This window comes from Sporofaciens musculi, from assembly GCF_009830285.1.
Classification (GTDB): Bacteria; Bacillota; Clostridia; order Lachnospirales; family Lachnospiraceae; genus Sporofaciens; species Sporofaciens musculi.
The window spans coordinates 57672-115342 of record NZ_WUQX01000003.1 but is presented as its reverse complement, the minus strand read 5'-3'; the positions used below and the strand labels follow the sequence as shown (position 1 = coordinate 115342).

General features: G+C 41.9%; 53 protein-coding genes and 2 pseudogenes. 11 read left to right on the top strand and 44 right to left on the bottom strand.

What is annotated here, in order from left to right; translation table 11 throughout:
- Positions 1–13: 13 nt before the first annotated feature.
- The 5 genes from GN277_RS28370 (at position 14) to GN277_RS28350 (ending at position 3948) form a co-directional block, all read left to right on the top strand.
- Entirely contained in the window at positions 14–493 is a 480-nt protein-coding gene (locus tag GN277_RS28370) for a hypothetical protein (RefSeq protein WP_159757676.1), read from the top strand.
- A 54-nt stretch (positions 494–547) separates the two neighbouring features.
- Complete coding sequence (locus GN277_RS28365) at positions 548–1108, top strand: RNA polymerase sigma factor (protein ID WP_159757673.1); 561 nt, start codon at positions 548–550, stop codon at positions 1106–1108.
- A complete protein-coding gene (locus GN277_RS28360) occupies positions 1105–2091 on the top strand; it encodes a hypothetical protein (protein ID WP_159757670.1) in 987 nt (328 codons plus the stop codon). The genes GN277_RS28365 and GN277_RS28360 overlap by 4 nt, the downstream gene beginning before the upstream one ends.
- A 138-nt stretch (positions 2092–2229) precedes the next feature.
- Positions 2230–2817, top strand: a complete 588-nt coding sequence (locus GN277_RS28355) for a hypothetical protein (protein WP_159757667.1) — start codon at positions 2230–2232, stop codon at positions 2815–2817.
- 63 nt (positions 2818–2880) lie between these two features.
- Complete coding sequence (locus GN277_RS28350; protein WP_159757664.1) at positions 2881–3948, top strand: LPD16 domain-containing protein; 1068 nt, start codon at positions 2881–2883, stop codon at positions 3946–3948.
- Between the two features lie 299 nt (positions 3949–4247).
- Here GN277_RS28350 and GN277_RS28345 read toward each other — a convergent pair whose 3' ends face one another.
- Positions 4248–4496 (bottom strand): hypothetical protein, encoded by a 249-nt coding sequence (locus GN277_RS28345; RefSeq protein ID WP_204162871.1) that lies wholly within the window; start codon positions 4494–4496, stop codon positions 4248–4250.
- 305 nt (positions 4497–4801) lie between these two features.
- Between GN277_RS28345 and GN277_RS28340 the strand changes: the two genes are divergently transcribed.
- On the top strand, positions 4802–6013 hold the full coding sequence (locus GN277_RS28340) for an IS110 family RNA-guided transposase (RefSeq protein ID WP_204162872.1): 1212 nt from the start codon (positions 4802–4804) through the stop codon (positions 6011–6013).
- 212 nt (positions 6014–6225) lie between these two features.
- On the opposite strand, the gene GN277_RS28335 is transcribed toward GN277_RS28340, so the two are convergent.
- The 4 genes from GN277_RS28335 to GN277_RS28320 form a co-directional block, all read right to left on the bottom strand.
- The gene (locus GN277_RS28335) at positions 6226–7332 is read right to left on the bottom strand and encodes a tyrosine-type recombinase/integrase (RefSeq protein ID WP_159757655.1); all 1107 of its coding nucleotides are present in this window, start codon (positions 7330–7332) and stop codon (positions 6226–6228) included.
- 353 nt (positions 7333–7685) lie between these two features.
- Positions 7686–9179, bottom strand: a complete 1494-nt coding sequence (locus GN277_RS28330) for a hypothetical protein (RefSeq protein ID WP_244325050.1) — start codon at positions 9177–9179, stop codon at positions 7686–7688.
- Between the two features lie 31 nt (positions 9180–9210).
- Positions 9211–9978: a hypothetical protein gene (locus tag GN277_RS28325; protein WP_159757652.1), complete on the bottom strand. Its 768-nt coding sequence runs from the start codon at positions 9976–9978 to the stop codon at positions 9211–9213.
- Positions 9885–10538, bottom strand: a complete 654-nt coding sequence (locus GN277_RS28320; RefSeq protein ID WP_159757649.1) for an ATP-binding protein — start codon at positions 10536–10538, stop codon at positions 9885–9887. The genes GN277_RS28325 and GN277_RS28320 overlap by 94 nt, the downstream gene beginning before the upstream one ends.
- Before the next feature lie 828 nt (positions 10539–11366).
- On the opposite strand from GN277_RS28320, the gene GN277_RS28315 reads away from it, so the two are divergent.
- Positions 11367–16055 (top strand): NACHT domain-containing protein, encoded by a 4689-nt coding sequence (locus GN277_RS28315; RefSeq protein ID WP_159757646.1) that lies wholly within the window; start codon positions 11367–11369, stop codon positions 16053–16055.
- 62 nt (positions 16056–16117) lie between these two features.
- Here the strand turns inward: GN277_RS28315 and GN277_RS28310 are convergent, their stop codons facing one another.
- The 18 genes from GN277_RS28310 to GN277_RS28225 all read right to left on the bottom strand — a co-directional run bounded on the left by GN277_RS28310 (position 16118) and on the right by GN277_RS28225 (position 34476).
- Positions 16118–16387, bottom strand: a complete 270-nt coding sequence (locus GN277_RS28310; protein ID WP_159757643.1) for a hypothetical protein — start codon at positions 16385–16387, stop codon at positions 16118–16120.
- A 21-nt stretch (positions 16388–16408) separates the two neighbouring features.
- Positions 16409–16687, bottom strand: coding sequence for a hypothetical protein (locus GN277_RS28305; RefSeq protein WP_160282608.1), 279 nt, complete (start codon positions 16685–16687; stop codon positions 16409–16411).
- Positions 16688–16709: 22 nt separating this feature from the next.
- Entirely contained in the window at positions 16710–17402 is a 693-nt protein-coding gene (locus GN277_RS28300; protein WP_159757637.1) for a hypothetical protein, read from the bottom strand.
- Between the two features lie 65 nt (positions 17403–17467).
- Positions 17468–17686 carry a hypothetical protein gene (locus GN277_RS28295; protein WP_159757634.1) on the bottom strand — a complete coding sequence of 73 codons (219 nt, stop codon included), beginning with the start codon at positions 17684–17686 and terminating at the stop codon, positions 17468–17470.
- A gap of 96 nt (positions 17687–17782) precedes the next feature.
- Positions 17783–19141 (bottom strand): AAA family ATPase, encoded by a 1359-nt coding sequence (locus GN277_RS28290; protein WP_159757631.1) that lies wholly within the window; start codon positions 19139–19141, stop codon positions 17783–17785.
- A 627-nt stretch (positions 19142–19768) separates the two neighbouring features.
- Positions 19769–20224, bottom strand: coding sequence for an IS200/IS605 family transposase (gene tnpA, locus GN277_RS28285; protein WP_159751301.1), 456 nt, complete (start codon positions 20222–20224; stop codon positions 19769–19771).
- A gap of 278 nt (positions 20225–20502) precedes the next feature.
- Positions 20503–21237 carry a hypothetical protein gene (locus GN277_RS28280; protein WP_159757628.1) on the bottom strand — a complete coding sequence of 245 codons (735 nt, stop codon included), beginning with the start codon at positions 21235–21237 and terminating at the stop codon, positions 20503–20505.
- A gap of 55 nt (positions 21238–21292) precedes the next feature.
- Positions 21293–23878, bottom strand: a complete 2586-nt coding sequence (locus tag GN277_RS28275; protein ID WP_159757625.1) for an ABC transporter permease — start codon at positions 23876–23878, stop codon at positions 21293–21295.
- A gap of 15 nt (positions 23879–23893) precedes the next feature.
- Positions 23894–24559 carry an ABC transporter ATP-binding protein gene (locus tag GN277_RS28270; protein WP_159757622.1) on the bottom strand — a complete coding sequence of 222 codons (666 nt, stop codon included), beginning with the start codon at positions 24557–24559 and terminating at the stop codon, positions 23894–23896.
- Between the two features lie 169 nt (positions 24560–24728).
- Positions 24729–25769, bottom strand: a complete 1041-nt coding sequence (locus GN277_RS28265) for a sensor histidine kinase (protein ID WP_159757619.1) — start codon at positions 25767–25769, stop codon at positions 24729–24731.
- Entirely contained in the window at positions 25766–26449 is a 684-nt protein-coding gene (locus GN277_RS28260; RefSeq protein ID WP_159757616.1) for a response regulator transcription factor, read from the bottom strand. Before GN277_RS28260 ends, GN277_RS28265 begins: the two co-directional genes overlap by 4 nt.
- Positions 26450–26641: 192 nt before the next feature.
- Positions 26642–26848: a cold-shock protein gene (locus tag GN277_RS28255; RefSeq protein ID WP_159757613.1), complete on the bottom strand. Its 207-nt coding sequence runs from the start codon at positions 26846–26848 to the stop codon at positions 26642–26644.
- Positions 26849–26995: 147 nt separating this feature from the next.
- On the bottom strand, positions 26996–28162 hold the full coding sequence (locus GN277_RS28250; RefSeq protein ID WP_159757610.1) for a hypothetical protein: 1167 nt from the start codon (positions 28160–28162) through the stop codon (positions 26996–26998).
- Positions 28159–29583, bottom strand: coding sequence for an efflux RND transporter periplasmic adaptor subunit (locus GN277_RS28245; RefSeq protein WP_159757607.1), 1425 nt, complete (start codon positions 29581–29583; stop codon positions 28159–28161). Before GN277_RS28245 ends, GN277_RS28250 begins: the two co-directional genes overlap by 4 nt.
- A gap of 14 nt (positions 29584–29597) precedes the next feature.
- Positions 29598–30458 carry a carbohydrate ABC transporter permease gene (locus GN277_RS28240; RefSeq protein ID WP_159757604.1) on the bottom strand — a complete coding sequence of 287 codons (861 nt, stop codon included), beginning with the start codon at positions 30456–30458 and terminating at the stop codon, positions 29598–29600.
- Positions 30458–31315, bottom strand: a complete 858-nt coding sequence (locus GN277_RS28235) for a carbohydrate ABC transporter permease (RefSeq protein WP_322101307.1) — start codon at positions 31313–31315, stop codon at positions 30458–30460. The genes GN277_RS28240 and GN277_RS28235 overlap by 1 nt, the downstream gene beginning before the upstream one ends.
- A 20-nt stretch (positions 31316–31335) precedes the next feature.
- Positions 31336–33543 carry an ABC transporter substrate-binding protein gene (locus GN277_RS28230; RefSeq protein ID WP_159757601.1) on the bottom strand — a complete coding sequence of 736 codons (2208 nt, stop codon included), beginning with the start codon at positions 33541–33543 and terminating at the stop codon, positions 31336–31338.
- A 114-nt stretch (positions 33544–33657) separates the two neighbouring features.
- A complete protein-coding gene (locus tag GN277_RS28225; protein WP_159757598.1) occupies positions 33658–34476 on the bottom strand; it encodes a M15 family metallopeptidase in 819 nt (272 codons plus the stop codon).
- A gap of 172 nt (positions 34477–34648) precedes the next feature.
- On the opposite strand from GN277_RS28225, the gene GN277_RS28220 reads away from it, so the two are divergent.
- The 3 genes and pseudogenes from GN277_RS28220 (at position 34649) to GN277_RS28210 (ending at position 38043) form a co-directional block, all read left to right on the top strand.
- Positions 34649–35329, top strand: a complete 681-nt coding sequence (locus GN277_RS28220; protein WP_159757595.1) for a response regulator transcription factor — start codon at positions 34649–34651, stop codon at positions 35327–35329.
- Positions 35322–36605 (top strand): sensor histidine kinase, encoded by a 1284-nt coding sequence (locus GN277_RS28215; protein ID WP_159757592.1) that lies wholly within the window; start codon positions 35322–35324, stop codon positions 36603–36605. The genes GN277_RS28220 and GN277_RS28215 overlap by 8 nt, the downstream gene beginning before the upstream one ends.
- A 194-nt stretch (positions 36606–36799) precedes the next feature.
- Positions 36800–38043, top strand: a pseudogene (locus GN277_RS28210) (IS256 family transposase).
- Positions 38044–38427: 384 nt separating this feature from the next.
- Here GN277_RS28210 and GN277_RS28205 read toward each other — a convergent pair.
- The 19 genes and pseudogenes from GN277_RS28205 to GN277_RS28115 all read right to left on the bottom strand — a co-directional run bounded on the left by GN277_RS28205 (position 38428) and on the right by GN277_RS28115 (position 56149).
- Positions 38428–39641, bottom strand: a pseudogene (locus GN277_RS28205) (IS256 family transposase).
- Between the two features lie 156 nt (positions 39642–39797).
- Positions 39798–40139 carry a hypothetical protein gene (locus tag GN277_RS28200; protein WP_159757589.1) on the bottom strand — a complete coding sequence of 114 codons (342 nt, stop codon included), beginning with the start codon at positions 40137–40139 and terminating at the stop codon, positions 39798–39800.
- A 54-nt stretch (positions 40140–40193) separates the two neighbouring features.
- Positions 40194–40961, bottom strand: coding sequence for a hypothetical protein (locus GN277_RS28195; RefSeq protein WP_159757586.1), 768 nt, complete (start codon positions 40959–40961; stop codon positions 40194–40196).
- Positions 40962–41190: 229 nt separating this feature from the next.
- Entirely contained in the window at positions 41191–41646 is a 456-nt protein-coding gene (gene tnpA, locus GN277_RS28190; protein WP_159757583.1) for an IS200/IS605 family transposase, read from the bottom strand.
- 241 nt (positions 41647–41887) lie between these two features.
- Complete coding sequence (locus GN277_RS28185) at positions 41888–42748, bottom strand: hypothetical protein (protein WP_159757580.1); 861 nt, start codon at positions 42746–42748, stop codon at positions 41888–41890.
- A 121-nt stretch (positions 42749–42869) separates the two neighbouring features.
- Positions 42870–43808 (bottom strand): DNA polymerase III subunit delta, encoded by a 939-nt coding sequence (gene holA / locus GN277_RS28180; RefSeq protein WP_159757577.1) that lies wholly within the window; start codon positions 43806–43808, stop codon positions 42870–42872.
- On the bottom strand, positions 43801–46473 hold the full coding sequence (locus GN277_RS28175; protein WP_159757574.1) for an ATP-dependent helicase: 2673 nt from the start codon (positions 46471–46473) through the stop codon (positions 43801–43803). The genes holA and GN277_RS28175 overlap by 8 nt, the downstream gene beginning before the upstream one ends.
- Positions 46470–47300 (bottom strand): hypothetical protein, encoded by an 831-nt coding sequence (locus tag GN277_RS28170; protein ID WP_159757571.1) that lies wholly within the window; start codon positions 47298–47300, stop codon positions 46470–46472. The genes GN277_RS28175 and GN277_RS28170 overlap by 4 nt, the downstream gene beginning before the upstream one ends.
- A gap of 29 nt (positions 47301–47329) precedes the next feature.
- Positions 47330–48154, bottom strand: a complete 825-nt coding sequence (locus GN277_RS28165; RefSeq protein WP_159757569.1) for a hypothetical protein — start codon at positions 48152–48154, stop codon at positions 47330–47332.
- Positions 48151–48843, bottom strand: a complete 693-nt coding sequence (locus GN277_RS28160) for a ThiF family adenylyltransferase (protein ID WP_159757567.1) — start codon at positions 48841–48843, stop codon at positions 48151–48153. The genes GN277_RS28165 and GN277_RS28160 overlap by 4 nt, the downstream gene beginning before the upstream one ends.
- Positions 48840–50333, bottom strand: a complete 1494-nt coding sequence (locus GN277_RS28155; RefSeq protein ID WP_159757564.1) for a hypothetical protein — start codon at positions 50331–50333, stop codon at positions 48840–48842. Before GN277_RS28155 ends, GN277_RS28160 begins: the two co-directional genes overlap by 4 nt.
- On the bottom strand, positions 50320–51042 hold the full coding sequence (locus GN277_RS28150; RefSeq protein ID WP_159757561.1) for a hypothetical protein: 723 nt from the start codon (positions 51040–51042) through the stop codon (positions 50320–50322). Before GN277_RS28150 ends, GN277_RS28155 begins: the two co-directional genes overlap by 14 nt.
- 15 nt (positions 51043–51057) lie before the next feature.
- On the bottom strand, positions 51058–51315 hold the full coding sequence (locus tag GN277_RS28145; RefSeq protein WP_159757558.1) for a hypothetical protein: 258 nt from the start codon (positions 51313–51315) through the stop codon (positions 51058–51060).
- A gap of 11 nt (positions 51316–51326) precedes the next feature.
- Positions 51327–52280 carry a phosphoadenosine phosphosulfate reductase family protein gene (locus tag GN277_RS28140; RefSeq protein WP_159757555.1) on the bottom strand — a complete coding sequence of 318 codons (954 nt, stop codon included), beginning with the start codon at positions 52278–52280 and terminating at the stop codon, positions 51327–51329.
- Position 52281: 1 nt separating this feature from the next.
- Positions 52282–52914, bottom strand: coding sequence for a hypothetical protein (locus GN277_RS28135; RefSeq protein WP_159757552.1), 633 nt, complete (start codon positions 52912–52914; stop codon positions 52282–52284).
- Between the two features lie 241 nt (positions 52915–53155).
- Positions 53156–54055: a tyrosine-type recombinase/integrase gene (locus GN277_RS28130; protein ID WP_159757549.1), complete on the bottom strand. Its 900-nt coding sequence runs from the start codon at positions 54053–54055 to the stop codon at positions 53156–53158.
- A gap of 380 nt (positions 54056–54435) precedes the next feature.
- Positions 54436–55011, bottom strand: coding sequence for an HDIG domain-containing metalloprotein (locus GN277_RS28125; RefSeq protein WP_016220488.1), 576 nt, complete (start codon positions 55009–55011; stop codon positions 54436–54438).
- A gap of 122 nt (positions 55012–55133) precedes the next feature.
- Positions 55134–55460 carry a branched-chain amino acid transporter permease gene (locus GN277_RS28120; protein ID WP_159757547.1) on the bottom strand — a complete coding sequence of 109 codons (327 nt, stop codon included), beginning with the start codon at positions 55458–55460 and terminating at the stop codon, positions 55134–55136.
- Positions 55457–56149: an AzlC family ABC transporter permease gene (locus GN277_RS28115; RefSeq protein WP_159757544.1), complete on the bottom strand. Its 693-nt coding sequence runs from the start codon at positions 56147–56149 to the stop codon at positions 55457–55459. Before GN277_RS28115 ends, GN277_RS28120 begins: the two co-directional genes overlap by 4 nt.
- A gap of 147 nt (positions 56150–56296) precedes the next feature.
- Between GN277_RS28115 and GN277_RS28110 the strand changes: the two genes are divergently transcribed.
- Positions 56297–56848, top strand: coding sequence for a helix-turn-helix domain-containing protein (locus GN277_RS28110; RefSeq protein WP_159757541.1), 552 nt, complete (start codon positions 56297–56299; stop codon positions 56846–56848).
- A gap of 120 nt (positions 56849–56968) precedes the next feature.
- Here the strand turns inward: GN277_RS28110 and GN277_RS28105 are convergent, their stop codons facing one another.
- Complete coding sequence (locus tag GN277_RS28105) at positions 56969–57202, bottom strand: flagellar export protein FliJ (RefSeq protein ID WP_159757538.1); 234 nt, start codon at positions 57200–57202, stop codon at positions 56969–56971.
- 165 nt (positions 57203–57367) lie between these two features.
- Positions 57368–57559 (bottom strand): hypothetical protein, encoded by a 192-nt coding sequence (locus GN277_RS28100; protein WP_159757535.1) that lies wholly within the window; start codon positions 57557–57559, stop codon positions 57368–57370.
- Positions 57560–57671: the final 112 nt, after the last annotated feature.

Sequence of the window (57671 nt, the reverse complement as noted above, 5' to 3'; positions counted from 1 at the left end):
GATGTCGGAGAGAATGATAATTGTTAAAGATGTCTGTTCTTTTGCGGAACTGCGGTGTAGGGAAGATGTGAACTGTAATAAGAATATTAATATACGGTTCTGGTGGCTGCACAGCTTAGCAGACGGCAGATATGAAGGGTACGAAGAAGTTATATGCCTGCCACAGGAAGTCCTGTTTCAAGCCTTGCACAAAACAGGATATAAGAGGAAACTGCTTTCTATATCTCAGACCATTCCGGCTAAAATAGAATTTCGAAGCAGAAAAAATCTAAAAGATATTATATCTCGGCCTAGAATCCGGCATAAATTCACAAAATTTCTTGAACAAAAACTGAATTGGGAAAACTATGAACGGTTTGTTTTATATGATGATTTTCTGCCATATAGTTTTTTGTTTGACGGATATACACCCTATGGTCCGGGAGTCTCTGGCGGTATCATCCTTCATGGGCAGAGCAACCTGAATACAGCTTATTACGGCATACATACTTAAGGGAGAAAAATATTATGATGAACAATGACAACCCTTTTTTAAGGAGACATACTTATGGGAAAATCAAATAAATTAACCCCTGAGCAAAATCAATTTGCATGCCAGCATCTTTCTTTAGTAAAAGTCTTTTTGTTCAAAAATCATTTAGACCAGGAATTCTATGATGTCGTTATATTTGGATATCTGGATGCGGTCCGGGAGTATCTGGAGAACCCAGAATTAAGCAGATTTCGTTTTTCCTCTATTGCATGGAGAAAAATGAAATATTGTATGATAAAAGAATTTTTGTATCTGGAATGTCCTAAACGGAAGGCATCTATGGGAATTTATTGCGAAGAGTGCATATCATCAGATATGGACGGCCGGTTTACAGATGGAAATGGAATAGAACGTGCATCTGAGATCCTGGATGCAAAACAACAACTGCTCCAATTGCTTCCATATATTAAGCCGAAAGAAAAAGAAGTAATATATATGAAGGCAGAAGGGTATACTTACCGGGAAATTGCCGAGCATTGCAACATTACAATCCGCGGAGTCTCATCACGTCTGACGCGGATGAGAAAACGTCTCAAACGACTTGGATTGATGCAGGAAGGAGCTGAACAAAGATGAGCCATTTTTCAGTTGCGGTATTTAGCGATGGGAAAAAGACTGTGAAGGAATTACTGGCCCCATATCAGGAAAACAACATGGGAGACTGTCCAAAAAAATATCTTAAATTTGTAAGTGCTGTTGAAAAAGAGCATGAGAGATATGAAACGGGAAGTATGAATATAGTGTGCTTACAGGATGGAAAATACGTTTTTCCGTGGAATATAGTAGAGTTAAAAAGTATATTTTCCTATACGATATTTACTGATGGGGCGGATCATTCACACTTTTATAAGAATAGGAAGGAATATTTTTTTAATTATACATATGATCCCATATTAGGGCACGTCCAAATTGTGTTTGATATCGGTGAAAAGAACGCAGAATTACGGAGCGTTCCTTACAGAGAGATCTATCCTACGATACAGGATTATCTAGAGAATTATTTCGTGTCTCCGTGGGATATAGAAAAACAGGAATTTGGATTTTGGGAAAATCCGAATGCCAAATGGGATTGGTGGCAAATCGGCGGCAGATGGAACGGTCTCCTAAAAGCATCTGAGGGGATAAAGGGGGAGGATAGTCTTGTATATCCGACTCCTGATTTAGAGGGGAGATATGCACAGGCCAGAGTTAAAAATATTAATTTTGAGCCAGATTGTGAGATTTACAATAGAAGTCTCAGATGGTGGGAAGTGGTTATTGAAAATTCTCCGCTGAAGGATGGCGAAAATGCAGATGATTTTTTCAATACATTAAATGAAAAATTCTTATTAGGTACATACAAAAACAAAGAGACATATGCAAAAATACAATCCTCAGTCATTACAAATGCAGTAATCCTGCCAGAGGGAAAATGGTATCAGGCATATGATATAAAAGAGGCAGGCGCCGGATATGGCGCAGAAGAAAAAATCTTTGATTGGAATTTACATTTTAAAGAACGATTCATAGACAAAGCAGAGCCCGAATGGGTATTGACCATCGTAGACTGCCACATTTAAAAAAATCTATTATTGATACAGCGGGAGGCGAAAGCCTCCCAAAGTATTTGATTTAGTTACAACAATAAGGCTATGGCAGAAGGAACATCCATGATTTAAGCCATTACTGCCTAATCATTAAGAAAGGGATATTTTGTCATGATGCTAAAGGAATTTGAAACAAGAACAGGTTATTTTCCTGCCATGAAAGAATACGAAGCAATCGAGAAAGCTTATATAGAGTTTGGCGGTGATAAAGACACGTTTTGTAACGCATACAAAGAGAACGAGGACGGGATTGCTGAAAAAATTCAGTATGAAGTAAATATGCAATATATCCATACACAACAACTTATGGATTCTTATAAGGCTCAAATCATTGAATTGAAGAAAGCTTTAGAACGGGAAGAGGAGTGGAAACTATGCGAGAACCCCAACAATGTGCGTCAGAATGATTATGCGCGGCTGGCCGAAGGGGCCGAGACAGGTAATCACAGCTATTATATGACTGATACAGAGGCAATCGCAAGAATCTGTGACGTGTTTGACTTTGATCCAAGCAAAATCATCATAATTCATGAGGTTGATGAGCTGGAAGTAAATCGTCATAAATTCCTCCGTAAAACCGGACGGAAGATTGAGCGTCACCCTGTTTACTGTGCTCCAGATTACTATTATATCCGTTTCAATACTTCGTACTGGTATTACGAGGTATGGAACGGCCAACTCCGCCCATTTTACGACTGATAAGGCAGTGGTGTATGTAAATCGGATTCATAAATGAATAATGCAAAAGTGAGGAAATGAAAAATGACAAATGAACAAGAAAACCAGGATGTACAGGAACTGGCATTCCAATTAGCAGATCGTTATATTCGTATTCAGGAGACTGGTGAAGGCTATGACTATACCATTTACGATATGAATTATCGGGAATTAGATGGCGGCGTATATGATAACCCTGATATTACAATCACAGAGGTGCTCTATGAAATTGAGTTAGGTCTAAAGGAACCAATGCACCGGAGCGAACTGGAGGGAAATATACACTCATATGATAAACTGATACCGATTGATTTTGAAGAATTGACAGAAAAAGTAGAATATACTGAAATGCACTGGTTTGAGGATCGCGCAAAAAAAGCTGCGAACGAGCGTAGGATTATAGAAAAATTCAAGGCAAAAACAAGTGATATGTTCCACAAGATCAATGGACTGACACAGAAAGAAATAGAATTAAATGTTTATGCTTATCTGCAGTCCAAGATTGATGAATATCAGATATCTATAAATATAGTCGGGATTGCAATATATGGAAGCCGGTGCAGGGGATTGGAAAAGGAAGGTTCTGACCTTGATATTGTTGTGGAATATACAGGCTGCGAGACAGAAGATGATTTGTTCAATGTATTTAATGAAGACGGATTCATGCTTGGCGGTATCAAAGTAGATATCAATCCTATTACTGAAGGTAAAACCGGCACATTGGGTTCTTATCTTCAAAGAGCAGAATCGCTTTTGATGGAAAGACAGATCATCATTACGTATACAGTGGCAGAGTGCAGCGAATTCCATAGCTTAGGGAAATATTACGAAAATATACACAGTGTTGATAAAGCAATAGCTATTTTCAATAAAATACCGCCGGAACAGATGAATGGCATTCCAAGCATCGGTATCAATATACATAAGGATGGAACAGAGTCCTATGCGGATACATCAATGGATATATTGTATGGAGAAACAATAGACTTGGAGGTTCTGGAATACATGTCTGACATTACGGACAATCCAAAAGCAATAAGGGCTATAGAAAATCTGATTGCAAGACTACCATGTATGAAAGTAATTGGTTCTTTGGATAAGTGGAAGAGGTAGAAAAGTGAATTAGGGGCTGGCAACAGCCCCTTTTCAAAAACAATCAATTTAGCCTGACTCATATCCTCTGGATCGACCGTTTTAAAATAATCCATTAATTTTACCCATCAAGAAAAATTCATACTGATACTATGCAGGATTCATTATAGAATGGAGTCAATTCATCATGTGTAAGAAAAAACATATTTTCTGCTTTGGCTTGAGCTAGAAGTCCGATAATAATATTTCTCTTGCATTTTGGGATAATTTAGGACTATCTGTTATTGCCCAAATTAAAATATGTGTGTCTGCTAGATAATTCATTTTTTTATATCCTCAAATAAATCAGCAATTTCCTCGTCCCATTTATCAAAATCAGTTGGATCTTCAATAATTCCCTTTCCAACGCCGATTCTTTTTGATACATCTATCGCCTCTGTAGTAGATTTTAAATTATTTTTTCCTATAAAAAAAACAGGATTCATATTATTTATTACTTGCTCAATAAAAGCAGCACCTTCATCTGACATGTTAATAATGCGTGCGCATACCTGTTGCTGTACGGTCATTAAACCACATCCTTTCTACTACAATATATTTATGGTTAATCTCCCTTACAGCCAGTAAGGAATTACCCATCTTGTTGCTTAAGCTGTTAGAATGTAGAGAGCAATCGGTATAATCGGATCCTTTCTTGGACTTCGCGTCCGTAAAACAGTCTGATAACCAGCTCCTCATTCGCAGCATTCGTTTTATGCAGGTTGAACCACCCACAAAGGTGCGTCCGCGTCACACCACAGTAGATTGAATAGGCAATGAGTAAAACTGGTCCTTACCATTGCTTACAAAAGAAGGAGTGACATAACATATGAATATGAACGCTATCGGTATTGATGTTTCCAAACGTAAAAGCATGGTTGCCATCCTCCGCCCAGGCGGTGAAGTCGTGGCCAAACCTTTTGAAGTATCTCATTTATCCAAGGATCTCCGATCATTGATTCATCGGATCAGATCCCTTGATGGAGAATCACGTATCGTCATGGAGTGTACCGGACATTACTATGAGACCATTGCCCATGAGCTTGTCTCTGCCGGTCTGTTTGTTAGCGCTGTAAATCCACAGCTTATACGTCATTATCAGGACGAAGACAACTCCCTGCGGAAAGTAGAGTCCGACAAAGCAGATTCCCTTAAAATCGCACGCTATACACTTGACAGATGGTCAAAATTGAAACAATATGGTCTTATGGATGAATTACGCAATCAATTAAAGACCATGAACCGCCAGTTTGGCTTCTACATGAAGCACAAGACTGCCATGAAAAACAATCTGATCGGCCTTCTTGACCAAACTTATCCCGGTGTAAACACCTATTTTGACAGCCCCGCCCGCGAAGACGGAAGCCAGAAATGGGTTGACTTTGCGGACTGCTACTGGCATGCAGACTGTGTCCGTAAGATATCTGTGGACGCTTTTGTTGACCACTATCAGAAGTGGTGTCACCGCAAGAAGTACAACTTCAGCAAAACAAAAGCTGAAGAAATCTATGAAACAGCCAAGGAACCGGTTTCTGTACTTCCAAAAGATGTCTTTACCAAACGTATCATCAAACAGGCGGTTGAGCAGTTAAATACTGCATCCCGAACTGTTGAACAGCTCCGTTCCCTAATGAACGAAACCGCAGCCCAACTTCCAGAATACTCTGTCGTTATGGCGATGAAAGGCGTAGGCCCCTCCCTGGGTCCACAGCTAATAGCGGAAATCGGAGATGTGTCACGCTTTACCCATCGGAACGCTATTACCGCATTTGCCGGTGTTGACCCAGGTGTAAATGAATCCGGGGATTACTCTCAAAAAAGTATCCATGCATCAAAACATGGTTCTCCCGCGCTCCGTAAGACCCTATTTCAGGTCATGGACGTTCTAATTAAGACCAAGCCACAAGATGACCCCGTGTATTTGTTCATGGATAAGAAACGTGCGCAAGGCAAAGCTTACTATGTCTACATGACAGCCGGGGCAAATAAATTTCTCCGGATTTATTACGGAAGAGTCAAAGAATATTTGGCTTCCCTTCCACAATAGCAGAAATTACATAACTCTAGCAATTCACAAAACCAGCGTTCTACGGTGGTCTGGTTGTTGTACGCATTTTTCCTACATAAAATTTTTTCAAAAAATATTCAATTTTCTATTGACTTTTTATTTGCAGGCTGAATTATGATTTACATTTATAGTGTTAATACTTTATATTATATGTATCATAACATGGTAATCTTTAAAATTCCGCCCTCTTTTTATGTGCTTTTCTCATGTGTTTTTTTCAAAGGGACAATATTTGCCGCACGTTTCCGATTATCATTGGTCATTTCGGCATAATGCTTTTTGGTAGTATTTACATCTTTATGTCCAAGAACATCCGCTACCAGATAAATATCTCCAGTTTCTTTATATAAAGCTGTTCCATATGTACTCCGAAGCTTATGAGGGGTAATTTTCTTATTTGTATTTATCATTGTACAGTATTTTTTAACCATAGCCTCGATACTGCGGACCGCCATACGATTCCCTCTAAGCGAGAGAAATAATGCTTTCTCTTCATCATTGCCTTTCAATAGGGCATCCCTGGGGGATAGTTGTTTTATCTCTTCGTTCGTATTTTCTGGCTCTTCCTGAATACCCAAATAGTAGCAGAGGGCGTCCCGGACATCATCTCCAAAGTATATGTATGCTTCATTTCCGCCTTTCCGGATCACACGGAACGTCTGATTATTAAAATCTACATCTGTAACATCCAATCCGGCCAATTCTGATACTCGCATTCCGGTCCCCAAAAATGATGTTAAAATAGCACGGTCACGAGCCATGGTAAGATTATGAAACTTTTTCTGGCGGTCTGTCATATTAGTCGGGCTTTCGACTGCATCCATTAAATCAAATATCTGTTCCTGATCCAGTGTAATGATTACTTTATCATGAACTTTGGGCCGTTCAATGGCATTTAAGGGATTATTTGAAACAATCTGCCGTTTATTAAAGAAGCTGTACATATTACTAAGGGCAGACAGTTTCCGTGCTTTTGCAGATTCGCCATTTCTATATTCAGTTCCTTCAAATATATAGTAGTTAAGATGTTCCAGATATTCGTCGATATCCGCCGGCGTCATTTCCTCAAGGACTTTAAGGGGAATATCCTTAATTTCGGAATCCCTGTATATGGGATTTCTCATAACAACAAATTGTAAAAAGGTATAGATATCCCGGCAATACCCAGTCTGTGTCCTTGGAGATGTTGACGAAGCAATTCCCCTAAAATAATCCGTACAAAAAGGAGGCATTTGCTTCAGCAACGCCCTCAAAGCCAGTATATTCTGTGTTCGTACAGTATCCGTATATTCACTCATAAAATAATCCTCTATTCTCTTTCACCCAATTATTGCGTAAAATCTGCATTTCACGCAATAATATATGAATACTATCATACTATTTTCTGGTATAATTGTCAATGAGAATATTCTAATGCTTGAGAGCCACCAATACACGTTTATTTTAATCTTTCAGAACCACCACAATAGTTACCGGAAGATTCTTTTTGTTTTCATCCGCTCTCTCCACGCCTCACGGTTACTGATGTTGCACACATAGTTCTGCAGATCTTCGCGGAGCTTACGAATGTAGAGGCTAATGAAGAGCAGTTTTGCCATGGATAAGTTCCGCTCATGATAAAAGGCAGCTGTTTTTGATTATCGTCTTTTTTTTATTCCAATTCAATCTCTAATTTGTCTACTATCTTTTTCAAATAATCTTTTTCTTCTACGAAGTGAAAATTTTTTATTGCCTGTTGATCGTTCAAAATATTCAGCACACTGTTATACTCTGTTTTCAAACTACTTTTATTCAACATCACTTCTACAACCCTGTCAAATTTTCCCCTCTCATTCTTATATGTTGACAGAAATATCTCCAAATCCTGTATTGACATAATATAGCATTCCTTGTCGTTATCAAAAATCTTTGGTATTGATGACATTATCAACTGTGTATTATTTGAAAATTCATATAGAAGAAAGATTTTTATAACAGGCTTTGTTCCCTGATAGTCTTCTGCAGAATTTTTTAGTTGCTCGTAAGCTTCAACAATATTTCTGCGGTAAAAATCATCTATTTGATCAATATTAGGAGTCTGCTGCCTTCCGCCTATCCTCATCAAGCCTGATTTTAATTCAAACAAGAAAACTGCATTTTCAATTTCCAAATAATAATCTGCACTTTTCTTTTTCCCGGTTTCTATTTTATGCCAGGAATCATCAGGCATATACTCTATCATGAGTTCTTCAAAATAATCCTCAAACATCTCTCCAAAAGCGTTCATATAGACTTGTCCCATTTTATTATTCAAATAGTAATCTCTGATAAGCCAATATAATCCATCTGCAATGACCATCTGGAGTAAATACATACTGATCATAATATATTCTTTACTTTTCTGGGTACATACAAATGGCTTGCTATAAAATATTTGCTTTTCTAGTTTGCTATTTCTCACTTCTTCGTATGTTGTAGAATAGTATTCTATAACTCTTCGAAGATTTTCTTTCGTAAGAAAACTTCCTGTTTTTTTATAATATAAATCTTCTGGCGCAGACAATGGTTTAGCATCCTTTGAACAAAGCCACACAATAATCAACTCTATCGTCAGCAGTTCATCTACACTCATTCCAAATGTTTTCTGTACTATCTCATTGATATTTAATATCTTATCTCTGCTAATTTTAGAAGATCCAAGTAACATATGGTAATTCCGATTGAAGTTTTGTATAACCCATCCCAACGCTTCGTGTCGAAATTGTTCAGATGTTATACCCGTTAAATATTTAAATACATCAGCCAACTCAGCATATTTTAAATATTCACTTCCCGGTTTATCGTCTACATATCCCCGATATAAATTTACAATACGGCCAATTTCATCCTTTGTCACTACTCTCTTCCTGTAATCATTGGCATTGCATATAGAAGCATATACCATATCAGGAATTTCCCAAGCTGACAGCATTACTGGAACTGTTTGGGGAAGGAATCCATGTGACAGAATATTTAATGGAAATGTCTTTGTACAATGAAGCCCTTCCCCGCCATTGCCCTTTAGATGATTTCTATAAATTTCAATTGAAATTTCTGCAAACGTGTATATAAAATTTTCCGTAGAATATTCCTTTATGTATCCAATAAAATCCCTCACATTTTCCATCCTCCAGAATATTTGTCTCACAAGACAACCATTACAATTGATAATTATTATCTTCTATCGTGTATTTCCGCCATTCATCCAACCAGTCCACCAACATCTTTCCTGTTCTCAGAGCTTTCACGATCCCAGTCAAATCTTTATTATCCGGATGGGCAAAGCAAACCACCAAGTATGGTTTTCCTTTCAGTTCAGTTGCGATCTGCTCTGGTGCAGCAGGATCACCAAATGCTTTATAAATCCCAATCTCTGTAAATTCAAATCTTTTCAATGCCTCTCCAGATAATTTTCGTTTTCCTATTGCATAATGTGGAAATCCTTTTTGTTCTATATAATTTTCAAATTCATCACGTTCCTGTTCACTTTTATATACGGGTATGACGCGCCGAAACATCTCTTTTGCTTCTCCAGAATAATTTCTACATCGATGCTGAAAAACAAACTCGAACATAAGATAGCGAAAACTATCACTGATATAATATGGGTCTGTGACAAATTCTGGTGGCACAAGACTTGTCCGTCCCTCATCAACACATTCCAGTGGTGCCGAAAACAAAGGAACTTCCCTATAATATAAAATAACCTCTTCCCTGCTTGAATAATCGGTATGAAAACTCACATTGCAAAACGCAAATAAATAATAAGACAAAGAGCCTATTGCATCATCATTAATATCTTTAGAAAAATTATTCTCATCATCCGGCTTCCTTAAAAAGTAAATTGTAAAATCTGGATCTGGTTTATAAAAAAGAAAAACTGACTTATTCCAAACTTGTTCGTTTTTCCATCGACCAATTCCCAATTTTCTAAATCTGCCAGGTAGAATTTTGTCCGTTGAGAGGGATTGTATAAAAGCCCGAAACGCCGTTTCCACAGAATCTCAGTATCATATAAATCAGCGGTGGATGTTTTCGGTGTATTGGTATCCCCTTTTCTTGTATAGATAGCCCCCTTAAATATTGGAGGACCTTCTTTCGTATAATCTTCTAAAAGATAAAACGGAATGTTATTACTCTGCTTTATTATAATTATATCAAGCTCCTTATCATCTATCTGGATGGTTCTGACATATACTTCCGGAATATGACCGCCTGCCCATTTCGGTTTTTGGCGAAGTAAATCAATAACATTTTGCTGGTTCTTTCTATTATTCGCATCAACTCCCAAAATTTTAAATGTTTCATCTTCAATACCAATTATAATATAGCAGTCCCTATTCGCTGGACTGTTTGCCATACAGATAATATCATGGAGCAGATCCGTATTATTTAAATACCATTGCTGTTTGAAGTCCCAATATTCTCCTTCTGTACGACGTCCAATTAATTCTGCTACTTCCCTCTCAAACTCTATATTGTTCATTATAATTTCTGAAGTCCCTTTCTAATTTCGCATTACAAATCTGCCTGTTACAGGTAGCTGACCATTGAGGTATCCCGATAAACCTTCAACTTACGTATCGCATGCCTCCCACATTTTATTTTATTCTACCATGAAACACCTAAAAAGTCATTCTCCGTATTTTTAGTTTTATTATCATCGTAAGACTAAGCAGTGTACTTCCCTTTTCTTGTTACAGCATTCCCAGCTTCTTCAGCAACGCCACACAGTCCCTTGTTCCATGCCCATACAGATAGTCGGGCCCTCCGCTAAGGGAGTTGTCTTCACATAATCTGTGACGGCTTTCTTCACATCCTCTGGCATGTCTCTGCGCTTCTCCGAATTCCGCATATAGGACAATATATCATTTTATCTTAAGCAACACAAATCCCTTAAAGATTTATAAAAGACTGTAACCCTTAAGGAATGTATGTCACCGGATGCGTATAATGTAAACATGACAAATTGGTTGTTCGTCATGCTTACATTATAACTTGTATTTATTCATCCTTCTTATTTCTGTGATCAACATATGTAAGAATTAGAAAAATACATGAAATAATATCGACAACTTCTGAAATACCCATCTCCTTTACCTCCGTTTCTATTGATTATATATCTGGTAAGACACCGTCTATTCTGTTTTCCGGTTTCCACGATAAGATGTAAATATCTATGAAGCCACAAATAAATGTGCTAAAATAGTTTTATACAGATTACTATGTCTTCCTGATGTATTAATTAAATCATACTTGTTGATGGCCGTCAGTGGCATAAGGGAGGACATTTTGGTGGCGAAAGGAGAATCAAATGTTACTTGCTGACATCCTTCATTTACTTCTTGATGAAATTGATCATTTAAACTATACAAACCAGGAATTCTATGAACTTCTATTTCTTCGTACGGACACTCCTACGGAGCTTGATTTGGAAGATACGGTAAAAAAAATATTCAGTAATTCAAAAGGACGGCGTACATTGCCTGGTGAGGTTACAAAGAGATTTCGTTCTCGTAAAGGGTTTCTTGATTTTTGCGAATGGATAGAGACAAACTACATTAGTAAAATCAATTATAAAAACAAACACTTATATAATGAACTGTGTACACAGATTCAGAAATGTTCATATCTTCCAGAGACTTATAAAAAAGAATTGTTGAGTAGTTTTGATTCGAATAACCCTTCTCATATGGCAAGTTTGATTGCAAGTTGTATATTGTTGGGGAATTATAATACCCGTCAGACAAAACTTAAATCTCCATTCATAAAAGAGAATTATAAATTAAGTCTGCACTTTATGGGGATTAACGATTGCTGCTATATACAATCTTATCCTATGACAGATAGAATTTGGGATGCCTCTGTAAGAGCATTCCAGCTTTCCCATGAGGAGGGGAATCGATTTTATTCCTTAGATATCATTAAACGCCTTCTTCCTAAAGGATATATAACTGACAGTATATTAAATCTTCGTGGTGAGACTGCAGACGGAGTTATCTCTTCTATTATAGAATTATGTTCAAAAGATACTCTTGATATGGTAGTAATTGGAGAAGGCGGAATCGGCAAAACAACTTTCCTCCAACAGCTTTTGACTGAATGTTTTTTGGATACATCATCTGATAAAGAGAAATATCATCCGTACAGGCGGGGTATACAAATCCCCATTTTTATTGAATTGAACCGATGTCCCGTTACGATTGGTAACTGGTATGATCCTACTTATGGAAAGACAAATTTTATCACAAGGTACATAGCCCAAATGTTGGAGAATCACTCATCACTTGCCGCAGTCAAGTCTGAAAATCTTATATTAATAGAAAAAGAGTTTCAAAGGACACCTTCGAATGGAGTTCCAGAATATCTTCTATTGTTAGATGGATTTAATGAAGTTAGTACAGAGACTTCATCAAGGGGGAAGTCTGTTCGCTCCTACTTAAGCGATGAAATCTCTGTACTACATTCCTATCCCAATATACGCATGATTACAACCAGCAGAGAAACACAGTCTGCTGCCTTTATGCAGAAACTCCAGACAATAAGGCTGTTAGGATTGGAAGATTCTGATATCATAGAATATTTAAGAGAGTGCGGGATGCCTGATACATCCATAGGTATTACGATGGCAAATAAGCAATTGGTTACCTGTCTCCGTGTTCCTCTCTTTTTGTGTATGTTTGCATCCGAATATGGAGAAATGGAACTGTTGCCAGAAACATCCGGAGAAATCTTATACTGTTTTTTTCATAGAAAGTCTTCGTTTTATAATGCAAGACAGCGTTCAGACGATACCCGTACGAACCCTTTGACAGCGGCAGAAACGGCGGTTATCCTTGATTTTGTCCTTCCGTATATCGGATGGATTTTTGAGGACAAAGAGACTTTTTCTCTTTCTGCTTCAGAGCTTGAAAAATATATCCTTGATTCCTTCAGGGTGTTGGAGGGTCTGTTTTCAGATAGCAGCGCCATTCCTTTTGAAGATTTCCGTTCCGAAAAAGCTGTACTCAACGAAGCTGTGCAGTTGCTGTATTTGGAAGATGGTTCCCTTCGTATTACAGATATTATTGCCTGTATTCACAGTTATCTCGGAATCCTATATCATTATTCGGATACTTTTGCAGGTACAGGCGGGCAATCCCGCTATGCTTTTATACACCATCATTTTAGAGACTATTTCTCTGCTATTTTTGATATACAGCTGCTACGTATGTTTCCCTATATTACGCCGTCAGTGTTTTTGGGAAAAGACAGTATATTTCCGGCCGGCTCTTATGAATACTATCTGAATCAGAATTACTGGCAGAGCCATAAGGTCAGTTTTATCAGCCAGATTCTGATGGAACACCGTAATCAGCCCGTAATCAATGAAAACTCCCGGAACTGGACATTACCGGCGCCAGATTTTGCAGAACAGTGTATTCTGACAAAAGCATTAGATTTTTGCCGTGTATTGACCGCTGATCAGGAAGATATTCACTATCTGCTACAGAATATCCTTTCTGCTATTGTCTGTGGAAGAAAAGAGCTTTCTGGCATGAATCTTTCTTGTCTGGATTTTCGGCACTGTAATCTATTCAATATCCCTTGCAGCAAAAAAGGGGCAACAAAGAATCTGACAGCGAATTTCAATTGTTCTTCCCTCTATGCTGATTGCTTTGAGACAGCTGAACATCTGGATGATGTGATAGAATATGTTTATTATAAGAACAACTGTTATTCTCTGGATCAGGCCGGAACGATTAAGTGCTGGGATGTACGCTCTGGCAAACTGGAATATGCCCTTCATTCAGAGTCCCCAGAAGGGCTCCGTGATTTTTCTTCGCGGGGCTTTATGCAGATTTCCCATGATGGTCATTGGTTAGCGGTGAAAGTTCAGCCTGAAATTCCGACAGAAGAAGGCGCACATGCCGTATTGTTTGACCTGACCGACATAAAAGACAAGCCAATACTCCTGATTCCGCCGCAAAAAGGCCAGGTTCTTACCTCGCTTTCCTTTACTGAAGACATGCATCATCTTCTGCTCCTTATTGACCGCCATTACTTATGTTGTTTCCATATTCCGGACGGTTCCCTAAAATATGCAGAAATGATTGCTGATTTTATGAAGCATACGGATCTTTATACAAAGGATGCAGAATCTCCGGTATATGCTTTTACCAGTGAATATAATGAATTTGAACTTGGTGAGGATGCGTCTTACCTTTCTGATGAAAACGAAGGGGAAGATGATTGGTTTGATATGGATGATGAATGGGAAGAATCCGGAAGCAAACAGGAAATTCCTTGTATTTTATATAAATGGTATCCCACTTCAAAAAAGATGGAGGAACTTTACTCCTTTGTTTCTACTTCAGGGACGCTTCCTGCTGCCAGTTATTTTTATAGCACAAATTGTTTTCTGTTATACAATTATACAAATAAACGTTTGGAGAAATTTGACTGTGACTTTCTGCTGGCAGAACCGGTCTGGGAAAATATCACCTTGGGAAATGGGAGTCCGGTTTTTATTCTTCCTTCTGCAGACAGTCCGAATGAATGTTACCTCATGTATCCGGATATTTGCTATGAGATGGATCTTTCTTCCGAGCAGGGGGATGGTATTATCATGGCATATTCTGTGGGACCTATGAACAAACTCCTGACAGAATATGAATTAGAAATTGAAGACGGCCTGCGCATACAGACGACAACTGCCCCTTCTGGCAACCGCATTTTGGTAAGAAGCGACCGGACTGTATATGAGTGGAACACTGATACGGATTCCCTGACGCCACGGTATAATTCCGTGTATTATGGCTGTACGGGGCTTATTGCAGATCCTTCACATAACCGTAGTATATTGGTCCATCAGTATAATGGCGTTTCTATTTTTGAAAATTATGATAAGAAGCTGTCTGCAGCGTATTGTTTCCCTTATACGGACTATTATATAGAGGACTGTGCATATCATGAGGAGACGCAGCGCCTTGCTCTTCGCTTTTGCCGTCCGGGCCATGAATTTATAAAGGTGTTGGATCTGAGTGATAGTTCCAGTCATATTATTTTCTCTGCTATGAAAAATGATTTTACGGAGAGTATGAATTTCAGTCCCGATGGTTCTTGTCTTTTGATTTGTACGTTAGATTCCTGCATAGAATATGAATTCCAGACAAATCTCTCTTATATATTGGCAGAGCATCAAGCTGGATCCAATGAATCTTTTGTCGGTGCTGACTATATGGGGAATGAGATACAGATCGCAATCGCAGCCAGAAAATCTGGCTATGAAAAATCAGTACGTCCCCGCTGTGATTATTACAGACGTATCAGGAAAAAAGATTCCTGTTCGTATCAGCGAAAATGGGGATATTATATCCCGACATTGCCACCGGAATTGGCGGAAGCATTTGTACATCAAAATCATGATATGGGAGTTGGCGGAGGATATGGTGAAGACGGCATACAATCTTATTGGTTGACGCGAGGCTTTTTTATGACAGAAGATGTTACTATTGACCGATTTTTGACAGTGGAATGCTTCGAATATAAAAAAGAAATACGAAAGAAAATACCTGCAAAGAAGCTTGGCCTTTTCCAGTTCCTTTATGTCAGGCATGATTTTTCGATTGATAACCCACAACGGGTTGGCGGAACCAATTACTGCTATAGTTATCTCAGCGATGATTTCTCACAAGCAGTATGTATCCGTGACTATGAAGAATTATATCTTTGGGAGGATATGAAAAACGAATCAGAACATCCGCTTTTCTTTGATTATAAAGGTGAGGCGGATGAATATACTCATGCATACTGGGATTATGCGATTCCATCAGGAGATGGCCGGCTTTTATGCTGCTATGAAAATTACCGTCTGATTCAGGTAAACGCGAGGAATGGCAGAATGTATGATGAAATTCCTTACACACCGGGAATTGCAATCTGCGGATGTAAATTCAAAAATATTATAGCGGATGAAGACACCAAGGCTCTGATTCGAGACAATGGTGGGTTAGTAATATAAAAATACAATATGGGGCTATCTATAACCGACAGCCCCTTGCCATTTACTATAATAATTACTAATCAAACAACATTTTTCCAAACAAAGCCATCCGAAGTTTTCACAATATCCCCGCTTTCCAGAAGATAATCAAATTCCTCTTTTGTTTCAAGATGTAAATCCATAAATGCTTCAACATTACTGTAAAACTGATTTGTATGGATAAGAAACTCCTTCTCTCGATCATCAATTTCTTCCATTTCTACAATGTGAGCTTCGCAAATATTTCTTAATGCAACTTCGTCTCCAATGTTCCCCAGAATTAAATATACCAGTCTTTCCCCATCTGTCATGGTAAATACCGTTCCTTTCAGTTATGCAGATTTACATGTTACTTTCCTATATAATGTAATGCCCTCTATACCTATTTGCCATAACGCTAAATATTTATTACTTTCTAAGCACTTAACATATAATAATCCATCAAATACTTCTTGGCGTATCAGAATTTTCTGGGTGTCATTCTCGCCATAATCCCATTGGCTTAGATATAAAAGTGCTGCATCTATATCTTCTTTCTGCAGTTCCATAAAATAATCAATGACCTCTGAATCTTTAAAATGAACCACTTCAACATACTTATACATATTCATTACTATCACCATCACATAGCCTTTATGAAAATGTATCAACAGATGCGATAATGTCTTCAATCTCGTAGAGGGTTGCCGGCATAACAGGTTTGCATAAGTGATAGAGTATATCTAATGCATTATCTGCTTCCAATAACTGCTTAAGCTTATTTTCTGCTAATGGCTTGGCTGAAACCACTTTTAAGATTATGGCTTTGAGAGCCAGTTCCTCAGTATCAATTACAGAATCCTCTTTTTGACTGTATAAATGTTTCTTCATAAGACTTATAAATTCATGGTTGAGCTTTTCATCTAATGCCGCTTTATCTTGTCTGGAATTATGCAAAAGAATATATCTTGCATGGACATTCCCATCCCCCATAAGCAGACGATAGATATAACCGCCAATATACTGCATGCGATCAAAAGCATCTCCTGATTCAGATAAAGTTTTTCCTGTAATAAATGATATTTGCTTGTAATTCTTTTCTTCTGAATCAAAGACGTTTATAGCAATATCCAAATAAATTCCTTCACTTCCACCCCACTGTGCATTACAGAACAAACCGGAAATCTCAGGAAAAGGTTCATCGGCATGACAGCCCGTTGGATAACTAAGGGTAAAATACTCCTCTGGACACAGCCCTTCCTCTGTCAATATTTTTTTGATGTCATTGAACACTTCCTGAATCGTCCGCGGTTTGTAAATCCTGGTTCCATCTTCTTTTTGAACCATAGTTTCTGTTTTCACTCTCATAAAATATCTCCTCCTATAAAATACTTATATTTTTCCTTGAAATTTTAATTGCTTTGACAAATCTGTTCCTCATATTCCCGGCAAACATTGCGCAGACGCCAGATTTCTCGCGGGCATTCTGCAAGCTGTATTTCCAGTCTGTCGATTTCATTTTGTTTTTCTCTTAATTCCTGCTCATAATCATATTCATACATAAGATAATTCTCCTTTGGTATATACGTCTTCCTTAGCGGCACATATTTCCCGATATATCCGAAATTCATGGGGCAACCTCTTCATTATTGCATTGGCAAATATTATTCATAGCAATAAAATAGAGAACCCCTTTTTTGAGATTCTCTGTTAATTGCCATATTAAATTAAAATAAGAATTTTCCGATTCCATAAATTGGGATGGTATATACATTATCTGCAATTCCCCCGTGAGTATTGCCTTTGGCAAATAGAATGAAATCAGCCTTGTTGCGTTCTAATACAGTCTGTATCGTTTTGCTGTTCTTTTTTCCGGCCTTAACTTCAACAGCATAACTCTTATGACCCTTAATGGTTTTGACGTAAAAATCTATCTCACCATTGCCCAGTGTTGCAAATGCAGGTATTTCCAATGCAATCTCACTTGGATGGCCGATCCTGCGTCTCAAATCCAGATATACAAAATTCTCATTTACGATTCCCGCTATATCAGCTTCGGAGCAGCCAATATGCATCAGAAAATAGGATGTAAGTCCGACATCCATAAAGTAACAACGGGATTTTGCCTTAAAATCCAAAATATTACATTCCGGAAGTTTTCCCGCAAAACCAATGATCCCGGAACTGCTTAACCAGTCTACTGCACGGTTAACAGACATTTTAGAAACATTGCTGGAATAATCTTTTACGACAATATTTTGAAGTTTTTCACTGAAGCTATCCTTTTCAAATTCCTTTTTCTCTTTTACAAGAATCCGGGCGATACAGGAAAATATATTGTCATACACTTTTTCATCAAGAATATCCTGAAAGTATCGCTTGCTTTCATTGATGAAAAGTTTAATGATTCTCAGTAATACTTCTTGGCAGTCATCTATAGAGTTGTTCTTTAAATATTGCAATACTACTGCCGGATATCCGCCGATGGACGTGTATATCTTATACAGATCGCTTAGTTCTTCATATACTGCCTCTTCACTGTTTCCATAAAGATCAATGCCTTCATAGAGAGAGTGCTTCCCCATCGCTATAAGGAACTCTTCAAAATTCAGTGTCTGGATTTCAATGGAGTCCAGATCGCCGGCAGAATATTTGAATTCTTTATTCAGGATTCTTCCAAGATAACTTCCAATGATGATAAAATCACTCTTCAGCAGATGGGTAAATTCACGAATCCGGTTATAAATAGCCGCTGATTCCTGAATTTCATCAATAATGATAACTGTATCATCAGAATCCACAAAATCAGGCCGGTACCTCTTGATAAGCTCATAAACAGGGTTTTCACACGACAATCCGTCCTTAATCTCTCTTCGCAGATCATTGTAATGCTCAATAAAAATTTCTCCTGAAAATTCAAGAAGATTGACATATATTTTCTGCCTGTACTGCTCGTCGGCAAATTTATTTACAATATATGTCTTTCCTACCTGACGGGCGCCCGATACCTCCAGTGTGGAATGTTCCGAATGATTTGTCCATGTGAGAAGGCAGTCGTATACCTGCCGTTTCAAATAATTGTCCATAATCACACTCCTTGCGATTCAATCATTCTGTCTAAATGAATTATAGCGGATTCCTCAGTGATTTCCAACAATAACCTTTTGTTACGTGTTTTATGCCCTTTTGCATAGCATTCTCCCTTCTGTAAAAATATATCTGTTTTGTCAACAAATTTGTAGTACCATACCTTATTGGACATTAGTAATCCAGTAAGTGTCCATTATTATATATTTTGTTTTATCCTCCTTTTATAATTTTGCATAAAAAAACCTGCATAAATTATGCAGGAAAAATCCGTAGACCTGTTGCCAGGAATTGAAATAATGGCTATAACTATGCTATAGCTAATATATAATAATGATTATGTACTTAGTATAGTATAAGAATATTTAAAAGTAAATAACGAGCATATGCCTTTACACTTTTTTTAATGGTATTTTTCCCTGTGCTGGTGCATATACGGATAAAGAATTGAATTAGTGTATTGACTATTTCCTCTTATAATCATGACCACCCGTCAAACGGGTGGTTTGCTCTGCGGCTATAAGCCGCTGTTACCGGCCAGCGCCTAAAGACGCTGGCTTTCACTTCGTTCAAGCCACTACGCCCTTGACTCGTCGCCGCCCTTCAAAGGGCGTTCGTAATACCGGCTACCCCTTGAAGGGGTCCTCGTATTCCTTCACGCTCAACTTGTCCTGCATAACGTCACTTTTCTCCTGATCCTGAATATACTTCTTTATTGTTGCCTCGTTCAGACCTACTGTGCTGACATAATATCCCTCCGCCCAGAAATGCCGGTTCCCGTATTTGTACTTCAGGTTTGCGTGTTTGTCAAATATCATCAGAGCACTTTTCCCTTTCAGATATCCCATAAAGCTTGACACGCTGTACTTGGGTGGTATACTTACCAGCATGTGGATATGGTCGGGCATCAGATGTCCTTCGATAATCTCCACTCCCTTATATCCGCAGAGCTGTTTTATAATGTCACGTATACTTTCTTTGTATTGATTATAAATCGCTTTTCGTCTATACTTGGGAGTAAAGACAATATGGTACTTGCACATCCATTTCGTATGTGCCATGCTATTCGTCTTGTTAGCCATAAAAATCACCTTTCCTTTCGTTATGTAGTAGCTTGAACAACTCTATCATAACGGAAAGGTGATTTTTGTGCTATAAGCACTTGCTACACCACCCGCATAGCAGGTGGTTTTTTGTTTCGCACGCCTCCGTTTTTCGGAACACGAAAAACTCCGCCGCACTCAACCGGCTAAAGCCGATAATAAAAAGGCAGCCATCTCTGACCGCCCTTCCTTAACAGACTTTTCAAGTTGATTTTATCTATGACCAGAATGCTGCATTCCGGTTAAAAACTGAGCATTTATGAACACAACACCCCTAAAAGTGACTGAAACCTCGACGTCTCATTTTTTATATCTTCGGCGGTAACACCATAATATAGATATATTTTTTTAAACAGCTTCCTCAATTCCTTCATGGTTTTCTTATCCCCGCTGAATGAGCCGTCAAGCACCTGCCAGACAGTTTCCACCCCTATCTGCATCATGTAGTTCCCCGGATTCTTAATCTCATATATGTGGAAATCTAAAGGGAAAATATCATCTGCAATTTCTGCCGCCACCTTCTCCCGTTCCTGAATCTGTTCCCAAAAGGCTTTTAAAGCTTCCACATCCTCCCCTTTGGGTGGCTTCAAATCCATCAACTCCCCAAGCAAATCCGGGCGATGGCACATTACAAGGGATGTTTTTAGAGACTTCTTCTGTTCCAGGTAATTATGGGATTGCTGCGAAACCTCCACCGCACCATATTCCCGTTTCAACAATTCCACGACTTCCTCTATCGTATGGGGATTGGCGGTAATTCGCCTTTTTATCCTGTTTCTCTTCAATTTGCGGAAATAATTCTGTATGCGAATTGTAAATTTCATCTTACCGCCTTTTCCAGCAATAAAAAAACTTGTAGGCCCGTCTGCCCCGCCTATAATAGATACGCTGCCTGCGCCCTTTCCCATATCTACATCTCCCATCTTCAAACGAACCCCTGCTCCCCGATTTGTCAAAATACTGGGGATACCTGCCCACCCTCTGTACCTCATTGGAGTTACTGAATCGTGGATTTTCAAATGACTGTCTGCTATTTATATTAATATATTACACCTTCCGCAGCCTGTCAACAACGCTGTCTCCGCTAAACGACCAATAAGCCACAAGCGGCGTCAGGATACAGATGGCAAATACGATCACTGCCGATACTGTCAACGGAACTGCAGGATAGGTATAGGTAATATACGGGATCAAGCTGCTCTTCACAAAGAAAAATGTACCGGTAAATATTGCGGTTCCCAAACTAAGGATAAGTATATAGGGAATCGTCCAATACCAAACTCCTTCATAAACCAGCATCTTACAGATCTGCTGTTTTGTCATTCCTATGCTTTCCAACACTGCCAGCTCATGCCTGCGAACGGTCACATTCACCGACATTGTATTTATAAAATTCATAACACCGATAAACAGTAAAATAGCAGATAAGCTATTGCCAAGCATATAAATCATACTGAATGATTTGTTTAATTCCTGTTCTTTGTCATATTTAGAATTGATTACTACATTGCCATTATCAAACTTCGTGACAATCTGTTCTGTTACTGCCCGTTCCATTCCCTCCATTACAGTAATCTTCAGCTTCTGAATGGTACTGTTAAGCCCAAGACCATCCATATAGTCCTGACTTACCAGCAGATACGGCATCACATATTCCGGCATAAGACCTGTACCCAGATTCAAATATTCCGCCTGCCCGTCTACGGGAACTACCGACATTTCAAAGGCATACGGCTTTCCTCCGATTACCACATCCAGAGACCGCGGCAGCGGCGCTGTCTTAAATGCCTTGACCATATCCGAAGAACAGAGATAAAAGGAAACCCTGCCTTCTTGAAATTCCTCGTAGCTGGACTCCAAACCTAAATGTTCCTTTATAATTCCAAACTCTCTTTCGTTAATCCCTACGATATTCGATTTCCACAAATCACTTGTATGATATGCATCCTCATACTGTGCAAGCCCAGGTTCCACTTCATAAAGCATCTCCAGAAATCCGCAAAATGGTCCCTTTGTATTATCAAATCCATCCTCATAACCCATATCCGCACATTTGCGATATGCCGTCACATCCAAAACTCCATCCATATTCTGAATATCTGACATCATTTCTTCCGTAATCATCGGTTTTGAATTATCATACAATGTTACAGAAATGTCCTCGTTTTCAGCAAAATACTGCTCGGCGATTACCGAGACATCAATACTTGACAGGATTCCCGTTGTCACAAGAAAAATGCTTAATCCCAAAAACAATGATAGGAAAGTAAGAACAGCACTCTTCTTCCCGCGGAACACATTTCTCCATGCCATGCGGTAAAGCTTATTTTTATGGGGCGCTCTGCCTTTTTCTGTATCATTCTTTCTTTTATTCACTTTCTTATTTTTCAATGCCATTCCCTGATAATGCAGCGCCTCAATCGGAGAAATGCTTCCGGCAATGCCTGCCGGCTTCAGACTGCCGACAAGAGTTGTTAAAATCGAAAGTGCTGCTGCTCCAATATAGATAACCGGTGAAAATGAGACTGACACAGCATTATTGTCTTTAATCATATACCCGCCGCTCATTCCCATAACTCCTAGCGGAACAACCACGAATGAGATAACCGCTCCGATTCCTAGACCGACAGGGACACCGATCATACATAATTTCCCCATCTGCCGGAATATAATGCTCTTAATCTGCCTCTTTGTTGTCCCAATCGTTTTTAGCTGTCCAAAAAACCGAATATCATTGTTCACCGATATAAACAAAATATTATAGATAAGAAGATATCCGCAAAGCATAATCAATAATATTACAGCCGTTAGTCCCCATACATTACCTTTAGAACCGGAATAGATCAGCAGATTCAGTTCCGAGTTATCAGCAATCTCCATACCGCGCAGGATTTCCTGATATTCTGCCGCAGCAGTCTCGTCATCAGAAAACAGCAGCGATGCCGCACAGCGGGTGTTATCCTCTGTGGCAGCCGACCCTTTCCAGTACTCTTCCGAAATATAACAGATTGCATTACCCATCTGATAGTTGCCGCTGTAATCCTGATACCAGCCGGAGAGCCTGAATGTCTGCTCCTGAAAATCTGACAACGCCGGATGGTCAATGGTTGTACCTCCATAACGGCAGGTCATCCGAATCTCCATCCCTATTTCCGGATTTTTAATTCCCATGTCAGCTAACAGCCATCCAGGCATAAATATCTCGTCTTTTTCCTGTGGATATTCTCCATGCGCATCACCCATTGCGGGCATAGTCATCTCTTTCCACTGGTCATTATCTGCCCATCTGAGAAAAATCCCATTTGCCTTATGGGCCTGATCATTTTTCGCTGTAGCAATCTGACGTTCCAGCCCGATTTTCTCTACATTCGGATTCCGGTTAAGCCACAATAAATTATGTTCCGTCGGATTCACAAGTAAAATCTGCGCCTTCGTTCCCCGATGCAATACTGCCTGTTTATCTACACTTTTCATATAGCTGATACCGATCCCAAAAACAGATGTCACCAACACGGTAGTCAGGATGATTGCAATTACCGTAACCATGTTTCTCTTTTTATTTGCGGCAAAGCTTTTATGGGCCATTTTTTTCATCATTGTCTGATTATTGTTCCCAAATAAAATATCGTTCATTTTCAGCCATCCTCCTTACTCCGAGATTCTGCCGTCCTCAATACGGACAATGCGGTCAGCCAGCTGGGCAATCTCATTATTATGCGTAATCATCACAAGAGTCTGGTCGAACTTGTAGCTTGTAGTTTTCAGGAGCCCCAGAACATCGCTGCTGGTCCGGCTGTCCAGGTTTCCAGTCGGTTCGTCCGCCAATATGATTGCAGGTTTTGACACAAGCGCCCTTGCAATTGCCACTCGTTGCTGTTGGCCTCCCGAAAGATTATTCGGCATACTGTTCAGCTTGTCATCAAGGGCAAGCAGTCCCACCACTTCCATCATGAATTTCTGATCTACAGTGTCACCATCCAGCTCTACTGGCAGCACAATATTCTCGTATACATTAAGAATCGGAACCAGGTTATAATTCTGAAAAACAAATCCAATATTGCGCCGGCGGAAAATCGTGAGCTGCTCGTCTTTCATCTGGGATAATTCCTTTCCTTTTACCCTGATACTTCCAGAAGTCGGATTATCCAGGCCTCCCATCATGTTTAATAAGGTTGATTTCCCGCTTCCGGAGGTCCCGACAATGGCTACAAATTCTCCTCGTCCGATGGTAAGGGTAATCCCGTCCAGCGCTTTTGTTATATTCGGCTCCTGGCCATAATATTTTTTAAGATCCGTCGTCTGTAAAATGCTCATATGTCCACATCCTTTCTGATCATTCAGGAAACTTCTTTCTCCGTTCCTGACCATATCATAACAGCCAATCCTCTCAGAAATCTCACCGGGAACAGGTAAATTTCAAAGATTTGACTATGAAATCTCACAATTTGGTGACATTTTAGTTGCAATGAAAATATCCAGACAGCTATGCATTCCTCTCTCTCAGGAGAAAAACAGAAAAAACAGAACCTTTGCTCGCTTCCGATGCAACCTTAATATAGCCTTCCTGCATCGTAATAATTTCTCGTGCCAGATACAGGCCGATTCCAACCCCTGAGGTATCATGCACACCATTTTCCCTGCAAAAGCGTTTGAAAATCGCGCCATGAAGATTTTCAGGTATTCCCTTTCCAGTATCTGCAATATCAATTTTCAGGTATAATTCCTGGCCTTCAACATGGATATCTATTTTGCCGCCCTTTGGCGAGTATTTCACAGCATTATCCAGAATATTAAACAATGCCTCGCCTGTCCACTTCCGGTCATGATATGCCTTTAAATCAGCCGGACAATCCACGGAGACTTCCATCTGCTTTTTTTCCGCATGAAACAGGATGCTCCCAAGCGCCGACGCTAACGTGTCATAAACCGGCTGTATCTTCTTCTCCAGTGAGATAATGCCTGTCTCTAGCCGGGACGTTTTTATCATCGCCTGCAGCAGGAAATCCAGTTTGTCAAGCTCAGTCTCGCTATCCAGCAGGAATCTGGTGCGTTTCTCCTCTGACATAGGCTCTTTTTGCATTGTTATATTTACCATCTTAAGATTCGTGATAGGCGTTTTAACCTGGTGGGAGATGTCAGAAATCAATTCTTTCAGCATAGTCCTCTCCTTTGCAATGCTTTCGCGCGTTTTCAGCATTATTTCATAAAGCCTTACCAGCCTGTGGTTAATCTTATAGAACAGGTTTTCTTCCATTTCGCTCTCAATCAGCGCTGTCTCTCCCTCTGCCATCCGGTCTAACTGCTGACAGAGAGTGTCCGAAAATAGCAGAAGCTTTTGGCGGATCAATGCAAGGAAAAAACTCACACAGACAAGCACAAGGAAAACATAAAGAAGCACCACAAGAAGCACCGCCTTTTCCCCTGTCAGCAGATAAATCCCTGCAAGCAGGGCGGCAGAAAGTGTACAGAAAATGCCTAAGAGCACCGCACTGGCCTTGTTTATAGAAATGTCTTTTGCCTTCATTTGATACGTCCCCCAATCCACATATATCCCATGCCGTAAACAGTCTTAATATATTGAGAGCCATCGCGCTCTATCTTGCTGCGGATACGGCTGATGGCAACTGTAAGGGCATGCTCATCTACAAAATTACGGTCGCAGTCCCACAGCTTCTCAAGAAGTACCTGACGGGTCAGGACCATCTGCGGGTTCTGTACCAGCACCTTCAAAAGGCGGTATTCCATGGATGTAAAAGCAATCGGTTCTCCTAAAAAATCCGCCGTCATCTCAGAGAAATGAATGGAGAGATTCCCGTCATCATAGGTCTCCCCTCCAGCCTGCTTCTGTATCCGTGCAAGCAGGGCAGAGACCTTTTTGCGAAACACACTGATATGAAAAGGCTTTGTCACATAATCATCCGCCCCCAACTCATACCCCTTTAACATGTCACTTTCCATATCATTCGCAGTCAGAAAGATAACGGCAGTGTCCGGATACTTTTCTTTTAACTCCCGGCATAATGTGAATCCGTTTCCGTCCGGGAGATTGATATCCAAAACAGCCAGCTCATACGCCTGTTCTTCACAGTATTTCGCTGCTTCTGCTTTTGTCTTTGCTGAATCTACCTTGTAACCGCCTGCAGATAAATTATAGCAAAGTGTACTATTTAAAAGATGGTCGTCCTCCACCACTAAAATCCTCATATATTCACCTTCTCCTACTATTATTTTTCTCCTGATTCCATCGGATTATATAATATTATCACCCAAATGTCACAGAAATCTCACAGAAGCCTGTTTATATTAGAAACATCAAAAAAGAAACACCCCGGAAAGGAACTGTCCGCTGCCCGTCGGTGTTTCTATTATCTGCTGGTTTTTCTTATCCTCCGCCGATTATTCTGCCAATTTTACGTCTACCGCAATATTTCTTTCCTTATCGTCTTTCTCGATTCCATATGTTACGGCCTGCCCTGATCTGAGTGTCCGGAAGCCATCCATCACAATATTGCTGTGATGGACAAAATAATCATTGCCGTCTTCCCCTGTCAAAAAACCATAGCCTCTCCTTGCATTAAACCATTTCACTGTTCCATATTCCATATGAGTTCCTCCATTCTTAATCTGTCATGCCGCAGTTATAAAACTACGACATCCTTTTGGGTTATAGGAGCTGCCGCAAAATATTTAACGGCTGTTCCTGCCTTACCAATAGAATAAATCCCGGAACCCCATATTTCAAAAGCTTTTCTATCCCATATCAGACGGATTTGTCATATACTGTTCTAAATTATACTCACTATGTTTTAGCAGTATAATTCCAGCCACAAAAAATGTCCCTGCCAACACACCCCAGATTATGCTCTTAAAAAAACTGTTCATCCACTCTAAATCCAAAATAGATTTCTGGATCTTCATCAGGTATTCCATACCATCTGCCTTTTCTTTCCATAACTCCGTCCAAAAGGTAAAATCAGACCATTTTTCCGGGATATAGTCATATGGAATCTGCACCCATTGCCTTATAAAAAGCAATGCCAGTATGAGCAAAACCAGCGCTGCTGCAGCCATCACCGCTTTCCAGATCCACTCCTGTTGTTTTTGATAGCTTTTGTAAAAATTCTGGAGGACAAATACACATACCATAACCGGAACCAATAATACAAAAAATCCACTTATGCCCCGCAGAAGCTGTAAATCAAGAAGTATTGCCGCGACCCCATACCGGCTATATAGTAACGATTGCAAATCATTCATCGAGACCGCCGCTGGTTTTAACACTGTAATCCTGCTTAGGCATCTTTGGTTCTCCTGGTTCCCTTCTCCCTGCCCCTCTTCCTCTCCCAAATTCAATCCATCCTGAATGCCTGATGTCCGTCCTTCCATGCTGCCTGCAGGGAAAACCGCAATTTTCTTCTCCCCAGGAATGACCTTCCTGATCATGTAAGGAATCCCTTCACAAGTAACCTCCATCCCTGTAATCTGACTGTCCCCAAACAATTCCCATGCCGTCTGCTCGTCTACCAGGCAGCCCCGTATATCATCCGTTGCCGGTACCCTGCAGCCCTCAAACAGCAGTTCTATATCTCCGCAGAATAAGATTACATCTGCTTCCGTTTTTCTTGAAAGATTTTTATTTTCCAGAACGGCCTGTTTTTTCTCTCCCCAGATACAGACGCCGGATATCGCTTCTGGCTTTTCGTAACCGCTTTCCTTCGTAAATTCCTCATCCCGCTTCAGAAGCTCTGCCGCTTCCCGGCCGTCTATAGACTGTTCCAGACAAAACTGGATCTTATTTTTACTATACAGCAACTCTCCCCAGAAGGCGGCTGACTGGCAGAACAGGTATATCCCTATCCCAATCACTGCTATTTTCGCCATAAATTTCCCGTATGCTTTCATACTGCTTTTCTTCATTTTTCCTTCTTTCTCACCCGGTCTCCTTCCTGGAGCATCCTGTTTGAACTGCTGACAACCTCCTGTTCCCCGGACAATACCCCTTCTTCCAATGCCGCGGCAGTGCCGTTTTTATCCAGTACTTCCACATCAAAACGCCGTACCGCCAGTTCTGTTCCCAACACTCCCTGTTCTTCCTCCAAAACCAATACGTAATAACCGCCCCTTTCCTCATGAAGTGTCTCCACAGGCAATGTCACCGCGTAGTTTTCCGGCTTGCGGACAATCTCTGCCTCCGCCAATGTCCCTGCTTCCAGTACTCCCCCCGGCAGATGAATCCTTATATCCAGCAGCGTCTTGTCTTCCTTATTTTCAACGATATCCGTGACCGTATAATCACAGATCTTCTCTGTCTTCCCGGAAGCCTTGATTTCCACGCTGCTTCCTGCACTTATAAATTCTCCTTCCGTCCTGTCCACAGAGACAGTCAGACAGCTTTCACCAGAAGCATCTGCCATGCGGATCGCTGTCTGGTCAGAGGTAAAATCTCCTGTCGTTATCATAATCTCTGTCACTGTTCCCCGAACAGGCGCCTGAATCTTCCCTTCAGCCGCCTTAAGCTCTATAAGTTTATTCAGTTTCAATTCTTCCTGCTGTCTGGTAATCTCATTCTGTTCTAGTGTACTATCTAAAGTTAATCCCTTTGATGAATCCTCCAGCGCCCGCTTCGCTGCCAGTATGTTCTGATCATTGGATGAAACCGCCTCGTCATATGCCTGTTTCGCATCTGCCGCTGCCTGCTCCAACTCAGACTTCCTCACTTCCCATTCGGCTCCGGATTCCTCACCTCCGGCACTGTCATCTGTCTGTCCAGACAGACTGCCTTCCCCGGATATCTCTTGCTCCTGACTATATAACCTTTCATCAGCACTGCTCTCAAGGAACTCCCGAAGAGCCCCTTCTGCCGCCTCCCATGCGCTTTTCGCCTCTGCTATGGACTGCTCCCCTTTCAGCACTGCCGCATCATAATCTTCTGCCGCCCTGTTCCTTGCCGTTGCCTGATCCTGCTGTTCCTGATTTCTGCTGTTTAAGATATCCTGGTTCTGAAGCCTCATCTTTTCCATATCCTGGCGGGCGGCAGTAATCTGCTCTTCCAATTCGGACAGACTGATCTGAAAAAGCACTTCCCCTTTTTCTACCATCTGTCCCTCCCTGACAAAGATTTCTTCCACCCGCTGCGCGCCTTCGGTATATACCGCGATCTCTTTTCCTGCCTCTACCCTGCCGCTTGCAGACACCCTATGGTCAATCGTCCCCGTCGATATCCTGACTGTCTCCACCCTTGCCATTGAGGCGCCGCTTGCCGCTCTTGACAGAATTGTAAATACAAGCATAACCGCAAGAAAACCTCCGAAAATCCCAAAAGCTTTTTTACGGATCATTTTCATCCACCTCACTATTCTTTTACCGCCCCTGCCATAATTCCCTGTTCCAGATAATCCCGGCCTCCCATAAATACTATGATTGCCGGAAGGAAGGTAACAACCGATACGGCAAACAGAAACCCTGCTTTCCCCGTCATCGTAAGATCCGGCAGGAAAACAGACAATGGCAGCTTGCTTTTATCCTTGATAAATGTCAGAGGCTGCTCAATCAGGCTCCAATATTCCAGAAACCCAAGCACCAGCGCCGCAATAATCCCGGAAGATCCCATGGGAAGTGCAAGATACCAGAACAACTGCCACTCCCTGGCCCCGTCAAGCCTTGCCGACTCGATTAAGCTGTCCGGGATCTCCGCAAAGAACCGGTACATGATAAAAACCGGGAATGTAGAAAACATACCAGGCAGAATGACTGCCCACAGACTGTCAAGCAGCCGCAGGCGGTCCAGCAGCAGATAATCGGAAAGCATCAGCACCTGAAACGGCAGCAGCATGAGTACGATATAGAGCAGAAAAATCCCTCTTTTACATGGAAATTCGTATCTGGCAAATCCCCATGCCGCCATGGTTCCTGCCACAAACTGCCCTCCAAGGACTCCGAACGTGATCAGGATAGAATTCCAGAACATGACGAAAAACTCCGGCGAATCCAAAAGTACCTCTACAAAATGCTGAAGCGTCGGATATTTGGGAAGTACCGGAAAGCTCGCATATCCTTCCGCCCCGGAAACCACCGCCCCGAGACAGTCTTCCAGTTCATCTGCCCCCATAAGTGAGCCTGCGCTTAGAAAAATCACCGGATAAACCGCCAGGAGAGCCAGCACAATTAAAAGAATCCATACTGCCTTTCTTCCTAAATGCAACCGAAAATACATCAATCCATCCTCCATACTTTCTGTAAGAGCAGAATCACAAACAATAACACTCCGCCCTCCATCACCGCCGCTGCGGATAATTTATCAAACGAAAAGGACTGGAACCAGTTATTAAACAAATGCTGCGTCATATAGATACTTTCATGGGGATAGTTCCCCGCAACCAGATAGGCTTCCCGGAACACCTTGAATGAGTTCAGGAAAGACAATACTGTGATGGTATACAGGGAAGATTTGAGATTCGGCAGCGTGATTCTTAAGAAACACTGCCATTCACCCGCCCCGTCTACTCTCGCGGCCTCATAAATGCTCTCCGAAATCCCGGAGAGCCCCGCCATCCACAAAATGATGTCATAACCCAGGTTTCTCCAGATATAGCTGGCCACCAGTATCCAGAATGCTTTCCCGGTATTCATCCAGTCGCTCCCCTCCATACCAAGCCGCCCCATCCACTGGTTCGCCAGACCCTGGGAATGGAACAAAAGCCGCCACAGCAGAGCCACAGAGACTGCCGGCAATGCCATCGGCATCAGGAACGCACTCTTTATAATCCCTCCATATTTACTTCCAGACAGAAGGATCGCACACAGCAGGGATGCCAAAATCAATATAGGAATGCAGACCAGCGTAAACCGAAGCGTATTCTTTAATGCCAGTAAAAACGCCGTATTCCCAAGCACATTCCTGTAGTTATTAAGCCCCGCAAACTGTTCATCCACCGCCCCGGTAAAGGAGCGGCGAAATACATCCAGATAGGGCAGGAGATATAAAACAGATACTCCAAGAAAGCTCGGCAGAATCCACAGCAGACCCCTCAAATCCTTCCTGCCCCTGGTTTTCATTTTCTGATTCATCATCACAGCCTCACCGAAACTCTCTATTCCGCCAGATAAAGATTCACCTTCTGTGCAACCGCGGCTGCCGCTTCCTTTGGATCCGTTTCTCCACCCAGCACCTTCTCCCCTTGCTCCAATACCGCTTCCTTGATCACTTCATCCTGCAGTGCGGGCGTTTTCAGTGATTCTGCCAGTCCCATGAGCCTCTGTATCTCTTCCTCCGTCCTTGGGGCCAGTTCAAAACGGATTCCTTCCTCCAAGTCCACCCAGGATGTATTTCCCTCGTACTGATGTCCGTCAATGGTGCTTCGAAATGCTTCCTTTTGTACCGGCAAACCGCTGCCCTGCGAAATCTTCTGCATTTCCCCGCTGAAGAGGTATTTCACAAACTGTTCCGCTGCCTCCGGCTGACTGCCTTTGCTGCTGATTCCCACAGTCACAGACGGTACGAATACATGCTCTGCCTGACCCGGCATGCAGCCAAAGTCCCCGCCATCCAGATGTTCTGTTACTGCAAGGAGAAACTTATAGTCCGGATTGGCGCCAAACAGCCCCGCACTGATCTTCCAGGTTCCTGCAAGCAGCCGGAAGTCCCCCTGCATGATGTCTGTGCCGGGCAGTGCGGAATCTTCCTTTTCTTCTGCGCCCTCCGGCGAGTCTCCATATGCCCTTTTTAATCCTTCAAAAAATTCCTGAACCTTTGATTCATCCAGAGTCTTATCTTCTTTTTTCCATGCCGCACTGCTGCTGTACCAAAATCTGGAAATCACCTCTTCCGGCTCCATATTCTCCAATGCACCCACCCGTTTTGTAAAAGTATCAAAATCCTCACCGGGTACATAATATGCACTGCCAGCCTGAACCATAGGGATTAGAAACCTTGTAGGCACCGCGCATAATTCTTCTTTATTTCTGTATGCGTTCCGCACATCTTCAAAATATTCCTCCTTATTCTCCTCAATCACAGAGGACAAATCCCTCAATATGCCTTTTTCCGCATAGGTTTCTATCGGCATCCCGTCCAGGACCAGCACATCAGGGCCTTTTCCCGCCATAATTTCCGTAGTCAGAGTCTTTAATGCGTCCGAGACCGTCATGCCGTCTTCTCCTGACAGTGCAGCCTCATAGTGAACATATACATCTGCATGCTCTTTCTGAAAACCGCCGACGGCCTGCCGTATCGAATTGTCCTCATACAAAGAATATACCTTCAATTCCTTATCAGGCTTTGCGGGCGTATCTTCTGAATATGCAAATTTTAATATTCCCGCCTTTGATCCTGCTTCTTCATTGCCGTCGCTCTTTGCCGCCAACAGGTTCCGTTCTTCCAGCATAAGCAGCGAACCCACATCCACAGAAAAACTGCCCAGAGAATTCAGCTCTCCGTCTATAAGCTGTTCCACAACACTTCCTCCGAATCGGTAATGGTACATCCCCTGTTCTGTGACATAATAAATGCTTTCTCCAGCGTCCAATGTATCAGCTGCACGTATCATTCCGCTCTCTGTAAGTCCGTTCTGCATCGCTTCTCCGGGACTTTGCTGTTCTCCAGTCTCGCTGTCATACAGAAGCACCTCTGAAATGCTCTGAAAAAGCAGCATTTTCCCCATTGCAAATGCAACATACATATTTTCGGAGTTTCCAAACTCAAATGTCCGTACTACGCTGCCGTCTGCTACGTTTACCAGATAAAAGATCCCCTGATCGTCACAAATCAGAAGCCGGTCATTTCCCACAAACAAAATCTGCCTGACCAGGTTTACATAGAGCTCCTCCGCCTGCGGAAGTTCAAAAGGAATCCGGCCAAATGCCCCGTCCGGTTCCATAAGATAGAAAATCTCTTTCATGTCGGCATCCGCTCCTTCATCATATACACACGCAACCCGGCCTCCTGATGATACAGCCGTATCCCGGACGTCATCCTGGAGCTCTTCTGGAAAATCGTATACCTTCTCCCATGATATACCCACGTCCTTTGTCTCCCACACGCTTTCCCTGTCTTCACTGCATCCGGCTATCCGTATGGAGCCGTCTTCCAGCTTTTTCATATCATAGATAGAAGAAAATTCTGCCGGAAGGGACAGTTCTTCTTCCATATAGCGCCCCATTGCCCGGCCGCCGCTGTCATCCCCGCCGGCGCCGCTCGGGCTTTCTGATGTTCCCTTTTTTTCACATCCGGCAAGGCTTGTAAACACCAATGCCGCCGAAAGTAAAATACATATCATTCTGTGAAATCCCTTATATTTCATCTGCTTTCCCTCCAATCATTTCGGTTCTGAAAGCAGAATACCATACTTTTCTCTAACTACCCTCTAAAATATCAACTATTTTTTAGAGGGTAGTTAGAGCGATTTAAAATGATTTTATAGCTCGACATATTCTTCCAGTGTAAGATTCTTTTCTGTCATTTCTTTTGCTGCCTCCTGCCCCACATAGCGATAATGCCAGGGTTCATAGATTATCCCTGTTACATCTGCCTTTTCAGGAGGATACCGCAGTACAAACCCATATTTCCAGCTGTTAGCGGCAAGCCACTTCGCTTCCTCTGTATCTGCCTGCTTCTCATTCAGTTCCACATACTTCGCGGATGTAATGTCCAGCGCAAGCCCGGTGGCATGCTCACTCGTTCCCGGAAACGCCACGGATTTTTTTGTCTCTTCATATGCGTCCAGCGGTCCATACCCCTGAGAAAGCCGGTCTGCCATGCTGCTGTTGAAAATCTCCCTTTGCTTCTCATAATCCCGATATGCAGAACAGACATACAGGCTCATTCCCGCACCGGCCGCATCTTCCAGCATTTTTGCCGCCGCATCCAGAATCCGGGCATCCACATAACGGTCTTTCACGACTTCCGCAAGTTCCGGTTTCCATCCTTCATCCAAAGGATGGGATTCATTGACCAGCGCCAGTCTCCAGTCATCCTTTTTAGACGGATAAGTATCCGTATTTAAGCCGACTGTCGCCGCATTTCCATGAAATGAAGCCTGTCTGGAAACTTCTTTATTTTTTTTCGTGGCATTTTCGGCTTCATTTCTTTTTTCCTTCCATGCATTTCCGATGATAAAAGCCAAAGCTCCAAGCAGTAATCCGCATACCAGTCCCGCTAAAAAACCAATAAACAACACTTTCTTTAATTTGCGTCCATGATTTCTCTGCCTTCTGCTGTGTAAATCTGTTCCCATATCTTCCTCCTTGGTACTGTCACAATATCCGGACAATATTATACCTTACTAATCTCTAACCTATCTCTAAACTGAAAAAGCTTTTTTAGAGGTTTCTTAGAGGTTTCTGTGATATAATTAGTAATATCCAGGCTGCATTGACAGAATACAAAACGAAAGGCAGGGCTACTTCATGCGAATTTTAATTATAGAAGACGACAAATCACTGGCAGAGACCCTGCGCTTCCAGTTGGAACGGGAACATTTTGAGACAGATATCTGCCATGACGGTGTGGATGGCCTGCACTTTATTGAGCAGCAGGCGCATGACCTGATCCTGCTGGACCGGATGATTCCCGTATTGGACGGAATCTCCGTCTTAAAAATCACACGGGAAAAGGACATCTATACACCCATCATTTTTATAACTGCCATGGGGGCATTACAAGACAAAGTCACCGGCCTTGAATGCGGAGCGGACGATTACCTTGTAAAACCCTTTGATTTCGAGGAGCTCCTTGCCAGAATACACAGCATTTTACGGCGCCCTGTCAAATGGGAGGGAGACAAACCTTTAAAATTGGGGGATATTTCTTTTGATGTGAAGCAGAAGGTTCTATACTGTGATAAAAATTCCTGCTCTCTTTCGGCAAGAGAGGGGAATTTACTGGAAACATTTCTCCGCAACCCTGGCATGACGCTTCCCCGCGCCTCCCTTCTTTCCAGAGTATGGGGACCGGACGCTTCCGTGGAGGATGGGAATCTGGATAACTATATTTATCTCCTGCGCCGCCGGCTGAAAGGAGTGAGAAGCACCCTGCTTCTTAAAACGGTGCGGGGTATCGGATACCGTCTGGAGGTGCCTTATGTTTAAACGGCTTCATATCCGGCTGACCATCTTCTGCACCTTTATAAGCGGCCTGATCCTGCTCCTGATGTCCTTAATCTGCATCTCTTTTTCTGAGGCAGAGGCCAGGGAAAGCTATTTTTCTAATTTTGAATTGAAAGCTGCTATGCTGATCCACCAGATCGAGAGCCGGTCTGTGCTTTCTCTTGAATGGTTCTCACAGCTAAAAGCAGATACAAAGTTCGAGATGGGCATTCAGGATAACGGGACAAAACTGATATTCGAAGACCTGTCACCTCAACGGCTGGATCCCAAAATATTTGCTTTGGCAAGAAAGACAGCCCGGAACGAATACGGACTTACGGAAGAGTCCGTCACCTCAGACACAAAACTTTCTTCCAATGCTTCTTTTGAACTGCATACAGACGGAAAGAAATACTATGCCTGTATCGCATTGATCCCGAAAAACAGCCATATACTGAATATCGCTGTTCTGCAGCCTTTAACGGAATTATCCCATTCCATAAACGTAAGCCGGGTTTTATTTGCCGGTGCGGATATTTGGGGGATTATCTTACTTGGGATATTTTTCTGGTTCTACACATGGCACATGATCCGCCCCTTAATCATAAACCGCCAGAAGCAGACAGAATTTATAGCAGCAGCCTCACATGAGCTGCGTTCACCTCTGGCACTTATGCTCTCCTGCCTTTCCTCCATGAATAAAGCCTCTGCTGATGAGGCAGAACATTTCTCTGAAATGATTATGCAGGAAGGGAAACGAATGGGACGGCTGATCGATGACATGCTGACATTATCCAGTTCAGACAGTACACATTTCCCCATAAATAAAACAAACGTAGAACTGGATACTCTGATACTGTCAGCCTATGAAAAGTTTGAGCCTCTGGCACTGAAAAAAAATATTTCTCTTGATTTTATCCTGCCAGATACATTGTCCACCCCATATTCCTGTGACAGGGAGCGTATCGAACAGGTGCTGTCTATCCTGTTGGATAACGCCTTAAGCTATACTCCGGAAAATGGCCGGATCTGCCTTTCCCTTTCAGAAACTTCCGGCAGGATTACCATTCGTGTCGCAGATAATGGGATCAGTATTCCTGATTCAGAGAAAGAGTCAATATTTGAGCGTTTTTATCGCTGTGACAAGGCGCACAAAGACAAGAAGCATTTCGGTCTTGGGCTTTGTATCGCACAGGAAATCGTCCATATGCACAAAGGGAAAATCCGGGTGGAGGATACGCCGGGTGGAGGTACAACCTTTGTGGTTATGTTAAATTAATGCAGTCAAAACCATTTCACAAAAAAAGAGGCCATATTTACAGAACTGTATCATTCCGTAAATATGGTCTCCGGGAGTGTAAAATAAAGTGTGTAAGTTAGAAATACAACAAATCTAACTGCATACTTTATTTTTTCTATATAAAGTGTGCTACACTCACAGAAAGGATGAAGAAAAGGATGGGTACAGCACTTATGGCACGTAAAAATAGTCAGAATACTAGAGGGGCTGCAATCGCAAAGGCTATTATGGAAGAATACCAGCCACAGACAAGGGAAGAAATGCAGGATGCTATCAAAGACGTCTTTGGGCCGATGTTTGAGGCTATGCTCCAGGGAGAGATGGATTCCCATCTGGGGTATGGGCGTAATGAGCGCGGGGAAAAGGAGACGACAAACAGGCGTAATGGTTATTCCCATAAATCTGTCAATTCTGTTTATGGAAAGCTGGATGTTGCTGTTCCAAGGGACCGGGATGGCAGCTTTGAACCGAAAGCAATCCCAAAACGTACCAAAAACGTCAGCGGGATTGAAGATAAGGTATTATCCATGTATGCACGAGGCATGAGCCAGCGTGATATCGCAGATACGGTAGAAGATATATACGGTTTTGATATCTCCCATGAAACCATTTCAACAATTACGGATAGGGTGATCAGAACCGCGGAAGAATGGCAGAACCGTCCACTGAAAAAGTTCTACACGTTCCTGTTTGTCGATTGTATTTACGTTACCATACGAAAAGAGATGGAGACAAAAAATTGTGCGGTATATGTGGTGCTGGGTTATGACGCAGACGGCAGAAAGGACGTGCTGGGGCTGTGGATTGGCGAATCAGAAGGAAAACACTATTGGATGCAGATCTTTGACGAGATCCGTGCAAGAGGTGTGGAAGATGTGCTGTTTATCAGCATGGATGGAGTATCCGGTCTGGAAGAAGGGGCAAGGAGTATCTTCCAGGATGTAGTCGTGCAGAGATGCATCGTACACCTGATCCGAAATGCTATCAAGTACATACCATCAAAAGATTATAAGGCATATAGCGCCCAGTTAAAGAAAGTATACGGAGCGCCTAGTCTGAAAGCAGCGGAAGCTGAATTTGAGCGTCTTAAACAGGCATGGTCAAAATATCCCGGAGCAATAGACGTATGGATACGCAACTGGCAGCATGTAGCCCAGCTTTATAATTATGGGAGCGCGGTCAGGAAGGTGATGTACACGACAAACGCCATAGAGTCTGTCAATTCGAGTTTGAGGAAAGTCACGAAAAGGGAGCGTTCCCCAATGAGGACGCTGTACGAAAGGCCTTCTATCTGCGGATTGTGGAATTGTATAAAAAGTGGAATGACCGTCCCGTAGCCAATTGGGCATTAGTACGTAATCAGCTTGCCATGGATGATAAGATGCAGACACGCATTCTCAAATATGAGCAGTGTTGATTCTGCATGTAAAACCGGCAGCTTTGAAAACTGCCGGTAAGGAAATTTTATAAAACTTACACACGAGACTGTAAATAATCTTGTGTCTTTGGAGAAATAATCTTTACTGGTAGGAATCAGATATGTAGAAATCTGCTGTCGAATATCATTACTTTTATGTTGTCGAATTCTTTTTATGATAATAGTATTACCAGATAGTCAGGTTTTATACATATTTATTGATTTTTTGGCACACCAATCAGACATTAGCAGCAGAAACTCTTTCCGTGGGCTCTGCCCACACCCGGCCTCCGGAATAAGACCGGGAATTTCTGGCAATACTGCTAATGCCGATGAAATAAGGCCGGAACGTTTTGATGCGATATGTCGTTCCGGCTTTTCATTTTACAGGTACCGGGTAAGCCTCTCCCCGTACAGGACGATCAGCTGGTTCAGCACCTGGTCCCAGTTTCTGTAACGCTGTGTCCATTTTTGATCACATTTCCACTGGCAAGATAAAGCATCTTTTCCAACGCGCTGTCGCTGGGGAATACACTCTTTGTCTTTGTCACTTTCCGATACTGGCGGTTCAGTCCTTCTATGATATTTGTAGTATACATGATACGCCGGATATCATCTGAAAACTGAAAGAAGGAACTGATGTCTTCCCAGTTATTCTCCCAGTTACTTATCGCATAGGGGTATTTCCTTCCCCACTTTTCTTTGATCTTTTCCAGTTCTGAAAGAGCAGATGTTTCATTGGGGGCATTATATACTGCCTTGAAATCTGAGGAAAATTTCTTCAGGTCACTGTAATTGACATATTTGAAAGAATTGCGTAGCATATGGATGACACACCTCTGGATCTGGGCATCCGGATAGACTGCCCCTATCGCTTCCTTAAAACCGGGAAGCCCGTCCACGCAGAAGAACAGTACATCCTGTACACCGCGGTTTTTCAGATCATTTAACATGCCCAGCCAGAACTTGCTCGTTTCATTAGCTCCTACTGTGATGCTCAGGATATCTTTGTAACCATCTGCTGTGATGCCCAGCACGATATAAGCCGCCCGGCTTAAGATGCGCCCATCCTCCCTGACCTTGTAATGGATGCAGTCCATGAACACAAAAGGATAGATCGGATTCAACGGACGTGACTGCCATTCCTTTATTTCCGGCAGGACCCTGTCTGTGATCTTGCTGACCATTTCTGCTGACAGTTCCATCCCGTAAAGATCTTGTATCTGGTCATGGATGTCTCTTGTGCTCATGCCCCTTGCGTAGAGGGATATCACTTTTTCCTCTATCCCGGAAATATCCCGCTGGTATTTTGGGATCAGTTTTGGCTCAAATTCCCCTTCCCTGTCCCTTGGGACATCGATCTGGAACTCACCATACTGACTCTTCAATGTTTTAGGGGTATGTCCATTTCTCTTATTGGATGTAGGAGCCTCTCTTTTCTGATTCTTTTCATAACCGAGAGACGCATCCAATTCTGCCTCCATGAGTTCCTGAAGGATATCCTTGAAGCTGTCTCTGAGCAGGCTGTAGACATCAGCTACGCTGTTTAGGTTGTTATCTGCAATAATCTGTCGAATCTGTTCTTTTGTTGCTGGCATAAAAAATCCTCCTTTTCGATAAGAATTGTCATATCTTGATTCTTACCAAAAAAGAGGTATTTTTTTCCAAAGACACAAATTATTCTACACTACCTTACACACTTTACTTGACAAACCCTGGTCTTCTCCTTTTTCACAACTTTTTCAATTTACCTATTACTGACTTATATGCGGTGTCAATGTATTCCATCCGTTCCACACCTCATGAGTACTTTCAAAATCCTCCTTTTTCACAGCTACTGCGCCTTCTCTCCATTGAGGGCATAAATCCATTTCTATATCTGTCAGTAACGCCGAACCTGTAAGAAAATGCTGGCATTTTTCGGGATATTCTCTTCCAGATCTCCAGCTTATTACCCCGTCACTAAAGCTGCTCCCTTCTACAAATAAGCGGGTCTTTTTATCCGCATGGATTAACAGCCTTCCGCTTAATATACATAGTCCAAGGATATACTTCTGACCATCCATGCCGCATACACATCTTCCTATGTCATCCATAAACCTTCCTCTCACTTTCCGACAGGGATTGCCGACATTCATCTCCTGTATAGTTTACTGCCTGGCGTATTTCCAGAACCAGTAAGAATCCATATTTTCCGTAGCCGGAACCCTTGCCTGTCTCATTTTTTCAAATTCTACTTCCAAATCCTTTAAATATCCACATTTAAGCACGCTGAAACAAATCTGTTCTTCCACCATCTTTGCTTCTTCAAAAATATCCCGATGGCAGCAGTATACCTTGTACCAATGCTGTTTCCCGGCTTTCAGACATCCAATACAGTTTGCATGCTTTGATTCAAAGTACACCCTTGGCCTGGAAATACCTATTTCTTCTATATTATTGATCGTTCTCGGCCACTCCACTAAAGGATAGAGGGTATCATATCCCATGCTTTCCAAATGCCTGCGCCTTCTTGCAACACGGTGTATCTCATTTTCATCAAAACCATAGATAAGCACAATCTCTTCGGACATCTGGCCGTCATAAACCGGATAATTTTCTTCCAGCCACTGGTAAAATGGCTGTGTTTTTAAAAAATATGTACAAATTTCATGGCCTGAACGGAACTTTACTCTCCCATGCTCCAGACATAAAGAAAGCGGAGTCTTCTGCTCAAACCCTTCGCAATTTGCGTAGGTTATCGGCAATTGAAGATACTCCGCTACCTGGTTCTTAAACTTTTTGATTTTTATTGACTCGACCTTCGAGCTAATATCATGATTTAGAAGAATAACGTTTTCATTTCCAAACCGTCTTACTGTTTCTACCGCTGCAAGAGCCGAACTATGCCCGCCGCTATAACATACAACATACTGCATCCCTTTTCTCCTGATATCTTATTCCTACATGGTGAATAGTCGCCCCCACCCGTAAAACGGGTGGCTAGGGACGCGGGCTATAAGCCCGCCCTACTTGGCCGCGCCTCAAGACGCTGGCTTTCTCTTTATGCTATGGGAATCCTGCTCCGCAGTCTTCCCATAGCTCCGTTCAAGCCACATTGCTGTTGACTCGTTGCCGCCCCTGAAGGGGCATTGGTATTACTCCGACTTAACCCTTAAAAGGGTCCTCATACTCCTTTACGCTTAATTTATCCTGCATGATATCATGCTGCTCCTGTTCTTGGATATATTTTCTGATTGTCGCTTCATTTAATCCCACTGTGCTTACATAATATCCTTCTGACCAGAAATGTCTGTTCCCAAACTTATATTTGAGATTTGCATGCTTATCAAATATCATGAGTGCACTTTTACCTTTCAGATATCCCATAAATGAAGATATGCTGTATTTTGGCGGTATACTCACCAGCATATGGATATGGTCCGGCATCAGATGTCCCTCCAGGATTTCCACTCCCTTGTATGAACATAACTGTTTTAGAATATCCCTTATGCTTTCTTTGTATTGATTATAAATTATTTTTCGTCTATACTTGGGTGTGAAGACGCTGTGGTATTTACACATCCACTTTGTATGTGCTAATGAGTTGCTTTTGTTAGCCATTCTTAATCACCTTTCCTTTCTTTAATAGTGACCTGAACACCTCTATTATACTGGAAAGGTGATTGTGCTATAAGCGCTTGTTGCACCACCCGCATAGCAGGTGGATTTTTGTTTCGCACATCTCCATTTTTCGGAACACGAAAAACTCCGATGTGCTCAACTGGCTAAAGCCATATCAAAAAGACGCATGGTTTACAGTCTCTGCTCCATGCGTCTTTATGTTGATATTTTAAGAAACTTTTTATACCAACTGAACAATCTCTTCTTCAAGTTCTTTTATATCACTTTCAAGCAATTCTGGAAAGTATAAACTCACCTCATCTATTGTAATTTTACCATCTCTCAACATCAGTATAGCCTTCTCTTTGGCTAAGTCATACTTTTCGCTTTTAATAAATGATCTCATAATCTGTTCTTCATCAAACAAACTCATCATAATCGTCACAACCTCCTTTTCCTTTTTAAGCAGATAATCCCTTAAAACATTTCTGTCCTTGCATATACGGATTGTTTCCGTAACTGCCTTCCTTGTCATACCGTGCATTTTTGTCTGCTCATTAAAGACTTTACAGAAAATAATATACTGATTAATGATATCGTCCTCATTGCTTTCATAGATAACCTTTGCTTTTACTTCAATGTCAATATCTGCGCCTTCAAAAAATTCTTTTGATAAAGATATTCTATCAGGCTTTCGGCATTTATTGCCCGTAAATATCACATAAAGCTCCGGCTTCGGCATTTTTACTTTTTTGCTTTTATAGTAGTTTTGGCTGGTACGTTGGAAATATTCGTGATAGCTTTGCGCCAGATATAGCAAAACTCTTACTAAAATATTCATTGTCCATGTGGACTGAGCCTCTACCAGTATCATCAGCTTATTGCCCACAATAAAGCCTAAGTCATTATATAAATTGTCTGTCAGCACATTTTCTATGGTTACGTCAGTTAATGAATCTTCCGTAGCTGCGGTATCCTCTGGATGGAGTGTTTTATACAACTTTAACAGATAACTTTTATCTTGAAAGAGGTTCAGGAACACGCTGTTTTTTGCGGTGCGCTTTGCCATAATTTCCTGTACCTGCTTTGTCTCGTCCTGCATCCTATCACCTCAGTTCCTTAAAATCTGTAGCAATAATAAAATATTATTTACTCCTGCTACATCTCAATTATACAAAAAAACACTCATGTTTACAATAAAATTCCTGCGAATTCTCTATGTATTATATTTTTCCTTTCTTAAGCAGCTCACCCTGGTTATTTCCTTCATGTTCGTTCTGCAGACAGCACAGCTTCGCCAGTGCAACCTTCAATGCGATATCCGGCCGATAGGTGCCCCGTTTTATCAGGTTCACCATATCATCCAGAACATCCATCGCCTCACTGCACCTGTCAGCAGACATCCTTGGAACGAACGTGCGCCCGTTAACCCCTAATGCACTCAACGAACAATGGCACACCTCCATTTTATATGCCAGCCGGTAGCTTCGCAAAAGCAGCGACAGCACACCAATCACATTATTGGGCTGATTCTGCAGGATTAATTCCGCCTGCCGGAACACATCACTGTATTTTCCTTGCATAATAAGCTGTATCAGCAGGAAAATATTCTCCTGTTCCCGGTCCAGCACCGTATACTCCACGGTTTCCTTCGTAATCTCCTTCACAGCACACAGCCGTTTCAATGAATGAAGCACATCATACAGATTTGTTTCCTCTGAATCATAATTAATCAACTGCAGATACCGCTGATATGCCTCTGTAGTAATCTCACATCCGGCCTTTTTCACAAACTGCATGACCGTCTTCTCCAGAACATCCCGGGACAGCTTTTTGAAAACCTGGACTTCTTCTTTTTTGAACATCTTGTACACTTTGCTCCGCCTGTCAACTTCCTGGACAAAAATATAGGTGTCCGTAGTTTTCCCTTTTTCAGATACATATTTTACGAATTCCCCGCTCTCTTTCAAACTATTCGCGCGGTAAATCAGCACCTTCTTATCCCCGAATAACGCATGCTGACATAAGAAGTTCTGCTCTGCTTCCGTAAATTCACTCGTTTCCATAAGGTTAAACTCCGGTGTTTCCACTTCATCTATAATTTTTTTGCGAAACTTATCAATCAAGTATGGTTCTTCCCCATACACCAACCATTTAGGCATATTGCGTTCCTCCCATAATCTTCAGCTTTTCTTCAAATTCCTTGATAAACATACTCTTTCCTTTACATATCTCCGTTAAATACAGCCGTTCCTTTGCCCTCGTCATAGCCACATAAAGCAGTCTACGTTCTTCCTGGGGCTCGTTTTTTTCAAAATCATCTACTCCATAGACCAGCACCACCGGGAATTCCTTTCCTTTAGAGTCATGGGCTGTCAGTAATTGAATCCTCCCTTCCTGCCCGGTCTCGTAAAACAGCCTGGTATCATCCCGAAAACGTTTGACCGAAGAAAGGTATGTCCACATCTGACCTGCATTTCTTATATTCCGTTCCCGAAACTTTTCATCCAGTATCTCCAGCACCTCCTTATAATCGATCTGCTCATCACAAAATAATTCCATGGCACGCAGTATTGCCTGCCGGGCTGGCAGGACAAAGCATTTCGCGGCCCGGTATATTTTTGAAAAAGCCTGTAAAATACGGCTGTCAGAAGCTGTGACACTCAGATATCTCGTCTCCTCCTCTCCGGCAAGGGGATAAATCATCCCCCTCGCCAGGTAATCCTCGTAAAGTGTCCGTTTCGATTCTCCTTTTTCAGGTATTTCACCCAGCATATTCAACAGCCGGAACCAAACCATATCATCGGAAAAGTCACCAAGATAGATTGTCAGCAGATCTAAAATTGCTTGAAATGTAGAATCATTACAAAGATAATATTTCGGTTTATTGAACCCAAGCATTGTTTCATCCGGATGCGCTTCATTATATTGCCCTAGCATACTGCACATGCATTCCAGCTCTTTATTCGTCCTTGCAATCACCGCGATATCTTCCTGCCGGTATCCCATGTGAAGCACATCCTGGATAAATGCACCTATCCGGTTTGCCCTGAAATTATGGATTAAGACAGGCAAAAACTCCGTCTTTACGTGTGCATTCATTTGAAACGCTACCCGTTCTATATTATGGCTTATGAGTGTATTCGCCGCCGTCATAATCCCCTTTGCAGAACGGAAATTATCATTAAGCCTGATATCCGCCGCATCCGGATAGATTTCTGAAAATCTTAACATGAACTGATTGCTTCCGCCCCGAAAGCCGTAAATGGACTGATCCGCGTCCCCATATAACGCAATATTATTACAGAGCGGGTCCGTCACAAGCCGAATCAGGCGTGCCTGCATCTCATCCAAATCCTGGGCCTCATCCACCATAATATAATCATATGCCTTCTGCATTTTCTTTTGCACGCCCGGATATGCCTCCAGTATTTCCACAGCCAGGCGCACCTGATCCTCATACAGAATATAACCCATTGCACGAAACTTCTGCTCATACTGCTCCTTTATCTGCAGAATACCGGCCACATCCTTCTGAGGATACTGTTTTTGCAGTTTTTCTGCCCCATACTGGTTGATAAAAGAGAAATCTTTCAGCAGGCACTCCAGGAGTCCGCCTGCGGTACATATCCTCTCATAACTGGCTCCCTGGATGACCGGCATTCGATTCAGTATATAAAGCAGCATCTGCATGCAGTCAACCTTGTTTACAAGTTTCTTTTTCCCGATCAGGTGCTCATGCTGGCGAACAATTCGGTATCCCAAAGCATGAAGCGTCATAACATCCGGCTTTTCCTTTGACTCTATCCGTTCCATAATCTCTCTCCCAGCCCTTTTTGTAAATGTAACTGCCAGGATTCTTTTAGGACTGACTCCATTTTTCATCAGCCGGCAGATACGGCCGGTCAGAACCTCTGTTTTCCCGGCTCCCGGACCGGCGCACACCCGCAGCGCCCCGTCACGATGCCGGACTGCTCTTTCCTGTTTCTCAGTATAGCTCAGCGGTTCCCTCACTTTCATTTTATCCGTGGCTTCTCTTTTGAAATGTATCTGTACCGGCGGGCTGCAGATTTCTGTAAAAATGCAGTTCCTGCAACTCTCCGTATGTACATGGCTCATAATTTCTCCAAGCCTTTCCTCAACGCTCTCCACGCCGGATTTCCAGAGTTCCTCCTCTGTAAAGCGCAGGATATTGTCGCCTTTCTTTTCCTCAAACATTGAAAAGTACCCTGCCCTGTCACTTGCAGATTCCGCCCGAACCATCATAACCTCCACCTGTTTTTCAGGATAACAAATCTTTATTCCACCCATAAGGCAAAGTAATTCGGCAGAGAAAAAAACGTGATTATCTGCCTTTTTCGCATAATAAGAATATGGGCGGGAGAATCTCCGGTATAAGATAATTCCCTGAATTTTTCCATCCGGCTTCTCTATGACTAAATCCGCCTGAATCTGCAGATTATGGATTTCATGTCCGGCATAGGAAGCCTCAAAATTTACCTCCAATGGCTTCAGCGCCTGTGCTTTCCCCGCCGTACGCCCTGACAGCCAGCAGTATAAGCGTCTTATCCGAAACAGGTCATCCCTGACGGCCTGTTTCTTCTGCCAGCTTAATTCAAACCATTGCTCCGCGTATTCTTCCCGAAGGACAGACTCTATCTTTCCGGCCGCATCCTCCCACCCCGCCTTCCCGGCGAGCTGGATGGCGGCTATATCCAGAGCTTTCCGAAAGGATGCCTCTTTCTGAGTCTCGTAATGAAACACGGTCTGTTCCAATTCATATTTCTTTGGACATTTGAGCAGAGTCATTAAATTATCAGCCTTCATGATATAAGCCCAAACTCCAGCTGAATGTCCATGAGCTGGTATACCTTGTCTCTAAAATCCCGAAGCAGTTTTCCTAATACTACACAGGATATCACCCACTGCATACTCAGCATTGAAAATGAAAGGTGATTATATCCATCACATCCCGTATCAAAATAAATATAGTAATTATCTCCCAGGTATCCGTTATCATGTACATTCGTATAAGTCAGAGGATACATCAAGTCATCCAGCACATCCTCTATTGCCTGTTCCTCTTCTGCAAAGTAATTATGAACCATCTCTTTATGTTCTCTGCGAAATTTTTTATATGCGCCAATCGACCTGTTCTGCATAATAATAATCTCTCCATCTTCCATAGAACCATACGACCTTTCTATCTTGGATAAATTTTTCCAGAAAAGTGGTAACCATGAATCCGGGAATCCCCTTGTATGCAAAAGATCCAACAACGCTCTCTTCCTTGCTTTTTTCTCTTCCATCCATATCTCCACAGGAAAAATATCTTCCGAAATCATTATTGAAAATACATCAAACCCAGCAATAAACGCCGCATTTGAAAACAGGTCGCTGCAAAAATACTCATATTCTACATAGAGGTCCAAACACTCTTCCTGAAACACCCACTCCTTTTCTGTTCTTGATAAAATCAAATTGGACAGACTCGAACAGGCCAGACTTGTGTGATATCTCTCATCAAATTTTTCCCAATAACGGTATAAAAGCAAAATACATAACGCCGTATGAACGTCTTCTGTAAATGCCATCATATCATACCCCAAAGCTTCTATCCAACCTCCCCAAAAAGAATCCCTGTCAATTCTCATAATCTCCTGAAATGTCATACTAATACTATCTACCTTTCTTCATAAAAATGGAAAAAACTATCAGCTATTTCCAATAGTTTTTCCAGTACATACAGTGCAACAAAGAAATTCCAATTAAGGTTCCTAAATGTAATTCCATGTTCTATATCTTCGCCTATGTAAAACCCAATGATATAATATCTGCCCTTTTTCACATGGCTTTTGACCCACTCTCGTGCAACAGGCTGTTCCACAATACGAAGCGCCCGTCTGATACGCTCATGTTCCCTGGCAAACTGATTATGTATGATATCCTTGTTATCTGCCGCAAACTCCAGATACTTTATGATTTTTTCACTGTACAGATATATTGCGGCCCTCCCATATGGAAAATCAAGGCAATCCAGGACCGGTCCAGGAATTTCCCCAAACAGCCCTGTCTGGATTTTGGTAAATAATTGCTTCTGATATTTGCTGATGTAATCAGCCCGTACCGTATCATCCCAGGATAGCAAATCCTCAGAATCTACATCCATAACCGTTTCTGCAACTGACAAATCAATAAATTCCTTTTGAAAGGATGACCAGTTGATAAAAGCTTCCCATAACTCCCCGCCGATTTCTTCCATAACATTTACCAGGCTGCTGCGGCAGGAATTCTTTGCTGCGTAGTCAACTTTGATATTCAGCAGATTAACAGATTGAAAATGCAGTTCTATATCTCCATGGACCAATTTTTCAAAGAACACACAAAATAGCTTTATTGGAATTAAAATATTACAGTCCTTATCTTCTAACAGCTTCTGTATTTCTTCTTCAACATCAAAATCAAATGGCGTTAAATTACCTGTCATAACTGTGTTAATATTCATCATGGCTTCTCCCTGAAAACCGAATAACCTTTAAATGCATCAAAATAATAAATCCCGCCGTTCCACTCCTGTTCAGACAGAATCTCAACCACACATTTCAAAAGCAGATTTGCTGCCAACAGATTCGTAACCAAATGCTGCGGCTGCCTCATATTCACCCGCTGACAGCTCTCCTCGCTTCTTGGCAGGGAATCGTCCTGCAGGATTTCCGGAAAATAATGTACCCGGTCAGGGGATATCTCGCTTCCTGCAATGCGCACACCTACAACAACTTCTCCAACTGAATATTCATTCGCAGAATCCAGATAGAAACAGGAAATGCTCTTCCGGAAATATGCATGCAGTACTTTTCTGCACGCATGATTATCCACACACCCAATCAGGATCGTTACATAGTCTTCCTTTTCAAATTTCTCCAGTTCATATACATGTTTCAGATATTCCGGATAATAACTGCAGGTTACCTGAAATGCCTCCTGTAAAATCTCCGCCATAACAGCCGCCTTCTTCCGTCCGATATCCTCCGGAAGGAACGGCTGTCTGGAGACATTATGTTCCTCCACCAGATCTCCGTCTATTAACAGTATGCTGCAGCTATTTTTAATGGAGGCTCTATATAAAAATCTGCCAAGTTCTTTGATAAAATTACCTCCGGTTCCTCCGCAGCCAACAATAATAATATTATATCTCATGCCTCTGACCTTCCTTCAAAAATATCCTCTAATGCCACTTCACCGAATATGCCTGCGACACCTACTCGAAGCGCATACCCAGGCGTATGCCTGTCCAGATTTCCAAACACCATATACAGCCGTATGCCTTTCTCGTCTTCATTATCTACGCTCGAAAAAAAGGCTGAATACATTCCGTGGCTATGGATATCCATAACCAGAATATATTTCTGCTCCATCTGCAGATCTCTTTTGAATTTAACGGAACCTCTGGTTACACATTGCTCTGGTTCAAAGAGAATGTAGGAGTCTTTGGAATTATCATAGAAAATCTGCAGAGCATGCTCAAGCGCCGGCGTCTTCTTAAAAATCCTGATTACATCCTCCAATATCCGTCTCGGAATTTTGTGGGCAGACAGCTGAAAGGCTGCCTGATCCTTTTTTGAACTGTTACATCTGAAAACGCCAAATGGCGTGGTTTCCACACGCCATTTGTCCTGATACTCATCTTCTATGATCTCATGCTTCCATCCTGGGTTCAGCGGCCGGATTTCAAGCCCTTTCCTTGAACTGATCAATACCGGCACAACAAAATGCCTCTGATCGTACTGCATATCCGTCCTGTCCTTCGTATATTCGGGATAAACACCTTCGAGTACCTCTCGGATCTCCTCCAGGGTCGCGGAACGTTTCCCCTGAATATCCTCCGGATTAATCGTAAGGGAGAATCCGCTCGCCCTTACTTCCACTGGAATTGCAATCGATTTATCCTTCTCTTCCTGACCCGATTTCATAACTGGAAACAGATGATTCTGCTCCTCAATATAGGCAAATCCACACTCAGAAAATTCCGGATAATGACTGGCAAACTTCTGTTGGAGCTCTGCCTCTGTCACCTCTGAAACGCCGAAATCCTCCTCCCCATATGTTTCCTGTATCCCAAGATATCCAACCGTAACAGGGAAGGTATACTTTTTCCCGCCTGGAGCATTTCTCTCCATAAATGGAATCAGCAGCTTTTGTATTTCATCATACTGGAATCTGCAGCCGTCATATTCAGGATGTGCTTCTACCCACAATGCCCTTATCTCATCCAATGACATCTTTGTGTCCAGCCATAAAGACTCTGTACCGGCTGTTACTTCCAGTGGGAATTCCAGTTTATCTTCATTCGTAAACTCCTTGTACATAATCTCCGGCCGGATATAAGTTTCTATTCCTTCTTCTTTTTCTTCTACATTCATAACAGAAATTTTGAAGAAGATACCGGCCAGTTCCCTGAACGTGCTGCGGATGTTTTTCTTGAGCGTATCTTCACTCCACGTGCCCGCAGCCTCATCATAAAATATCTGACGCAGATGCCCCGCACAAAATGAAACTGGCAGCTTGTAATTTGTTCCCTGCTTCTTTTCCTTCTTTTCTTTTTTCTCTTTCTTTTTAGGCTTTGCAGATGCCTTCTTTTCATCCTTCAGTTCTTCTTCTGTAATTCCAAAAATATCAAATAGATCCATTCCTGTCCTCCTTCTTTATGATACCCTTAATCATGGTGCCAATATTTCCCCTGTCGCTCATTACAAGCAGCTTTTCCGGAAATTCCTCTTCTTCTTTTAATTTCTCCAGCACATTGCGCAGGTTGTCTGTCTTCCATTTCACCGAGCGCTCCGCAGTAAAATAATCATTGTTGCAGGGACTGTCATAAAACAGAGAGCATACTACATCTAATTTCCTTAATTCCGTAATCTCCGGCAGACTGTTGCTCCCCCAGCACACTTGATGTGACTGCACATTTACATTTCCATACGGATAATTATATAAGACAGACTTCTCATTCCACTGTGTACCCGTCAATGCATATACCTCCGTTGAACAAACCCGCCCGTGTATAATATGAAAACAGAACAGAAGTGCAGGAAACGGGATTGTGTACTTTGTCTCCTCAAACTGTAATGGGATTCTCTGCTTTGAAACTGTCAGCAGCATATGTCCGCTTATTGTCATATCGGATTCCCTCCGGATCGTCCCATCATAATAATTCTGAGGCAGCCTGCCAATTCTGTAGAATACATCCATATTCCTGGCATTTTTCATTGCTTCCAGCAGTCTGTCAACATCCACATACTTTGCACTGCGCGTTTTGTCTCCCCGGATTACTTCTACATGTGCGGCATGATAATAATTACCGCCAAATTTTTCATCATCCAATGTTATAACCGTCTTCATACTCAGTACCTCATATTAAATAGCCCTTCTCATTGCTATACTGCATCCTGGCATGGATTCCAGGTTAATCACCGGATAATCTTCCTGCAGTTCATTATTTAAGATAGTCCCCAGATGATTTAGCAGATAAACAATATATTCCAGAGAAGCCTTTTTTAGACATGCTTTATTCCCTGAAACAATTCCCATTACCTGTTTAAAATCATCGTTATCTCTCGGTTCTACTTCCTCCAGTTTATCAATCAGCGCTATCAATTCATTTACTTTTATCATATTCCTTCCTTTCAATGTGCAAATCCACAGTAATTCAGCACATAATCAAACCCAAGCCCATTTTCATACAGCGGGCGCATACAATAGTTGTAAAGCCTATAGTCATCAGACTTCATCCTCTCAAAGCGGTTCGGATGAGGTTCCAGCTGTACCCCCATGCAGCAGTAGACACAGCCGGATCTGTAAACCCCTGTATTTTGGAACACGCCATTGCGGCACTCTATTGTCCCATAGATACTGCAAATGTTGAGATTATTTACGGCAATATACCGTAGGATATCCTGACGGGTCCAAAAACCTAGGGGCTGGGATTTTGGGTGCTTTGCATCATATACATTGCAGCCTGTACGGTTATATTCCCTCTGCCTTCTGTACCCTTCATCCTGTGTGATCCCAATATAGGGAACCCTGCCTGTTTCCTTGTTATATGCATAAATTGGCTGCTTTTTCGTAATGTCACAGCACAGTTCGCTGATATCAAAAGGTGCATTTACAAGGAATTTCCACTTTTCGGCCAGCTTTCCAAAACTTCCTCTTTCGTCTCCGTTCAGAAGATAATTTCGATAACGGGCGCTTAGGTTGCCATGCCGCAGCTTTCTGATTTTTGCTGCCGTCTCTTTACTGATCAGTGGGTATCCATGCACTTCCAGCACTTCCTTGAATGACATTTTTGGCCTCAAAACAGTCACATTATCATATAAGGAAACAAATCTGACGATTTCCGGATACTCAAGCCCGGTATTCACAAATACCAACGGAACATCCCCGACCGTTTTTCTGACAAGATCAACAAGTACCGTCGAATCCATCCCGCCCGAAAAAGATACATAGACGTCACCCTCGTGGAAATCATACCAGTCCTCAATTCGCCTCCTGGAGAGGATAAGCTTCTCTTCAAAAGGAAGATACTTTCTCTGGGCAAACTGCCATTCATTCAGTTTCAGTTCATTGTCCATTATAAACATCTTATCCGCCCTCTCCTATAAAACCATAATCAATCTCTTCTCCTGCCAGGTATAGGATAAAAACTGCGACTTCATATAAAAAAAAGTCCTGAGAAATGCTTTTTTCTTTCATTCCATCAGAACTTTTTCCTGTATTTGCCGCCTGTCTCTTTTTGAATCTGGCCAGCCACCTCCGGGCGGTTTTTACCGCATGATCCTTATTCCCGATAATCCTGCCGTTCTCCAGTCTTGCCTCTTCCAAAGTAACTGTCTCTGCTGTGTCAAATTCATAATTCCCTATATTCAGTTTGTTTTGGAAATATTTTAATGCCTGATACGAAACATGCAGATTTTTTATCACTGCGCTTACCACGTATTCGTTAAATATTTCCCCGTCCTCGATCATTTCCGCATAACGGAATGCGTCCGCGGAATAGGCATAATAGAATCCCAGCGACATATGATAGTTATAATCATCATTTCCCGCTGACATCCCATGAGACCTTAGAAATTCCTGGACATCTGTATCCTCCTTCTTCTTCACTCGATCTGCCATTTCTTTCTCTTTGTTGTACGCATAACAACTTCCTCCTTCTATTAATATTTTTGCATAAAAAAACATCTGGCATAGTACCAGATGCAAAATTCTTCCCACGCTTCCCCCTGATGATAGATAAAAACCTGTTACCAGGGATTTCACGCCTTCTCCTCTTCCTAAGAATCAGAGTATGAAAAGAATCTTTATGCGTTCATTATATTGCATACGAAGCAGAATGTCAAAAACTTTATAATGTTAATCCACACTAATTCCAACCGCCCTTTTCTCTTATTTGACATTTTACAAGCATAAAATACAAAACCTTACTGTTAGGGTGAAATGTATCCGCAGCCTTTCCCTACTTCGGAGGCTCCACCCTTACTTTCACTAACTCATTCGCTGCACGGACAACGTTGTCCCGGTAAGACAGATTCTTATAACGTTTGATCTGAATCTGTGTGACCCCCATCTGCCTGGCTACCTGCTCCGGGCTTGCTTCATATGCAAACATTGTGACCGCACAAGTATTTCTCAGCGCTTCTGCACTGTAATTCGGTACGCCGGCAAGTTCTGTATATTTCTTCATGAGCCTGCTGATATACATGGTATTCAGCTTATTCCCGCGGCTGTTATAGAACAGATATTCTTGTTCCTGCCTCTGGGCAATATACTGCCCTAAAATCACAAACACATCCTCCGGTATAAAACAGGGGTCCTTCCGGCTTGGCAGTTCCGCATACACACCATTGTCATATGCAACAATATCACACAGCTTCAATCCTACAATCTCTGTCGATGAAAGCCCTACCCTCTGAAGCAGGGCAAAAATACAATATGCCTGGAGGTCATCCTGCGCTTCGGTAAATATCTTATCAATATGTTCTACCGGGATCGTCTTTGCGTATTTATCTATCTTTGCAATCCTTTTTAAATAAGGAAGGAAGTAGTCCCGAAATGATGCCGGGACCTTGTATTTCCCACGCTCATCACAGATATATTCAGCCAGGGAATGCAATTCCCGGATTTTCTTTGCCATTGTGCTTGGCTGCATCTTTCCTGTCTCCAGTTTCTTCTGCAGATATTCAAAATAGGCTTCTGCTTTTTCATAGTCCAGCTGTAAAAAATCACTCTCGCAGAACCGCATAAATTCGGCCACATCTACTTCATATGACGCAATACTGACTTCATTACGGAAATGTGCAGTAAAATCTGGCCAGATTACTTGCAGAAACTGGTCGGAAGCGTGTATGTTGTTCATTTGGCCTGCCCTCCCTTGTTGACTGATCCGCGGAAGCGGATTCACAATATGTTATAAGTATATATTCATACTATAACATATATTATATGTCAAATTCAAGTGATACTATAAATTTGATTACTCCGCACTATCTTCTACTTTAGCATTCCCTACCACAGATTCCTTAAAATCTTTTCATAATCAACACGCAGCGAATTTACCTGTCTACTTGGCAAGGAGCAATATCAAATCAATATACCATTTTTCGGAACTCTAAAAACTCCGTAATTGATAAACAGACTCTAGGTCTAACAAAATAGCGCATAGCCCGCTGGATTTCCACAAAAACTATACGCTAAATACACATAACTATATTTTTATACCCGGGGTCTTAAGCCAAACTACAGATTCCCCTTCAGTCCTATTTCCGCAGCCTTCTCCTTCATGCCTTCTATAGTTTCCCGAATCACTTCATCCAGTTCCATCCCCAGCATCTCACAGCCACTGCGGACAACATCTCGATTGACGCCGAACGCAAAAGACTTATCCTTAAATTTCTTCTTTACAGACTTTACTTCCAGATCCAATACACTTTTGGATGGGCGCATCAGACATACCGCATTAATCAGACCCGTCAGTTCATCCACTGTAAACAATACTTTCTCCATCCGGCTTTCCGGTTTCGTATCCGTACAAAGTCCATAGCCATGACATTTCATAGCACGGATATAGGCTTCATCAATTCCCCGCGCCTGCATGATTTCTTCTGCCTTTTTGCAATGTTCCTCTGGATATTTCTCATAATCCAAATCATGCAGCAACCCGGCCACACCCCATACGTCCTCATCTTCGCCATTTAAACGTGCAAAATGCCTCATCACTGCTTCCACAGCCAATGCATGCCTTTGGAGCGCCAATGTCTTTGTATATCCCGTCAGCAGCCCCCACGCTTCTTCCCTTGGTAACTTTCTTTCCATTGTAAAACCTCCTAGTATAATAATGTAATGTTTCCCACCGCTGGTTCAGCGGCAAATTAAAAAATTGTATAAATGGCCGCGGTACCCATCATACGGCGGCATGACATTCCCGTAAGGAAATGCTAACGAAAACAAACCTGTACCAAAAACATGTACAAAACCGTTCCTCCCCCGATGCTGAGCAACGTGTTCTTTCGCCATTTATGAAGCACAACAATAGAGGAAACTGCAATCATCTCCGGTATCACAAAATACTTTCCGGCAAAAGCATCCTTTAGGCAGTAAACCACCAAAAGCCCAATCACCGCATATGGAAGTACCGTTCCCAAATAAGATATGTATGCCGGCGGCTTCTTCCCTTCCGGAAATATAATAAACGGAAGAAACCTTGTAAGCATAGTGCCAGCCACCACTACAATTATTGTAACAATCTCCTGTACGGCTGTCATAATACCGCCCCCTTATCTTTTCTCTTCTTATCAGCAGAAAAACACAGTATAATCAAAGCCATCGCCGGCAAAATAAAATTCCCGCTCCCAAATATCAGCAGACAAAGCAGAGAACATCCAAGACCTGTCAAAGCCGGCCGGTGGTCTTTTGCCTCCTCCCACTGATTTATAAACATCACTACAAATAAAGCTGTCATGACAAACTCAATCCCCGTTGTATCAAAATGAATGACATATCCCAAAAGAGCCCCAAGCGTCGCTCCAGAGACCCAGTAAATCTGGTTCAACAGTGTTACAAAAAGCATAAACCAGCCTTTATCAACATCCGCAGGAGGCGTTACCGTACAATTGACAGTAAAAGATTCATCACACATGCCAAAAATCAGATATGGTTTCTTCCATCCCGTATTTTTATATTTTTCCAACATTGATATCCCATAAAACAGATGTCTGGCATTCACCATCAATGCCAGAAAAAAAGCATGCAGCGGATGAAAAGCAGACAGCAAGAGTTCTGCTGTGATAAATTCCATAGAACCAGCAAATATAAACATGCTCATAAGCATTGGATAAACAAATGAGAAGCCTTTACTCCTCATCAAAAACCCATAGGACATCCCAAGAAATAAAAAACCCACACAAATCGGCAGTGTATAAGGCAATGCCGCCTTAAATGCTTTTGTTTTCATCAAATTTTTCTCCCTTTTGTTGACTTCCTTTTCGATATTTTTTATAATGTGGAATATCATACTGTACATTCGTCTGATATTTTGAACGATTTTGTTTTTTATATTTTACAACTGTTCGATATATCTGTCAAGCAGAAAGGAAATTTTATGGAACTGGGAAAAGTTATAGCAATTAATCTGAGAAATTTAAGAACAGAACGGAACCTGACACTGGGACAGCTATCAAAAATATCAGGTATCAGCAAAGCGATGCTGTCAGATATAGAAAAAGGCGGCAGCAATCCTACCATCAACACCATCTGGAAGATTGCCAATGGATTGAATGTGCCATACACCCGACTAATGGACGGTATCGAAAAAGAGGCGACTGTTATACGCAGGTCAGAAACTACTGCACAGAAAGGGGAATCCGAGCATTACCGGGTATACTGCTATTTCAAAAGTACTCCCGTCCGGAATTTTGAACTTTTTTATGTAGAATTAGACGCCCAATCCTCCAATGCCTCTATTGGACATTCCAAAAAAGCCCAAGAATATGTTTATGTGATTCGCGGGGCGCTGATTCTTCATACGGAAACAGGGGATTATACACTGGAAGAAGGAGATTCTCTTGTATTCGACTCCTCCATCGGTCATACTTACATCAATCAGAAAAATATAATGGCGGCTTTCATGGTAATCAACTACTACCCTAATTAACATCTTCATCTGCCTTCCAATACAGACTCACTATAATCCACGTTCACTATTGTCTGCCAATATTTTGTCAAATTTAAAAAAAGCCACTATAGGATACCTATTCCTATAATGGCTTATCATCTATTCTGAATCTTCCTTTGAAAGCATTTCAAGGATTTCCTCAATACTTCTTCCTGACTCAGCTACTGCCTTGTACAATCTTTCTTTTTGAGCATCTTCAATTTGGCTGTTTAATTCCTTCTTCTTTTCTTTCAATACTTTCATATGTTCTTTACATTCTGCGATATCCTTTTCCACAGCTTCCAGCTGCTCTTCCAATGTAAGATTATTTTGTTTTTTACGTCTTCCAGCCATTGCTCGTCCTCCAATCAAAAATATTATCTACATCCTACCACCGATCCGGTGAAATTACTATACTTTTCTTTCCATTTTTCTTTAATATTTCAAATCCACGATGGAGCAATATTGTCCGTTCAAGCCACTTAATCTTCTTTCAATAAGTCAGTACTTAAATCATCTTCACTCAGGCGTGAAAAAACCCCAACGTAAAATCTCGGATTTTGCAATAGACATCCCGGCATAGGATTCTATTTCTTCCGGGGTGATGTCCTCATCCAGCTGTGCAAACTGCTTGACATATCCGGCAAGCTGCTCATCGCTTAACGAGCAGATCTCGTCCCCGGTATCTCCGGCAACAAAAAAGGGCCGCATACCACATCCCATCGATACGCCGGTTGCCCTCCATGCCGTTCAGCTTGTTTTCTTCATTGATTACCAGAAGCGTCCCATCGCCATTGCCGATATTCAATCCGCCCCTACACAG

What these genes read in the sequence shown, in the direction of transcription:
- GN277_RS28370 (WP_159757676.1), top strand. Translation starts at nt 14, where the DNA reads ATGATAATTGTTAAAGATGTCTGTTCTTTTGCGGAACTGCGGTGTAGG.
- GN277_RS28365 (WP_159757673.1), top strand. Translation starts at nt 548, where the DNA reads ATGGGAAAATCAAATAAATTAACCCCTGAGCAAAATCAATTTGCATGC.
- GN277_RS28360 (WP_159757670.1), top strand. Translation starts at nt 1,105, where the DNA reads ATGAGCCATTTTTCAGTTGCGGTATTTAGCGATGGGAAAAAGACTGTG.
- GN277_RS28355 (WP_159757667.1), top strand. Translation starts at nt 2,230, where the DNA reads ATGATGCTAAAGGAATTTGAAACAAGAACAGGTTATTTTCCTGCCATG.
- GN277_RS28350 (WP_159757664.1), top strand. Translation starts at nt 2,881, where the DNA reads ATGACAAATGAACAAGAAAACCAGGATGTACAGGAACTGGCATTCCAA.
- GN277_RS28345 (WP_204162871.1), bottom strand. Translation starts at nt 4,496, where the DNA reads ATGACCGTACAGCAACAGGTATGCGCACGCATTATTAACATGTCAGAT.
- GN277_RS28340 (WP_204162872.1), top strand. Translation starts at nt 4,802, where the DNA reads ATGAACGCTATCGGTATTGATGTTTCCAAACGTAAAAGCATGGTTGCC.
- GN277_RS28335 (WP_159757655.1), bottom strand. Translation starts at nt 7,332, where the DNA reads ATGAGTGAATATACGGATACTGTACGAACACAGAATATACTGGCTTTG.
- GN277_RS28330 (WP_244325050.1), bottom strand. Translation starts at nt 9,179, where the DNA reads ATGGAAAATGTGAGGGATTTTATTGGATACATAAAGGAATATTCTACG.
- GN277_RS28320 (WP_159757649.1), bottom strand. Translation starts at nt 10,538, where the DNA reads ATGAACAATATAGAGTTTGAGAGGGAAGTAGCAGAATTAATTGGACGT.
- GN277_RS28315 (WP_159757646.1), top strand. Translation starts at nt 11,367, where the DNA reads ATGTTACTTGCTGACATCCTTCATTTACTTCTTGATGAAATTGATCAT.
- GN277_RS28310 (WP_159757643.1), bottom strand. Translation starts at nt 16,387, where the DNA reads ATGACAGATGGGGAAAGACTGGTATATTTAATTCTGGGGAACATTGGA.
- GN277_RS28305 (WP_160282608.1), bottom strand. Translation starts at nt 16,687, where the DNA reads ATGAATATGTATAAGTATGTTGAAGTGGTTCATTTTAAAGATTCAGAG.
- GN277_RS28300 (WP_159757637.1), bottom strand. Translation starts at nt 17,402, where the DNA reads ATGGTTCAAAAAGAAGATGGAACCAGGATTTACAAACCGCGGACGATT.
- GN277_RS28295 (WP_159757634.1), bottom strand. Translation starts at nt 17,686, where the DNA reads ATGAATTTCGGATATATCGGGAAATATGTGCCGCTAAGGAAGACGTAT.
- GN277_RS28290 (WP_159757631.1), bottom strand. Translation starts at nt 19,141, where the DNA reads ATGGACAATTATTTGAAACGGCAGGTATACGACTGCCTTCTCACATGG.
- tnpA (WP_159751301.1), bottom strand. Translation starts at nt 20,224, where the DNA reads ATGGCTAACAAGACGAATAGCATGGCACATACGAAATGGATGTGCAAG.
- GN277_RS28280 (WP_159757628.1), bottom strand. Translation starts at nt 21,237, where the DNA reads ATGAGGTACAGAGGGTGGGCAGGTATCCCCAGTATTTTGACAAATCGG.
- GN277_RS28275 (WP_159757625.1), bottom strand. Translation starts at nt 23,878, where the DNA reads ATGAACGATATTTTATTTGGGAACAATAATCAGACAATGATGAAAAAA.
- GN277_RS28270 (WP_159757622.1), bottom strand. Translation starts at nt 24,559, where the DNA reads ATGAGCATTTTACAGACGACGGATCTTAAAAAATATTATGGCCAGGAG.
- GN277_RS28265 (WP_159757619.1), bottom strand. Translation starts at nt 25,769, where the DNA reads ATGAAGGCAAAAGACATTTCTATAAACAAGGCCAGTGCGGTGCTCTTA.
- GN277_RS28260 (WP_159757616.1), bottom strand. Translation starts at nt 26,449, where the DNA reads ATGAGGATTTTAGTGGTGGAGGACGACCATCTTTTAAATAGTACACTT.
- GN277_RS28255 (WP_159757613.1), bottom strand. Translation starts at nt 26,848, where the DNA reads ATGGAATATGGAACAGTGAAATGGTTTAATGCAAGGAGAGGCTATGGT.
- GN277_RS28250 (WP_159757610.1), bottom strand. Translation starts at nt 28,162, where the DNA reads ATGAAGAAAAGCAGTATGAAAGCATACGGGAAATTTATGGCGAAAATA.
- GN277_RS28245 (WP_159757607.1), bottom strand. Translation starts at nt 29,583, where the DNA reads ATGATCCGTAAAAAAGCTTTTGGGATTTTCGGAGGTTTTCTTGCGGTT.
- GN277_RS28240 (WP_159757604.1), bottom strand. Translation starts at nt 30,458, where the DNA reads ATGTATTTTCGGTTGCATTTAGGAAGAAAGGCAGTATGGATTCTTTTA.
- GN277_RS28235 (WP_322101307.1), bottom strand. Translation starts at nt 31,315, where the DNA reads ATGATGAATCAGAAAATGAAAACCAGGGGCAGGAAGGATTTGAGGGGT.
- GN277_RS28230 (WP_159757601.1), bottom strand. Translation starts at nt 33,543, where the DNA reads ATGAAATATAAGGGATTTCACAGAATGATATGTATTTTACTTTCGGCG.
- GN277_RS28225 (WP_159757598.1), bottom strand. Translation starts at nt 34,476, where the DNA reads ATGGGAACAGATTTACACAGCAGAAGGCAGAGAAATCATGGACGCAAA.
- GN277_RS28220 (WP_159757595.1), top strand. Translation starts at nt 34,649, where the DNA reads ATGCGAATTTTAATTATAGAAGACGACAAATCACTGGCAGAGACCCTG.
- GN277_RS28215 (WP_159757592.1), top strand. Translation starts at nt 35,322, where the DNA reads ATGTTTAAACGGCTTCATATCCGGCTGACCATCTTCTGCACCTTTATA.
- GN277_RS28200 (WP_159757589.1), bottom strand. Translation starts at nt 40,139, where the DNA reads ATGGATGACATAGGAAGATGTGTATGCGGCATGGATGGTCAGAAGTAT.
- GN277_RS28195 (WP_159757586.1), bottom strand. Translation starts at nt 40,961, where the DNA reads ATGCAGTATGTTGTATGTTATAGCGGCGGGCATAGTTCGGCTCTTGCA.
- tnpA (WP_159757583.1), bottom strand. Translation starts at nt 41,646, where the DNA reads ATGGCTAACAAAAGCAACTCATTAGCACATACAAAGTGGATGTGTAAA.
- GN277_RS28185 (WP_159757580.1), bottom strand. Translation starts at nt 42,748, where the DNA reads ATGCAGGACGAGACAAAGCAGGTACAGGAAATTATGGCAAAGCGCACC.
- holA (WP_159757577.1), bottom strand. Translation starts at nt 43,808, where the DNA reads ATGCCTAAATGGTTGGTGTATGGGGAAGAACCATACTTGATTGATAAG.
- GN277_RS28175 (WP_159757574.1), bottom strand. Translation starts at nt 46,473, where the DNA reads ATGAAGGCTGATAATTTAATGACTCTGCTCAAATGTCCAAAGAAATAT.
- GN277_RS28170 (WP_159757571.1), bottom strand. Translation starts at nt 47,300, where the DNA reads ATGAGAATTGACAGGGATTCTTTTTGGGGAGGTTGGATAGAAGCTTTG.
- GN277_RS28165 (WP_159757569.1), bottom strand. Translation starts at nt 48,154, where the DNA reads ATGATGAATATTAACACAGTTATGACAGGTAATTTAACGCCATTTGAT.
- GN277_RS28160 (WP_159757567.1), bottom strand. Translation starts at nt 48,843, where the DNA reads ATGAGATATAATATTATTATTGTTGGCTGCGGAGGAACCGGAGGTAAT.
- GN277_RS28155 (WP_159757564.1), bottom strand. Translation starts at nt 50,333, where the DNA reads ATGGATCTATTTGATATTTTTGGAATTACAGAAGAAGAACTGAAGGAT.
- GN277_RS28150 (WP_159757561.1), bottom strand. Translation starts at nt 51,042, where the DNA reads ATGAAGACGGTTATAACATTGGATGATGAAAAATTTGGCGGTAATTAT.
- GN277_RS28145 (WP_159757558.1), bottom strand. Translation starts at nt 51,315, where the DNA reads ATGATAAAAGTAAATGAATTGATAGCGCTGATTGATAAACTGGAGGAA.
- GN277_RS28140 (WP_159757555.1), bottom strand. Translation starts at nt 52,280, where the DNA reads ATGTTTATAATGGACAATGAACTGAAACTGAATGAATGGCAGTTTGCC.
- GN277_RS28130 (WP_159757549.1), bottom strand. Translation starts at nt 54,055, where the DNA reads ATGAACAACATACACGCTTCCGACCAGTTTCTGCAAGTAATCTGGCCA.
- GN277_RS28125 (WP_016220488.1), bottom strand. Translation starts at nt 55,011, where the DNA reads ATGGAAAGAAAGTTACCAAGGGAAGAAGCGTGGGGGCTGCTGACGGGA.
- GN277_RS28120 (WP_159757547.1), bottom strand. Translation starts at nt 55,460, where the DNA reads ATGACAGCCGTACAGGAGATTGTTACAATAATTGTAGTGGTGGCTGGC.
- GN277_RS28115 (WP_159757544.1), bottom strand. Translation starts at nt 56,149, where the DNA reads ATGAAAACAAAAGCATTTAAGGCGGCATTGCCTTATACACTGCCGATT.
- GN277_RS28110 (WP_159757541.1), top strand. Translation starts at nt 56,297, where the DNA reads ATGGAACTGGGAAAAGTTATAGCAATTAATCTGAGAAATTTAAGAACA.
- GN277_RS28105 (WP_159757538.1), bottom strand. Translation starts at nt 57,202, where the DNA reads ATGGCTGGAAGACGTAAAAAACAAAATAATCTTACATTGGAAGAGCAG.
- GN277_RS28100 (WP_159757535.1), bottom strand. Translation starts at nt 57,559, where the DNA reads ATGCGGCCCTTTTTTGTTGCCGGAGATACCGGGGACGAGATCTGCTCG.